Here is a 54,800-nt window from a genome sequence, read left to right as displayed (position 1 = left end):
GTTCGGGCGTCCCTCCGCGTCCGAGGCGCCGATCACGGCGACCGACTCGGGCCGGAAGAAGCGGCTCAGGTCCGGTACGTCCGCGTACAGCGGGCGCCCGCTGACGTCCAGGTCGCCGACCCGGTCGTGGACGGCGGGTCCGGGCCGCTGCTCGCCGCAGGCGATGACCCGGGCCCGGCGGGAGTCGGTGGTGAGGGTGCCGTGGGTTGATCCAAGCATCGGTCCGCCCGCTCCTGTGAGACAGCACAAGTAAACTGACGCTCTGTCAGGTTACTGAACTGACGCAGCGTCAGGAACTGGTCGGACCGGGCGAAGTCAGCGGCGGGTGGGGCGCGCCGACGACACCGCCGGGTGGCGGATCGCGAAGTCACCGCCGGGAACGCAGATGCCCGGCCACAACTTTCGCGATCTTCCCGACGTCCAGCGCCGTCTCCCGGAAGCCGCCGCCGGGATTGACGACGCCCGATCCAGGATCCTTAAGCTCTGGGAGTTCGGCTTCGGCGGTCCCCATCACGGCCAGGACGCCAGAGCGGATCTCTCCCACTACATGTACTGGGGGGATCGTCGGGTGTTGGTAGACCTCGGTTCCCTGCCCGGAGGCCGTCAGGTACTCCGCCGGGGTCACCCATGTGGCGCAGATCTTAGGGCGCCGTACTGACAGCGGGCGGACCAAGACGGACGGTGGCGGTAGTTCCGCAGGGACGGCACATCACCGAACTGTCCGACCCGGCATTCCTCCTGCGCGGCGGTGCGGGTACCGCGCCTGGCTCATGGCCGGATGCCGTGAGGCCGTCACCCCGGTAGCCGGGACGGTCCTACGGTGTCCCGGGCGATGGCCTTCGCGATTTTGCGTGCGTCGATGGCCAGTTCGCGGAGCATGCCGCTGATGGGGTTGGTGTAACCCTGGAAGTAGAGGCCTGGCGCGTTGACTGGCGTGCGGGCGCCATGGACGACCGGCTTGCCGTGTGTGTCGAGCACGCAGAGGTGGCCGACGAGGTCTTCCAGGGCGCGGACGTAGCCGGTGGCTGCAATGGTGACGTCCGGCCCGACGCGGCTTCCGTCGGCGAGGAGGACCTTGTCGTCCTCGAAACCCTCGATCGCGGGCACGATCTCGATCCGGCCTCTACGGACGCCGTCGATGATGCCAACGTCCTGCACCGGGATCGACCCCTCGTTGACCCGGCTGTAGAGGCCGGTGTCGGGGCGGGGCAGGCCGTGGCCGGAGAGGTCCGGAACGCTCAGCCTGGCCATCGGCTTCGCCAGCCGGTCGACGAGGCCGACCGGCAGCTGTCGTACCAGCACGCCCGTGTACTGGGCGGCCCAGCCAGCGGTCGAGCGGCGCACGATGTGCGGGGCTGTGCGCACGGACAGCCGCACGCGCGAGGCCCCGCCCTCCGCCAGGTCGACGGCGATCTCGGCGCCCGTGTTGCCGACGCCGACAACGAGGACGTCGCGGCCGTCGTACGGCTTCGCGTTGCGGTACTCGGAGGCGTGCAGGAACTCCCCGCCGTACTCCGCCAGGCCCGGCCAGTCGGGGACGTGCGGGGTGTGGTTGTAGCCGGTGGCGACGACCACCGCGCTGCCGGTCAGCTCGCGCCCGCCGGAGGCGTGCAGCAGCCAGCCGGTGCCGTCCCCGGCCCGCTCGACGCGGAAGACCTCCACGCCGGTGACGATCTCCAGCTCGTGGTGCTCGGCGTACTTCTCCAGATAGCGCACCACGTCGTCGCGGGACACCCAGCGCCCGAACTTCCGGGGGATCTTCAGGCCCGGCAGTGCGGACAGCCGCCGGGTGGTGTGCAGACGCAGACGGTCGTAGTGCCCGTGCCAGGAGGCGCCCACACGGTCGGCCCGCTCCAGCACCACGGCGCGTATGCCCCGTGCCCGCAGCGCGTACGCGGCGGCCAGACCTCCCGGACCGGCGCCGATGACGTAGACCGGGCGGTCGGCGGGCGTGGCGGAGAGCTGTACGGAAGCGGAACGGGAGTCGGCCATGTTCGGGAGCGTAATCACGCACCCGGTTGATGGGTCTCGGTCAAGACCGGAATTGGTTGCGGATTGATCACGTGTGTGGAGAAGTGCCCGCCGCAGGTGGCGTAGCCCACACGGATGAGGGGGAAGTGCGTGCCGACGGGCCGAGGTTCGACGATCCACCAGTGCGATTCCGGAGTGATGCGGGGTGGACTCACAGGTGGGCATCGCCCGTGATCTGACGTACCGTCAGGTGTCATGGACTCGATATGGCTCGGCGGCGCGGAGTGGCTGGCGGTGCTGCGGATCGGTCTCGGTCTGTGGTGGCTGGAAAGCTGGCGGCACAAGGACAAGAAGGCCTGGTTCGAGCGGGGCAGCGGCATCGCGTGGGCCGCGGAGATCGCGGAGAAGCACCGCTGGACGCCGGTGCGGACCGGGTTCGACGCACTGGTGAGGCCGCACCCGAAGCTCATGGCGTACGTCGTCGCCTACGCCGAACTCTCCCTCGGCCTCGGCCTGGTCCTCGGCTTTCTGACGCCGGTCGCGCTGCTGGGCGGACTGCTGCTGAACGCGATCTACTTCGTGCTGATGATCCACGACTGGGCCGAGCAGGGCCAGAACTCGATGATGGCGCTCGTCTCGTTCGTCGGGTTCTTCGGGATGGCGTGGCAGACCTGGTCGCTGGACGCGTGGCTGGGGTGGTTCTGATGGCCGCGGTCCGCTACGACCTTCCCGAGCCGGACGCCTTCACGCGCCCCTACTGGGAGGCGGCCGCGCGGGGCCGGCTGCTGATCCGCCGCTGCGGGGCCTGCCGCCGGGCCCACCACTACCCGCGCGAGTTCTGTCCGCACTGCTGGAGCGAGGAGGTGGCCTGGGAGGAGGCGAGCGGCCGGGCCGTGCTCTACACCTGGTCCACCGTCCACCGCAACGACCTGCCGCCCTTCGGTGAGCGCACGCCGTACGTGGCCGCGGTGGTCGATCTGGCGGAGGGCCCGCGGATGATGACGCAGGTGGTGGAGTGCGCGGACGCGGACCTGCGGGCCGGGCTGCCGCTGCGGGTGGCGTTCGTGGAGGGAAAACCGGTGTTCCGCCCGGAGGCTCGCGCCGACCATGGGACGTATGCGCCCTGAGAACTGGCATTTCACGGAAGACCTGGACGAGTTCCTGACCCGCGCGGGCGACTTCCTGCGTTCCCGGCCGGCCCTGCACACGGTGCCGCTGACCGTGACGGACGCGCTGCGCCGCCGCGGGCCGCACATCTACGGCTCCGAGGCCCCCCGTTTCGGCGTCCTCGACGACGGCACCGTGCGCGCGGCCCTGCTCCACACGCCGCCCTTCCACCTCCACGTCACCCCGCTCACCGACCGGGAGGCCGACGCGCTGGCCGCCCGGCTCGCGGACCTGGACCACCCGGTGCCCGGCCTCTCCGCCCGGCAGGAGACGGCCGAGGCCTTCGTGGCGGCCTGGCGGCGGCGCACCGGTACGTCGGCCACCCTCCGCAAGCATCAACGGCTGTATCGGCTGGCCGAGTTGACCGTGCCGAGGCCCCGGCCGGAGGGGCGGGTGCGGATCGCCGGGCCCGAGGACCGAGAGCTGCTGATCCGCTGGAAGGGCGAGTTCGACACGGACATCGAACACACCACCGGCGGCGACAGGGCCGAGTGGGCCGACGCCCGGATCGCTCACGGCGGCGTCACCCTCTGGGAGACCCCTGACGGCACGCCCGTCTCCCTGGCCGGAGTCACCCCGGAGATCGCCGGCCAGGTCCGCATCGCCCCCGTCTACACCCCGGCGGCCCTGCGTGGCCGCGGATACGCCGGCGCGGCCACGGCGGAGGTGAGCCGGGCCGCGCGCGAGGCCGGGGTTTCGGAGATCCTGCTCTTCACCGACCTCGACAACCCGACGAGTAACGGGCTGTACCAGCGGATCGGCTACCGGCCGGTGGCGGACTTCGCGGTGTGGCGGTTCGGCGACTGACGGCGCCGGGGCGCCAGGGCGCCCGCGGCGCAGGGTGCCCCGGTCCCGGAACGCCCGGCGGGGCTACCCGCGTCCCGCCCGTACCGCCCCCGCGCTCGCCGTCACCACCAGGGCGATGGCCAGGCACTGGGCGGCCGACAGGGTCTGGCCGAGGACCAGGAAGCCGGCCAGGGTCGCGATCGCCGGGGCCAGGCTCATCAGGATCGCGAACGTCGGGGCGGGCAGCCGGCGCAGGGCCAGCAGCTCCAGGGTGTACGGCAGCCCGGAGGACAGCAGGGCCACGGCCAGCCCGAGCCCCAGCGTCCCCGGCCGCAGCAGCGCGGTGCCGGCCGAGGCGACGCCCAGCGGCAGGCTCAGCAGCGCGGCCACGGCCATCGCCACGGCCAGCCCGTCGAGCCGTGGAAAGCGGGCGCCGGTCCGCGAGTTGAAGACGATGTACGCCGCCCACAGCGCCCCCGCGCCGAGCGCGAACCCGGCGCCGGGCAGACTGAGCCGCCCCAGGCCCTCCTGCCCGAGCAGCAGGACTCCGGCGAGCGCCGGCCCCGCCCACAGCAGGCTCACCGCCCGGCGCGCGGCGACGACGGACAGCGCGAGCGGGCCGAGCACCTCCAGGCCATCGCGGCCGGGCGGGCGGTGGGCGTCACGACGACGGCGACACCGGGCGTCCACACGCACCTCGCGATCGTCTTTCGCCCCCTGACCGACGCCCCTGCGGTCCCCCTCCTCCTCGCCTGGCACCGAGGCACCCCGTCACACCCGGCGATCCGGGACCTGGCGCGTCTGGCCCGCCGGCTGGTGGCGGAAGCCTGAGCGCCCACCGGGGGCGCCCCGGCTCAAGGCCAGAGCAACGTCCTGCTCCAGCCGAACCCGGTGCTCCGGTACTCCAGCCGCACGTGCCGCCGGTCCGCGTCCCCCTGGAAGAACTCCACCGTCTCGGGGCGCAGGCGGTACAGCGTCCAGGTAGGGGACGGCTCGGCGGGGTTCTCGCGCGCCCGCTCCCACGCGGCCTGGGACGCCCGCCGCAACTCCTCCAGTGAGGACAGCTCCTCGCTCTGCCGACCGGTGAGCGCCGCGGCCAGCGCGCCCGTCGAGCGGGCCTGCAGGTCCGCCTGGCTCTCCCGGGACGGCGCCGCGGTCACCGGCCCGCGCAGCCGGACCTGGCGGCCCAGCACCGGCCAGTAGAAGGCCAGGGCCGCCTGGGGGTGTGCGCTCAGGGCCCGGCCCTTGCGGCTCGTGGCGTGCGTGCCGAAGGTCCAGCCGTCCGCATCGGCGCCGTGCAGCATCACGATCCGCACGTCGGGCCTGCCCTCCTCGTCCACCGTGGCCAGCGACATCGTGTGCGGCTCGGGCTGCCCGGCCGCCACCGCGTCCGCGAACCAGCTCGTGAACAGGTGCAGCGGGGTCGGCGGGGCGGTGTCCGGGTCGAAGGGCCGCAGGTCCGTGACGTCCGGGTCCCATACCCGCAGCGACGTCAGCAGTGCGTGGAGATCCGTTTCCATGTGCCGAGTATCGCCACCGGGCCGCCGTCGGCGCGGGCGAGGACGACCGGGCCGCCATCCGTTCGGCAGTCCTCCCGCGACGCACACGGGTGATTCCGGGTGCGGGGCCGCCGGAGCCCGGGGACGCTCGGAGCCACGGGCCCGGGAATGACGGTGAGGGGCGATGATCGTAACGGTGGTGTCGATGCCCGAGATGACCATCACCTGTACGGACCTCTCGGAGGCGCGTGAGCGGCTGGCCGTCGACTCCTTCCTGCTGGTCGACGTCGAGCTGCCAGAGCACGCGCCGGCGCAGAGCCCGCCGATCGCCGATCAGCTCGGCCTGGACGGCGAGGACCTGGACTGGTTCGGCAGGGAGGGCGAGCCCGCGCGGGCGGAGTTCCTGGGGGACCGGGCCGCCTTCGTCGTGCCGGTGGTGCACGAGGACGAGATCGCCCACCTCCACGTGGTGGTGACCGAGCGGTTCCTGGCCACCGTGCACCGGGGGCAGGCCGGACTGGCCGGGAGCATCACCGCGGCGTTGCGGCACGAGCGGCCCGACGACACCGTCGCCGTGCTCTTCCTGCTGCTCCAGGAGGCCCTGGACACCTTCCGCCGGGCGGCCGTGCAGGCCCTGCTGCAGTCCGAGGAGCTGGAGGACGACATGTTCGAGGACCGGCGCCCCGAGCAGGTCTACCGGCTGGCGCAGCTGCGGCGGCGCTCCGCCCTCCTGCACCACGCCCTGCGGCCCTACCTCCAGGCGACCGACGAGATCCTCACCCGCCGGATGATGAGCCCCACCTTCCCCGAGGAGCGGCAGCGGCGTGCCCAGGGGTTCCAGACCGCCGGACGGCTGGTGCTCGCCGACGTCGAGTCCCTCCAGGACGCCACCCGCCGGGCCTTCGCCAGTTACTCCTCGCTCGTCGCGGGCGAGCAGAACGGCGTGATCAACCGGCTGGCCATCGTGTCGGTGATCTTCCTGTCGCTGTCGTTCATCACCGGGTTCTTCGGCATGAACTTCACGTTCCTGACGAACAGGCTGGAGACCAGGGACGAGTTCTGGCTGCTCGCCGTGGGGCTGCAGCTGGTCGTCCTGCTCGGCTCCCTCTACGTCCTGCACCGAACCCGCATCTGGCGCCGACTGCTGGAGAAGGATTGAGGAGGAGGCCTCACCGGCCGAGGACCACCGTCCCCGACGAGCAGAACCAGCCCCCCGTCCCGGACGCCACCCCCAGCCTCGGCAGCCGCCCGTCCCGCGTCCGCACCTGCCGCTCCCCGGCCTCCCCGCGCAGTTGCCGTACCGCCTCCACCAGCAGGAACAGCCCGCGCATGCCGGGATGCTGGGCCGAGAGGCCGCCCCCGTCCGTGTTCACCGGCAACTCGCCGCCCCGCACCAGCAGCCGGCCCTTCTCCACGAACGCCCCGCCCTCGCCCTTCCGGCAGAAGCCCAGGTCCTCCAGGGTCACCAGGGTCATGTAGGTGAAGGCGTCGTAGATCTGGGCGAAGTCCATCTCCCGCGGCCGCACCCCCGCCCGCTCGAACGCCAGCCGTCCGCTCACCGCCGCCGGGGACACCGTGAAGTCCGTCCACTCGGACATCGCCGCGTGCGAGACGTGCTCCCCGGTGCCGAGGACCCAGACGGGGGTCGTACGGCAGTCCCGTGCGTACTCCTCGGCCGCCAGCAGCACCGCCGCGCCGCCGTCCGAGCGCAGACAGCAGTGCAGCCTGGTGAAGGGGGCGGCGATCATCGGGCCGGCCAGGACGTCGTCGACCGTGACCGGGTCGCGGAACATCGCCTCGGGGTTCAGGCCCGCGTTGGCCCGGGCCTGGACCGCCACCTCGGCCAACTGCTCGACGGTCGTGCCGTGTTCGATCATGTGGCGGCGGGCGGCCATCGCGTACTTGGCGATCAGGGTGTGGCCGTAGGGGGCCTCGAACTGGAGGGGACCGCGGGCGCCGAAGGACACCTCGCCCGTCCTGCGGCCCGCCCTGATGTCCGCGCGTGCCGTCGAGCCGTAGACGAGGAGGACGGCGTTCGCGTGGCCCGCCGCTATCGCGTCCGCGGCGTGCGCGGCCATGACTTCCCAGGTCGAGCCGCCGACCGAGGTGGAGTCCACCCAGGTGGGGCGCAGGCCCAGATACTCGGCCACCTCCACCGGGGCCAGGGTGCCGAGGCCCGCCGAGGCGAGGCCGTCGACCCGGGCGCGGTCGAGCCCCGCGTCCGCGAGAGCGCGGCGGGCGGCCTGCGCGTGCAGGGTGTACGGGGTGGCGTCGTCCACGCGTCCGCAGTCGGAGAGGGCCACACCGACCACGGCGACCTTCCTGCTCCCAGCCGTCATAAATCTGACGGTACATCAGATATGGCGGCTCGCGGCAGGTGTCGTGACCCTGGGCATTCCCGCCCTCGCGCCCTAACATGACGGTCCGTCAGATCGGCTCGGGAGGGATGAGGGACCAGCCATGGACACGCGCCTGACCGCCGAGCAGGACGAGATCCGCCGCACCCTGCGCGAGCTGCTGCACAAGCGGTGCGGTTCGCCCGAGCTGCGCACCGCGGTCGACAGCCCGGCCGGACACGACCCCCTCCTGTGGTCGGCCCTCGCCGACCAGCTCGGCCTGCCCGGGCTCGCCCTGCCCGAACGGTACGGTGGCGTCGGCTGCTCGGTCACCGAACTCGCCCTCGCCTGCGAGGAGACCGGCCGGGCGCTCGCCCCCTCCCCGCTGCTCGCCACCTCCGTGCTCACCGCCCCGCTGATCCTCGCCCTCGGCACGCCGGCCCAGCGCGCCGAGCTGCTGCCCCGCCTGGCCGCCGGCACCCTCACCGCCGCCCTCGCCGTCCCCGGCCCGGCCCTCACCACGGCACTCGCCCTGACCCGCGACAACGGCGGCTTCGCCGCAGGCGGCGGACGGGCCGGGGGTGTCCAGGCCCGGCGTGCCGACGGTGACTGGCGGCTGTACGGGCAGGCCGACCAGGTGCTGGACGGGCACAGCGCGGGGCTGCTGCTCGTCGCCGCGCACACCGGCGGCTTCGCCCGGTCCCGGACCCTGCTGTTCCTGGTGGCCGGCAACGCGCCCGGTGTCGTACGGGCCCGGCAGACCGCGCTGGACGCCACCCGGCCGCAGGGGCGCGTCCAATTCCGTGACGTCCGGGTGGAGTTGCTCGGCGAGGAGAGCGCGGACGTGCTGCCCGCCCTGGCCGCACTCGGTGACGGGGCCGCCGCGGTGCTCGCCTGCGAGGCCGTCGGGGCGGCGGAACGGGTGCTGGAGCGGACCGTGGAGTACGTCGGACAGCGCGAGCAGTTCGGGCGGCCCGTCGGCTCCTTCCAGGCGGTGAAGCATCGGCTGGCCGACGTGTACGTAGGGGTGCAGGCGGCTCGGTCCGCCGCGTACCACGCCGCGTGGGCCTGCGGCGCCGGTGCCGGGTCCCTGGGCGCTCAGGGCGAACGAAGTGGTGGGCTCGCGCTGGCCCAGGCCCTGGAGGCGCTGCGCAGGGCCGCCGCCGAAGGGATCCAGTTGCACGGCGGGATCGGGTTCACCTGGGAGCACGACGCCCAGCTGTACTTCAAGCGGGCCGCCGGGGACGAGCTGCTGTTCGGACCGGTGCACCGGCTGCGAGACCGGGCCGCCGAGGCCGCCGGGCTCTTCGCGGGCGGGGAGGTGACGGTGTGATCGGCGTCCGGATGGTGCAGAAGGTGTCCTCGACGCGCGGGTTCGCGAAGGTCGCGCCCCATGTGATCCCGGCGCTCGACCGGGCGGTCCACCGGCTCACCGGGGGGCGGTACCTGCTCAGCACCCGGATGCTGCCCGGGGTGATCCTCACGACCACCGGCGCCCGCAGCGGCCTGCCCCGCCGCACCCCGCTGGCCTGCATGCCGGAGGACGACGGCAGGAACTGGCTGCTGGTCGGCTCCAACTTCGGGCGGCCCGGGCATCCCGCCTGGAGCCACAACCTGCTCGCCCACCCGGACGCCGTGATCAGCTGGAAGGGCCGGGACGTCCCCGTCACCGCCCGGCTTCTCACCGGGCAGGAGCGGGCGCAGGCCTGGACGGCACTCCTGGAGTTCTGGCCGCCGTACGCCGCGTACCAGGCCCGGGTGACGAGGGAGATCCGCCTGTTCCGGATCACGGAAACCCCCTGAGGGGCGCGGGGAACCGCGCGGGCGACCGCCACGAACCCGCGGCCGGAAGACGGCCGAACCTACAACGTGGCCAGGCGCTCCGCCAGGAGAACCGCGCCGATGCCCAGCATCGCCGCCCCCGACGTCCGGGTCACCGCCCGGGCCGCCGTCGGCCGCGCGGACAGCAGCGCCCGCGACAACGCGCCGACGGCGAGGTAGACGGCCGCGCAGCAGGCCATGTGGAGCAGGCCGAGGGCCGCCGTCTGGACCGGGACGGGCAGGTGGGCGCCGCGCAGGGTGAGGAACTGGGGGAGGACGGAGAGGTAGAGCAGCAGGCCCTTGGGGTTGAGGCCGCTGATCGTGGCGCCGCGGAGGAAGAGGCGCCCCTCGCCGGCGGCCTGGACCTCGTCCGCCGCGCCCGGAACCGCCGGGCGGCGCAGCACACCCCAGCCGAGCCACAGCAGATACCCCGCGCCCGCCACCGTCAGGACCGTCAGCAGCCTCGGCGAGCCCGCCACCAGGACCGCGAGGCCCGCCGTCGCCAGGGCCGTGTGCACGGCGTAGCCGCAGACCAGCCCGGCCACCGCGCGCGGCACCGAGCCGCGGCGCAGGGCGGCCGCGATCACATACGCCCAGTCGGCGCCCGGTACGCACACCAGCAGCAGGTCCACGGCGAGGAAGGAGAAGAGCAGTCCCGAGTCCATGACGGGGACATTAGGCGTGAATGGCGCGAAAGTGTTCCCGAAGTTTGCTCGCCGTCGCGGGCTCTGGGGGAAGATCTGCCTCATGGACGACGTGGACCGGAAAATCCTTGCCGAGCTGCAGCAGGACGGGCGGCTGACCGTGACCGAGCTGGCCGCCCGGGTGCGCCTCAGCGTCTCGCCCTGCCACCGCCGGCTGCGCGAGCTGGAGCGCTCCGGTGCCATCCAGGGCTACCGGGCGGTGGTGGACGCGGCGGCGCTCGGGCTGAACTTCGAGGCGCTCGTCTTCGTGTCCATGCGGCAGGAGGACCGGGACACGGTCGCCGAGTTCGAGCGGGCGGTCGGCGAGCTGGAGCACGTACTCGACGCCCAGCGGCTGTTCGGCGAGCCCGACTACCTGCTCCGGGTCGCCACCGCCGACCTCGCGGCCTTCCAGCGGCTGTACGACGAGCAACTGGCGACCCTGCCGGGAGTGCAGCGGCTGACGTCGACGCTGGTGATGAAGCACGTCGTCAAGGACCGTCCGCTGCCCGCATAACGGAGCAGGCGGTGATTCACCGCGCGCGAAAGGCACATGAACCACCGCCTGCCAGACAGGACTTGGGCAAGGAAAAAAAGGATATGTCTCGGCCGTGTGCTACTTGCTCGGCTTCTTCCCGGTCACGCCCAGATGCACCAAGAGGGCGAGATTCGGCTTGAGTTCGGCCTGTTTCACGCCCCAGGAGGAAAAACCCTTCTGGTGAGCCGCCACCGCCGCGAGCATCGCGACGAGCGAGCCGGCCATCGCCGCCGGGTTCACGTCCTTGTCGACCCTGCCCTTGGACTGCAACTCGGTGATGGACTCCGCGAGGGAGTTGTTCACCGAGTTCAGGATCTTCATGCGGATCTTGTAGAAGCGTTTGTCCCCCTCGGCCGCGCCGAGGTCGACGACCCGCAGGATCGCGTCGTTCTTGCGCCAGAACTCCAGGAACCCCTCCACGAGTTCCTGGGCGGTCTGCCATCCCGACTTGCCGGCCCAGGACCGCCCCTGGAGCAGTTCGGTCAATCCCGCGCCCTCGGCCGCCGTTTGCTCGGCGATCTCCAGGACGGCGCCTTCGACGTCGGGGAAGTACTGGTAGAAGGTCGCGGGTGAAGTTCCCGCCTTCCGGGCGACATCGATGACCTTGACGTCCCGGTAGGGGGAGGAGCTGAGCATCTCGCTGAGGCAGTCGAGCAGCTTCTGCCGGGTCGCCTGCCCACGCCGGCCGGCCACGCGGCCGTCGACGGTACGCACTTGTCCTGTCATGCCGTCAGCTTACCGAGGGGTGATCGGAGCGCGATTCGGCCGACTGCAAATGGGGTGCAAGGGTGCTCTGAGGGTGGTGTGCCTGGTCTGCGTGGTGGGTGCGGCCCGGTTACTTTGACGGCATGGCCGAAAACAGGGCATCCGGGAATGAAGAGGCCGAAGAGGCAGTGGAGACATACGGGGAGGGTGTGCCCTGCTGGGTGGACGCCCAGCTCGCCGATGTCGAGGCGGGCAAGCGGTTCTACGGTGAGCTCTTCGGGTGGACCTTCGAGGACGCCTACGGCTCCTCGGTGTGGGCCCGGCTGGACGGGGCGCTCGTCGCCTCGCTGGCACCGAAGATCGACGGCCGTATGCCCACCGTCTGGACGGTGTCCTTCGCCACCCCGGACGCCGAGGCCCTGGGCCGGCGGATCACCGCGGCCGGCGGACAGGTGGTCATGGCCCCGTTCCCGGTGGGCGACCTCGGGGTCGCCGCCCTCGCCACCGACCCCGAGGGCGCGGTGTTCGCGCTGTGGCAGCCGGGCCGCCACCGGGGCTTCGAGCGGCGGCACGAGCCCGGCACCTTCGTCTGGGCCGAGCTCTACACCCGGGACACCGCGGCCGCCAACGACTTCTACGGCGGCCTCTTCCACGACGCCCTGTTCGGCACCGAGGCCGAGCCCGACTTCGGCCGCGCCGACGTCACCGACGTCTTCCCCGCCGAGATGCCCCCGCACTTCCTCACCCACTTCCGGGTCGCCGACCTCGACGACGCCCTCGGGGCCGTACAGCGGCTCGGCGGCCGGGTGCAGGCGCCACCCTTCGAGACGTCGTACGGACGAGTGGCCGTCGTCACCGACAATCAGGGGGCGTCGTTCGCGCTGTTGCAGCGCTGATCCATCCGCTTTGGCATGGTAGGTACTGAGACACCCCGAATATCACCGGGTTCGCAACCAGCGGCCCGGCCAGGAAGAATCTGGGGTGCGTGCCGCCATGGCGGTGCGGTGGTGAGACGCTGCACTTCGGTCGCGTACATATGGAGAGTGGCGCGGCTCGTACGGGGAGGTGGCAGGCAAGTGGTGGATCAGCTGACGCAGCACGATCCGCGGCGGATCGGGCCGTTCGAGGTGCTGGGCCGGCTGGGCGCCGGCGGCATGGGGCTGGTCTATCTCGCGCGCTCGGCGTCCGGCCGGCGCGTGGCGATCAAGACGGTGCGCACCGAGCTGGCCGAGGACCAGCTGTTCCGGGTCCGCTTCACCCGCGAGGTGGAGGCGGCCCGCGCGGTCTCCGGCTTCTACACGGCGGCCGTGGTCGACGCCGACCCGCGCGCCGCGGTGCCGTGGCTGGCGACCGCCTACGTCCCCGCGCCCTCGCTCGAGGAGATAGTGAACGACTGCGGGCCGCTCCCGGCCCAGGCCGTGCGCTGGCTCGCCGCGGGCGTGGCGGAGGCCCTCCAGTCCATCCACGGCGCGGGGCTGGTCCACCGCGACCTCAAGCCGTCCAACGTGCTCGTGGTCGAGGACGGCCCCCGGGTGATCGACTTCGGCATCGCCTCCGGTGTCTCCAACACCCGGCTGACCATGACGAACGTCGCCGTCGGCACCCCCGCCTACATGTCCCCCGAGCAGGCCAAGGACTCCCGCAGCGTCACCGGCGCCAGCGACGTCTTCTCGCTCGGCTCCATGCTGGTCTTCGCGGCCACCGGGCACCCGCCCTTCCACGGCGCCAACCCGGTCGAGACCGTCTTCATGCTGCTGCGCGAGGGCCCGGACCTCACCGGCCTGCCCGACGAGCTGCGCCCGCTCATCGACGTCTGCATGCAGATGGAGGCCTCCGCCCGGCCCACCCCGGCCGACCTCCAGGCCCAGCTCGCGCCCCACCTCTTCGGCTCCGGCTCGGACGACAGCGGCACCGCCTCCGCCTGGCTGCCCGAGAAGGCGGTCGCGCTCATCGAGGCCCGCCGCGGCGGCCGCCCCGCCGTCAAGCCCTCCCCGGCCCCGACCGGCGGCCCGAGGAGCGGCGGCCGCGCGGCCGTACCCCCGCCGCCCCCGTACGACCCGCCGGTCCCGGCCCCCGTCCCCGTCGGCGCCCCCGACACCGGCCCGGTCCGGCTGGCCGGCGCGGCGGTGCCCATCGGCCCCGGACCGCGCGTCGCCGACGCCCGCGCCGCCGCCGTCAAGGCGCCCCCGCCGGAGGCGGGCCTGGTCGCCAGCTGGTCCCGTCCGCGCACCGGCGTCACCGGCCCCGACCCGAACGTGCCGCCCGTACCGCCCCAGCCCCCGGAGACCGCGAGCGGCTGGCGGCCCTGGCGGTTCCGCATGTCCAACGAGGTCTGGGGCACCCCCGCCGTCGACGGCGACCTGGTCTACGTCACCTCCTTCGAGGTGCACGCCCTGGACGTGGCCACCGGCCGGCGCCGCTTCAAGACGCGGGACGTCGCCTGGTCCATGGCCGTGGCCGACGGCCGCATCCTCGCCTCCGACGGCCCGACCCTGTTCGCCCTGGACGCCCGCGAGGGCGCCGACCTGTGGCGGCTGTCCACGGACGCCTGGGTGTACTCCCTGAACGCCGACCACGGCACGGTCGTCACCGGCACCCGCGGCGGCGGCGTCCAGGCGTGGGAGGCGTCGAACGGCCAGAAGCTGTGGGAGGTCGCCGGCTGCCAGACCGACTTCGAGTCCCCGGAGGCCGGTCCCCTCGTCCACGAGGGCACGGTCTACGTCTGGCAGGACGCCCGGCTGCGCGCCCTGGAGGCCCGCACCGGCGAGGAGCGCTGGTCCTACCCGGTCGGCGACGCGGCCTCCTGCGGCGGCGTGCCGGTCCGCCTGGCCCCCGCCCCCGACGGGTACGTGTACGTCTCCGCCGGCACCCGTGTCCTCGCCGTCGAGGCGGCGAGCGGCATGGTCCGCTGGCACTTCGAGGCGCCCGCGGTCTTCCTCAGCCCGCCGGCCTTCGCTCCGGGCCCGGCGGTGACGGGCGGCGGCGTCTACCTGGCGGACTACCTGGGCACCGTCTACGCCCTCGACGCCACCGACGGCCGTGACCGCTGGCGCATCGCGACAGAGGCGCGTTCGTCGATCGAGCCGGTGCTGGTCGCCGCCGGGCACGTCCATGTCGGCAGCGGCAAGGGGCTGTACACCCTGGACGCGGTCACCGGCACGCCCAAGTGGCGCTTCCAGGCGGGCGGCGACGTCGTGGGCGCCCCCGCGGTGGCGGAGGGCCGTATCCACTTCGGCTCCACGGACCACCTGCTGTACACCCTGAAGTCCGACGACGGCCGCCTGCGCTGGAAGCTGGCGACGGGCGGCGAGATCACCGGCTCGCCGGTCGTCAAGGACGGCGTGGTGTACGCGTGCAGCAAGGACCGGTGCGTGTACGCGCTGGACGCGGAGAAGGGGACGGGGACGGCCCGCACGGCGTGACGCCTGTGACCGGCGTGCCGGTGATGAGCGACGGCCGTCGTACCGGTGTGTCACGGAAGGGCTCCGGACGGCGGCCGTCCCACGGCTGACGCTACCCCGAGTGCGCGTCTCTCGCCATACGGTCACTCACCGTATCCGCGGCTCGGTGCGGTCCCTGCTCCGGAACAGCTCCGCCTGCCGTTCGACGGGCAGACTGCCGAGGGCGATGAGCGGCGCGGCCTGGGTGAACGCCTGGGCCGGAGCCGCCTCCCTGGCCGCCCACAGCGCCCGCACGGTCCCCTGCACCCCCTGCGTCGGATACCCGGCGATGACGGAGGCACAGCGCACGGCACCGGCCAACGCCCCGCCCTCCTCGGTGACTTCCGACACGAGCCCGATCTCATGGGCCCGGCGGGCGGAGATCCGCTCGGCGGTCCCCATGAGCGCCATCCGGGCCACCTCCCCGTACGGCATCCGCGCCGCCATCAGCATCGACTCATAGGCGCTGACCATGCCGTACGTCGTATGCGGGTCGAAGAAGACGGCCGTCGGATCGGCGACGACGAACTCGCACTCGCCCAGCAGGTAGAAGGCACCCCCGCAGGCCATCCCGCGCACGGCGGCGATCACCGGCTTCCACAGGTCGTTGGCCTTCGGCCCGACGGTCAGCAACGGATCGTCCTGCATGTACGGCGACGAGGGCTGCGGCACGACGACGTCCCGGTCGATCCCGGTACAGAACGCCCGCTCCCCGCCCCCGGTGAGCACGACGGCCCGCACGGAGTCGTCGAACCGCAACGCCCGCCAGGCCTCGGTGAGTTCGCGAGCCATGTCCAGGTCGATGGCGTTGAGCCGGTGCGGCCGGTCCAGGGTGACCACGGCGACCCCGCTGCCCTTGTCGGCGTCGACCCGTACGGCGCTCACGCGAGCACCCACTGCGGCAGCCCGCCGTCACCGAAGACGACGTGCACCCGGGCGCCGATCCTCGGCCTGTGCGAACCGAGGGAGCCGAGGGCCGCACCGGCATGGGCGACCAGATTCCCCACCAGCCGGATCCGGGGGCAGTCCTCCAGCTCCACCAAGACGACGTTGTACGGCGCCTGTTCGGCGTAGTCGGGGAGAAGGGGCGGGTGCGGCACGACGTACGACCAGATCCGCCCGCGCCCGCTGGTGAGCCGCCACTCGCTCGCGAAGGACCGGCAGTGCGGGCAGCAGGGACGGGGCGGGAAGCGGGGCTCGTGGCAGTCGGCGCAGGCCTGGACGCGCAGTTCACCACGGGCCGCGTACTCCCAGAAGGGGGCGCCGTCGGTGTCGGTGACGGGGGTCAGCATGATCAGCTCCTGAGCAGGAGAGCGGAGGTGGGCACGCCCTCGCCGGCCGTGACCAGGCAGGTGGCGGCGCCGGGCACCTGCGCGGTACTGGTGCCGCGCAGCTGCTTCACCCCTTCGTTGATGAGGTTGAAGCCGTGGACGTAGGCCTCGGAGAGCCCGCCCCCGCTGGTGTTGAGGGGCAGCCGCCCGCCGATCTCCAGGGCGCCCTGTTCGGTGAAGGCGCCCCCTTCCCCCCGCCCGCAGAAGCCGTAGCCCTCCAGCGAGAGCGGGATGAGCGGCGTGAACGCGTCGTAGATCTGCGCCACGTCGACGTCGTCGGGGGTGAAGTCGGCGTGCTTCCACAAGTGCCGGGCGGCGGTCCAGGCTGGCCCGGTGAGGGGGTCGTCGTTCCAGTAGTTGACCATGCCGTGGTGCTGGGCGGGCAGGCCCTGCGCGGCGGAGTGGACGTACACGGGCCTGCGGCGGCAGTCCCGGGCCCGCTCCTTGGACACGAGGACACAGGCCAGGGCCCCGTCCGTCTCCAGGCAGTTGTCGAAGAGGCAGAGCGGCTCGCTGATCCATCGCGAGGTCATGTACATCTCGCGGGTCAGCGGCCGCTCGTACATCACCGCGGTCGGGTTCTGGTTGGCGCGGTTGCGGCAGGCGAGGGCGACGTTGAAGAGGTGGTCGCGGGTGGCGCCGTACTCGTGCATGTAGCGGCGGGTGAGCATGGCGATCTCGTCGGCGGGGCGCAGGAGTCCGAAGGGCCGGGTCCACTGGGCCGGGGTGGGCAGCTGCACGCGGGTGTCGGTCCACGGCCGCGGCCCGGACCCGCGCTTGCGCGACCGCCAGGCGACGCCGACGGTGGCCTGCCCGGAGGCGATCGCGGCGGCGAGGTGCGCGACGGTGGCACACGAACCGCCGCCGCCGTACGGGACCTTGCTGAAGAAGGTGAGATCCCCGAACCCCACGGCCTTGGCGAGCTCGACCTCGTCGGTCTCCTCCATGGTGTAGGAGGCGAGTGCGTCGACCTCGCCGGGTGTGATGCCCGCGTCGCCGAGTGCGGCGAGCACGGCCCGGCAGGCGAGCGTCTTCTCGTCCTCGGCAAGGTGCTTGGCGAACGAGGTCTGCCCGATCCCGACGATGGCGGTTGCGTCCTTGAGCCCGGTTGTTGCCATGGCGTCCCCCTCACACACGACGACCTGACAGAGCGTCAGGTTACCGCTAATCTGACGATCGGTCAGCAGTTTGGTAGCGCTGTACAGGGGGCCTGTCATGAGCGACCGGGACACCATCGACACCATCCCCGATCTGGTCCGGTGGTCGGCCGAGCGGTACGCGGACACCGAGGCGGTGGTCGAGGGCCGTACCAGGATCACGTACGCCGAGCTGGGCGCCCGTGTCGAGCGTGCGGCGGCGGCCTGCCTGGCGAGCGGCGTGGAGGTGGGCGACCGGGTCGCGGTCTGGGCCCCCAACTCCCTGGACTGGATCACGGCCGCCCTGGGCGCGGTGACGGCGGGCGCGGTCCTCGTCCCGCTCAACACCCGCTTCAAGGGCACGGAGGCGGCGGACGTGCTGCGCCGCAGCGGGGCGCGGCTGCTCTTCGTGACGGGCACCTTCCTGGGCGCGTCGTACGTGGCGAGCCTGCGCCGGGCGGCGGGGGAGGGGGTGCCGGGGTCACCGGACGCCGGCGTCCCGCTCCCCGCCCTGCCGGACCTGACGGAGGTGGTGGTCCTGTCGGACGACGCACCCCCGGACTTCCGCACCTGGAAGGACTTCCTGGGGGGTGGGGAGGGGGTGAGCGCGGCGGAAGTGGAGGGGCGGCGAGGGGAGTTGGACGGCTCGGCGGTGTCGGACATCATCTACACGTCGGGTACGACGGGCCGCCCCAAGGGCGCGGTGATCACGCACGGCCAGACCCTGCGGGCGTACGGGATCTGGGCGGACCTGGCCGGCCTGCGGACAGGCGACCGCTACTTGATCGTCAATCCCTTCTTCCACACCTTCGGCTACAAGGCCGGGGTGATCGCCTGCCTGACGCGCGGGGCGACGATGATCCCGCAGCCGGTGTTCAACGTGGAGACGGCACTGGCGAACATCGCGTCGGAGCGCGTGTCCGTCCTCCCGGGCCCGCCGACCCTCCACCAGTCCCTCCTGGACCACCCTTCCCGGGACGCGTACGACCTCTCCGCCCTGCGCCTGGTGGTGACCGGAGCGGCGGTGGTACCGCTGACGTTGGTGGAGCGTCTGCGCGCCGAACTGGGCGTGGACACGGTTCTCACGGCGTACGGCCTCTCGGAAGCGAGCGGCATCGTCACGATGTGCCGGCGTGGCGACGCCCCGTCGGTCATCGCCTCCACCTCCGGCCGGGCGATCCCGGGGACGGAGATACGGCTGGTGGACGCGACGGGCGCGCCGGTGGGGCCCGGTGAGCCGGGCGAGATCCTGGTCCGTGGCTTCAACGTCATGCGCGGCTACCACGGCGACGCGGCGGCGACGGCCGGGGCGATCTCCCCGGACGGCTGGCTGCGCACCGGCGACGTGGGCGTCCTGGACGAGGCGGGCAACCTGCGCATCACGGACCGCATCAAGGACATGTTCATCGTCGGCGGCTTCAACGCCTACCCGGCGGAGATCGAGCAGTTGCTGGCCCTCCACCCGGACGTGCGCGAGGTGGCGGTGATCGGCGTACCGGACCCCCGACTGGGCGAGGTGGCCAAGGCGTTCGTGGCGCGCAGACCGGGTTCGACGCTGACCTCGGACGACCTGATCGCGTGGTCCCGCCGGGAGATGGCGAACTACAAGGTGCCGAGGACGGTGGAGTTCGTACCGGAACTCCCACGGAACGCGAGCGGGAAGGTGGTGAAGGGGGTTTTGCGGGGAGGGGGTTGAGGGGGGGTGGGGGGTTGGGGTGGGGATTGAGGCGGGCGGGGGTGGGGCTGAGGGGGCTGTTCAGGTGCCGTGGGGCCGCCCGCTTCTCGGCCAGTGTCGTGCTGGAGCGAGGCGAGTCAAGGGCGCTGCGTTCCGCTGCGCTCCACTCCGCGTCGGCTTCGCCGATGGCCCTCCGGGCCACCCTTGACACGCCTCGCTCCAGCACGGGTGAGAAGCGAGCGGGCAGCCCGGGGAAAGTGACCGACTCGGGCGTGCCGGTCCCTTGGGTCGGCTGCGTTCGCGGCCTGCGCTGCGGGGGCGCGGTCGCGTCTCGCATGCACGCCGGGTGGGGGCGGCGGCTTGCGGGTGGCGGGTGGCGGGTGGTGGGCGGTAGGTGGTGGGGCGGTGGGTGGTGGGGCGCCCGCGAGGTGGTCGTGTGGGGGATTGGCGGATTTGTTCCAGCTGGCCGTGCCTGGGGCCCCTGAATTTCGGGGGGTGTGTCTGGGGGAGGTGGAACAGATCTGCCAATCGCGGGCGTCTACCTGCTCCGGGGACCGCGCCGGCGGTCGGGCGGGGACCTAGACCTTCGAGGCCTTCTTCCAGTCCTGGGCAAGGAGCCCGAGCAGCACCTCGTCCAGGAACTCGCCCATCACCCAGGCCGAGGAGCGCAGCAGGCCTTCGCGGACGAAGCCGTTGCGCTCGGCGGAGCGCAGCATCGCGGCGTTGTCCGACAGTGTCTCTATCTGCAGCCGCTGGAGGCCGCGCACGACGAAACCGTAGTGGCACAGCACCGCGACCACGTCGGTGCCGTATCCCTTGCCGCGGGCGGACGGCAGCAGCCCCAGCCCGATGTGCGCCGACCGGTTGTGGTTGTCGATGCCCCACAGCACCGCGGTGCCGACCAGGGTGTCGCCCTCCAGCTCCACCACGGAGAACTGGACGCGGCCCTGTTCCGTGTCGTCCACCACGAGGCGCGGGTCCTTCGAGCCGGGCGTGATCGGTCGCCACGGCCCGCCCTCGGCCCGCGATGAGTTGACCACGTCGTCGTAGAGCTCGGCCCGCAGGATCGGGATGTCGTCCTCGTGCCGGGCCTTGAGCCCGACCTTGCTGCCCCTAAGCATGCGAGCTTCCTATCCGGCCGGACCGACCAGCGGCAAACCAATAAGCAGGCCAGCTCAGTAGGCCCCTCATCGCCTCAGTGCGGCCAACGTGCGTTCGACCTCCCCGACCACCCACTCCACCCGGTGGAAGACGTCCTCCGCGCTGAAGCGGAGCAGGCTGCGGACCTCGGGACACTGGAGGATCTGGTTGAAGCGGGCGATGTCCCGGCGGTGGGCGTCGCGGGTGCCGTGGTAGGCGTACCCCTCGATCTCCACGGCCAGCCCCTCCGGCCGGAACAGGAAGTCGAGGTAGCGGCGGCGGCCGTCCGGAGTGCGGACCTCGGCCTGGGTGTCCGGGCGCAGCCCGGCGTCGCGCATGCGCAGGCGAGCCACCGTTTCCGCCGGTGACCCCGCCCGAAGGTCGACGATCCGCAGCCGGTCCCGGGCCCGGGCGGACCCCAGCAGCGGGGCTTGGAGAGCGAGGGAAACGGCGGCCGGGGTGGTGAGAGGCGGTCGGCGCCGTCCGTCGACCCGGCGGTGGGTCAGTGCCGACTCCACGGCCACGACGGCGTCGTCCATCGGCCCGGACCGGAGCAGGTCGGCGAGAGTCCGGGGAACCCTCGTGACGCGCAGCCCCGCCCACTTCACGGTGTCGCTCTCGGGAAGGGGAATCCGGTGAATGCGGACATCGGTGAGCCCCTGCCGGGCCCTGAGCGCCGGGTCGGTGAATTCAAGGCAGTCCGGCGATCCCGCCGCAAGCGTCTCGATCTGCCACAGCCGAGCCGCCGCCCGATGACTCACCACGAGCCCCGGCTTGAGAAGTTGCGCCGCCCTCAACCGCAGGAGGAGCCCGACCTCCTGCCCCGGCTCCGCCAGGCCCCGCTTCTGATCCGCGTCCAGCCCTCCGACTCGAGCCGCCGAGACAGCGAGACCCGAGGCCACCCCGCCGCCACCGCCCGCGAGGTGAGCAACACCCCGCCCTCGACAAGCCCCCCAAGCTCACACCGCCCCACACCCCCACTCTGCCCGAACCCCCGCCCTGCCCCGCCCCCCTGTGGATAACTCCGGCCGCCGGCTAGGCGGAAGGCGAGATCGGCAGATCGGTTCCACCGGTGGGCCGGCCGACCTGGGCACATGGCACAGTGCCGTGGAACGAATCTGCCAATCCGCGCTTGGCGGCTCCGGTGGAGGTTCCGGACACGCCTCGGCCGCGACGGCTCCCCCTCGGCGCCGTCGCGGCCGGTCCCCCGTGCGGGAGGTGGCTCAGCTGGGGTCGGACGTGATGTGGGTGTTGTCCGGCGTCACCGTGCCGTCGGCGGCCACGGCCTCGGCGTCGGTGATGTGCGTGTTGAGCGGCTTGACCTCGGTGCTGGCCTCGGCGTCCGTGATGTGGGTGTTGAGCGGCTTGACCGCGGTGCCGGCCTCAGCATCGGTGATGTGCGTGTTGTCCGGCGTGACGACCGGCTCGTCCTTGATGATGTCGCTCATCGGGTGCTCCCCTTAATTGCGTTCAGCGGTGGCGGGCCCATCCGGACACTCCCCCGAGTGTGGCCGGATGGGCCGCTGGAGCCGCCCACTCTAGATCGCGAGTACAGCGGTCTCACCGGCTGGTCCGTCTGCCCCCCGACACGACGGCCCGGTATCCATGAGACTGCCGCGGGGCGATAAACGATCGATGAACGCCGCGACAGCGCCCGGATCAGGCAGCGGCGGCTGGTGCCAGAAGCGCTTGAACTTCCGCCGCCTCCGGGGAGTTCAGCGCTTCGTAGATCTCCAGGGCCTCGCGCCAGCAGACCTGCGCCCGGCCCGTGTGCCCGATCCCGTTCAGCGCCTTTCCAAGTACGGTGAGCACGTTGCCGCGCCGCCACTCGCCGCCGATCTCCTTGAGCGGAGTCAGGGCCATCTCGGCGTTGGCTGCGGCCTGGGCCGGTCGTTGGGCGAGTAGGTCCACCTCGGCGAGCCGGAAGAGGGTCATCCCTTCCCACAGGCGCTGCCTGCTGGCCCGGAAGACGATCAGCGCCTGGCCCAGATGGGCACTGGCATCGGCCAGTTGCCCGCTCTTACCGAGGGCCAGTCCGAGGGCGTAGTGGCCGTTGGCCGCCTTCAGCGAGTGCCCGAGCTGCTCGTACGTCTCCGTGCCCTGCCGCGCGAGATGCACCGCGCTGTCGGCCCGGTCGGTCTGCAGGTGCAGGCGCGAGAGGTTGCAGAGTGCCGCTGCCGCGCCGGAAAGGTCGCCGCAGTCACGGAAGTCCGATATGGCACGCTCCAGGTATGCCTCACCCTCGGCGTAACGGCTCTGGTAATAGGCGAAGATGCCGAGGATGTTCGCGGCCCAGCAGCATGGCAGGGGGTCGTTGGCAGCCTCCGACAGGGCGAGGGCCCGTTGTGCCTCCTCATACGCCTGAGTGAACTGACCTGACCAGTGGCGCGCGTTGGCCAGTACCAGGATGGCCCGGCCTTCGGCCCGTATGTCGGATGCAGCGTGGGAAGCGCTGCGCAGGGCCGCGCCGGCCGCCTCGTACTCCTTGAAGTTCGCTCCTGACTCCGCCAGGTCGACGGCCGCCCACAGCAGGTCGACGGCGCGCCGCAGCGTCGCGCCGCCCGACGACTGCCGTACGCAGGCCAGAAGCGGCACGGCCTCGGAGTAGAGCCAGTCCTGTGCGGCGCGACGGTCGGTGAAGACCAGTCCTGGGACACCGGTCTTCTCCAAGTGATCCACCAGCCGGTCCCCCGGCCGCTCCATCGCATAGACCTGGGCCGCCGTGGCCAGATAGAAATCCAGCAACCGCGACATCGCGGCCTCCCGCTCGCTCGGCGGCTGCTCGTCCCTCTCCGCGCAGGCACGCGCGTAGAGGCGGACCAGGTCGTGGAAGCGGTAGCGCCCCGGCGCCGCCGACTCCAGCAGTGACGTGTCCACCAGGGATTCGAGAAGGTCCTCGGTCTCCTCCGACGGGAGGTCCAGGACCGCGGCCGCGGCCGCCAGGGAGATGTCCGGGCCGTCGGCCAGGCCCAGCAGGCGGAACGCCCGGGCCTGGGACGGCTCCAGCTGGCCGTACCCCAGCTCGAAGGTCGCCTTCACCGCCAGGTCCCCGGCCTGCAGTTCGTCCAGCCGGCGGCGCTCGTCCGCGAGCTTCGCCGCCAGGACCGAGACCGTCCAGGTCCGGCGCGCCGCCAGCCGGGACGCCGCGATGCGGATCGCCAGGGGGAGGAAGCCGCAGGCCGCCACGACGTCCAGGGCGGACTCGCGTTCCGCCGCGACCCGCTCCTCGCCCACGATCTTCGTGAAGAGGGCGAGGGCCTCCTCGGGGGACATCACGTCCAGGTCCACCAGATGGGCCCCGGCGAGGTCGACCATGCGGACGCGGGACGTCACCAGGGCCGCGCAGCCCTCCGTGCCGGGCAGGAGAGGGCGTACCTGGGCCGCGTCCTTCGCGTTGTCCAGCAGGACGAGGACACGGCGTCCGTCGAGCACCGAGCGGTAGAGCGCCGCCCGTTCGTCCAGGGAGTCCGGGATCGCCGAGTCCGCCGTGCCCAGGGCGCGCAGGAAGGAGCCCAGGACCGTCTCCGGTTCCGCCGGGCGGGGGCCCGCGCCCTGGAGGTCCATGTAGAGCTGGCCGTCGGGGAAGGCCGCGCGGGCCCGGTGGGCCACGTGTACCGCCAGCGTCGTCTTGCCCACGCCGCCGATGCCGGCCAGTGCCGACACCGCCATCACCCGGCCCCCGGCGTCCGGGGACTCCGAGGCCGAGGACAGCACCTCGCTCAGTTCGGAGACGAAGGACGTACGGCCCGTGAAGTCCGGGACCGAGGCCGGGAGTTGAGCCGGGCGGACGGCTACCACGGGCGGCTCCGTCGCCGGGGAGGACGGCTCCGCCAGGGCCGGGTCGGCCTGCAGGATCCTCTGCTGCAGGTCCCGCAGGCCGGGGCGCGGGTCCACACCCAGCTCCTCGGCCAGCAGGCGGCGGGTGTCGGCGTAGACCGCCAGGGCCTCCGCCTGCCGTCCGCTGCGGTACAGGGCCAGCATCAGCAGCTCGCGCAGCCGCTCCCGCAAGGGGTACGCGGCCGTCAGCGCCGTCAGCTCCGAGACCGCCTCCGCGTGGCAGCCCTGCTCCAGGTCCATGTCCAGGCGGGATTCCAGGAGGCCCAGGCGCCATTCCTCCAGGCGGACCCGCTGGGTCTCGGCGTACGGGCCGGGGACGCCGGCAAGGACCTCGCCGTCCCAGAGGGAGAGGGCCCGGTTCAGTAGCTCCCGGGCTCGGCACAGGTCGCCGGCGGCCCGTGCCTTCTCCGCCTCCGCCGCCAGGTCCTGGGCGACCGCCAGGTCCAGGGCGCCCTCGCCCGGCACCCGCACCGCGTACCCGCCGGACTCGCTGAGCAGCACGCCGGGGGGCAGGATCTTGCGCAGGCGGGACGCGTACGTGCGGACCGCCGCCAGCGCCTGCGACGGCGGCTCGGCGCCCCACAACGCGTCGATCAGCTCCGCCGCCGTCGCCGTACGGCCCTCGCGCAGCAGCAGGGCGGCCAGCAGGGCGCGCTGCTGGGGCGAGCCCATGCCGATCTGCTCCTCGCCGCGCCAGGCCCGCACCGGACCGAGCACGCCGAACCGCAGCGCCTCCGGCTCCGTGACGGTCACGGAGCCGGGACGCCGCTGCTCAGGCACTCGCGGCCCACCGTCCATGCGTTCGTCCCCCTCGGCATCACGAACAACCCCGTCAGTTTGCCTTGTTCCGGGCGGTTGCGTCAGCCGTGGGAGACACCGATCACAGGGCGGCGCAGCCCGGCACACAAACCCCTCACACCCTCTTCGCATGCGGCCATGGACACTCAATAGCTGACGCTTCGTCAGATCAGCGCTACGGTGAGGGATATGGAGACCACACAGTTCCCGCTGATCATCTCCGTCGACGACCACACCGTTGAGCCCGCCGGCGTCTGGCAGGACCGGCTGCCGAGGAAATTCCGGGAGGCCGGGCCCCGGATCGTGCGCGCCCCGCTGAAGGAGATGACCTTCCTCGGCGGGCGTTTCAAGCCCGTCATGGGCGAACCCGGCAGCACCGAAGGGCCGCTCGGCGACTGGTGGGTCTACGAGGATCTGCGGCGGCCCCTCACCCGGCTCGACACCGCCGTGGGGTACAGCAGGGACGAGGTCAGGCTGGAAGTCATCACGTACGAGCAGATGCGGGTCGGGTCGTACGACGTGGCCGCCCGGCTCGCCGACATGGACGTCAACCACGTGCAGTCCGCCCTGTGCTTCCCCACCTTCCCCCGCTTCTGCGGGCAGACGTTCACCGAGGCCGCCGACAAGGAGCTCGCCCTGCTGTGCGTGCGCGCCTACAACGACTGGATGGTGGAGGAGTGGTGCGGGGCTCAGGCGCAGGGGCGGCTCATCCCGCTCACCCTCATACCCCTGTGGGACGCCGAGCTGGCCGCCGCGGAAGTACGGCGCAACGCCCGACGGGGGGTACGGGCCGTCGCCTTCTCCGAGATACCCCCGCACCTCGGGCTGCCGTCCGTCCACACCGACGACTGGGACCCGTTCCTCGCGGCCTGCGACGAGACCGGCACGGTCGTCGCGATGCACATCGGCTCCAGCAGCCGTATGCCCTCCACCTCGGCCGACGCCCCGCCCGCCGTCGGCTCCACCATCACCTTCGCCAACTGCTGTTTCTCGATGGTGGACTGGCTGATGAGCGGCAAGTTCGAGCGCTTTTCGAACCTCAGGGTCATATATGCCGAAGGCCAGATCGGGTGGATTCCGTACATCCTCGAGCGCGCGGATGTCGTGTGGCAGGAGAACCGGGGGTGGGGCGGGGTCGCCGACAAGGTCACCCGGCCGCCGTCCGAGCTGTTCGCCGAGCACGTCTACGGCTGCTTCTTCGACGACGCCTTCGGCCTGCGGAACCTGGACGCCATCGGGGTCGGCAACGTCCTGTACGAGACCGACTACCCGCACTCCGACTCCACCTGGCCCAAGTCCCGCGAGGTCGGTGAGGCCCAGATGGGGCATCTGCCGGCGGACGTGGTCGAGCGGATCGTGCGCGGCAACGCCATCGAGCTGCTGGGACTCACCCCCGAAGGGCTGTGGCGGTGAGCGCCCTGGCGTACGGTGTCCAGCTGCCCGTGCAGGCGCAGAGCGCCCTGTTCGCGGAAGGCTGGGAGGCCGGGGCCGGTCCGGAGGACCTGGTGGCCGTCGCGCGGGCCGTGGACCGGGCCGGGTTCGACTACCTCGCCGCCTGCGACCACGTGGGCGTCCCGCGCCGGCTCGCCCCCGCGATGGGCACGGTCTGGTACGACCCGGTCACCACCCTCGCCCACCTGGCCGCCGTGACCGAGCGGGTGCGCCTGCTCAGCCATGTGGCCGTCGTGGGGCTGCGGCACCCGCTGCTCACCGCCAAGCAGTACGCCACCCTCGACCATCTCTCCGGCGGCCGGCTGGTCCTCGGGGTCGGGGCCGGGCATGTCCGGGAGGAGTTCGAGGCGCTCGGGGCGGACTTCGAGCGGCGGGGGGCCGTGCTGGACGAGACGATCGACGCGCTGCGGGCCGCCCTGGGGGCGGAGGAGTTCCCCGAGCATCACGGGAAGACCTACGACTTCGAGGGGCTGGGACAGCGGCCCCGGCCCGCGCAGCCGTACGTCCCCCTCTGGGTCGGCGGCTCCTCGCCCGCCGCCGTACGCCGGGCCGCGCTGAAGGGGGACGGCTGGCTGCCGCAGGGGGATCCGCGGGACCGGCTGCCCGCCCAGATCGCGAAGCTCAGGCGCCTGCGGGCCGAAGTCGGCATCGAGGGGCCCTTCACCGTCGGCGCGATCACCGAGCCGCTGTACGTCGGGCGGGCCGGCTGGGAGGTGGGGCGGCGGACGCTCACGGGGACGCCGCAGGAGATCGCCGGGTCGCTGCGGGCCTACCGGGCGATGGGCGTGGACCAGGTCCAGGTGCGGTTCCGCAGCCGGAGCCGGGCCGAACTCGTCGAGCAGATCGGACTGTTCGGGGCGGAGGTCGCACCCCGGCTGAACTGAGGAGGACGCCATGGGCAAGCTGGACGGGCGGGTCGTCATCGTCACCGGGGCGGCACGCGGACAGGGCGAGCAGGAGGCGCGGCTCTTCCGGGCGGAGGGGGCGCGGGTGGTCGTCGCCGATGTGCTGGACGACCGGGGAGAGGCCCTGGCCAAGGAGATAGGCGCGTTGTACGTCCATCTCGACGTCGGCACCGAGGAGGGCTGGCGGGAGGCCGTCGGGCTGGTCAAGGAGGCGTACGGGCACATCGACGGGCTGGTGAACAACGCGGGGATCCTGCGCTTCAACGCGCTCGTGGACACCCCGCTGGACGAGTTCATGCAGGTCGTGCAGGTGAACCAGGTCGGCTGCTTCCTCGGCATGAAGGCGGTGGCGCCCGAGATGGCCGACGGGGGGACCATCGTCAACACCGCCTCCTACACGGGCATGACCGGCATGGCGGCCGTCGGGACGTACGCCGCCACCAAGCACGCCGTGCTGGGACTGACCCGGGTGGCCGCGCTAGAGCTGGCGGGCCGGGGCATCCGGGTCAACGCGATCTGCCCGGGAGCCATCGACACCCCGATGTCCAACCCGGCACGGCTCGACCCGGACGCCGACCCGGAGGAGATGAGCCGGGCCCTGGACGAGCTGTACCGCAAGCTCGTGCCGCTCGGGCGGGTCGGGCAGCCGGAGGAGGTGGCGCGGCTGGCGCTGTTCCTCACCTCGGCGGACTCCTCGTACATCACCGGGCAGCCGTTCGTGATCGACGGCGGGTGGCTGGCGGGGGTCAGCATTATCTGACCAGCCGTCAGCTATTGACGGTCGCGGCGGCCGATGCGACAGTCGGCCGACAAGAGGTATCTGACGAAGCGTCAGAAAATAACTGGGACGGTGAACCGCCTTGGAATTCGGGCTCTTTGTACAGGGATACGTGGGCAAGCGCGTCGAGACCGACCCGCTGGCCGAGCACAAGGCGCTGATGGAGGAGACCGAGTACGTCATCCAGGCGGACAAGTCCGGCTTCAAGTACGCCTGGGCCTCCGAGCACCACTTCCTGGAGGAGTACTCGCATCTGTCCGCCAACGACGTCTTCCTGGGATATCTGGCGCACGCGACGGAGCGGATCCATCTGGGGTCGGGGATCTTCAACCCGCTCGCCCAGGTCAACCACCCCGTGAAGGTCGCCGAGAAGGTCGCCATGCTGGACCACCTCAGCGAGGGGCGCTTCGAGTTCGGCAGCGGACGGGGCGCCGGCAGCCACGAGATCCTCGGGTTTCTGCCGGGGATCACCGATATGAACCACACCAAGGAGATCTGGGAGGAGACCATCGCCGAGTTCCCGAAGATGTGGCTCCAGGACGAGTACGCCGGCTTCCAGGGCAAGCACTGGCAGCTGCCGCCGCGGAAGGTTCTGCCGAAGCCGTACGGGAAGTCGCACCCGGCGATGTGGTACGCGGCCGGCTCCCCGCCGTCGTACGCGATGGCCGCGAGGAAGGGGCTCGGCGTGCTCGGCTTCAGCATCCAGAAGGTGTCCGACATGGAGTGGGTGCTGGAGCAGTACAAGACCGCGGTCGTGAACGCCGAGCCGGTCGGCGACTTCGTCAACGACAACGTCATGGTGACGACGACCGCGATCTGCGCGCCGACGCACGCCGAGGCGATCGAGATCGCGGTGAACGGGGGCCTGCACTACCTGCCCTCGCTGGTGTTCCGGTACCACGACACCTTCCCCCGGCCCGAGGGGTTCCCGGTCTGGCCGGAGACGCTTCCCCCGTACACGCCGGAGTTCGTGGAGCTGCTCGTGGAGGAGGAGCTGCTCATCTGCGGCGACCCCGACGAGGTGCTGCGGCAGTGCAAGCGGTGGGAGCAGGCGGGCGCCGACCAGCTGAGCTTCGGGCTGCCGGTGGGGGTGCCGAAGGAGGAGACGCTGCAGACGATCCGGCTGATCGGGGAGCACGTGATTCCCAAGATCGACACCGATCCGGTGCATCGGACGTCCAGGTTCCGTCAGGCCGTCTGAGGGGGTTTCAGGGCATGTTGGACCATCTCGTCAAGGGCGCGTCCGTCGTCGACGGGACGGGTGCCCCCGCCTTCACGGCCGACGTCGGCCTACGCGGCGGTCGCATCGCCGCCGTCGGAGAGATCACCGAGGACGCCCGCACCACCGAGGACGCCCACGGCCTGGTCCTCGCCCCCGGCTTCGTCGACCCCCACACCCACTACGACGCCCAGCTCTTCTGGGACCCGTACGCCACGCCCTCCCTCAACCACGGCGTGACGACGGTCGCCGCCGGCAACTGCGGCTTCACCCTCGCACCCCTGAACCCCGCTCGCCCCGAGGACGCCGACTACACGCGCCGGATGATGTCCAAGGTGGAGGGCATGTCCCTGGTGGCGCTGGAGGAGGGGGCGCCCTGGAGCTGGCATTCCTTCGGGGAGTACCTGGACGCCCTCGACGGGCGGATCGCCGTCAACGCGGGGTTCATGGTGGGGCACTGCGCGGTGCGGCGCCATGTCATGGGCCCGGCGGCGGTCGGGGGGCAGCCGAGCCGGGAGCAGCTCGCCGCGATGCTGCGGCTGCTGCACGAGGCCATGGACGCGGGGGCCTGGGGGCTGTCCACCACGCAGTCCGGCACACACTCGGACGGGGACGGGCAGCCGGTCGCCTCCCGGCACGCGCGGCCGGCGGAGCTGCTGGCGCTGTCGAAGGCCGTCGGCGAGCACGAGGGAACGCAGATCGAGGCGATCGTCGCCGGCTGTCTGGACCAGTTCAGCGACGACGAGATCGATCTGCTCGTGGAGATGAGCGCGGTCGCCGGGCGGCCGCTCAACTGGAACGTGCTCACCGTCGACGCGGCCGTTCCGGAGCGGGTGCCGCGGCAGCTGAGCGCGAGCGAGCGGGCCCGGAAGGCGGGCGGGCGGGTGGTGGCCCTCACCATGCCGATCCTCACCCCGATGAACATGTCCCTGGGCACGTTCTGCGCCCTCAACCTCATCCCGGGCTGGGGGCCGGTCCTCGGGCTGCCGGTGCCGGAGCGGATCGCCAGGCTCCGGGACCCCGCCGTCCGGGCGGAGATGCTGCGGCGGGCCCGGTCGAAGGAGGCGGGCGTCTTCCGGCGGCTGGCGAACTTCGGGCGGTACGTCATCGGGGACACCTACAGCGAGGCCAACCGGGGGCTCACGGGAAGGGTCGTACAAGACATCGCCGAGGAGCGGGGGCAGGACCCGTTCACCTGCCTGGTGGAGATCTGCGCCGACGACCGGCTGCGGACGGTGCTGTGGCCGATGCCGACCGACAACGACCCGGCGTCCTGGGCGCTGCGCGCCGAGACCTGGCAGCACGAGGACGTGCTGCTCGGCGGCTCCGACGCGGGCGCGCACCTGGACCGGATGTGCGGGGCGCCGTACACCACCCGGTTCCTCGGGGACTGTCTGCGCGGCCGCCGGCTGGTCGGGCTGGAGCAGGCGGTGAAGATGCTGACCGACGACCCGGCCCGGCTCTTCGGGCTGCGGGAGCGGGGCCGGGTGCGGGAGGGCTGGCATGCGGATCTCGTCCTCTTCGACCCGGAGCGCATCGACGCCGGTCAGGCCCGGCTGGTGCACGACCTGCCGGGTGACAGTCCGCGCCTTGACTCCCGGGCGATCGGGGTGCGGGCCGTGTGGGTCAACGGGGTCGAGGCGATCCGGGACGACGTGGTGACCGGGGCCGTACCGGGGAAGGTGCTGCGGTCCGGCACCGACACGCGGACGGTGAGTACCCGGTGAAGGGACAGCGGCTGTTCGTCGGCGGGGAGTGGGTGGAGCCGGACGGCGGGCACTACCCGGTGACCGACCCGGCCACCGAGGAGACCGTCGGCTGGGCGCCGGAGGCCTCGCCGGAGCAGGTGCGGGCGGCCTGCGCGGCGGCCCGGGAGGCGTTCGGGGCGTGGTCGCGGACGCGGCCTGAGGAGCGGGCGGCGGTGCTGGGCCGGGCGGCCGGCATCATCCGCGACCGGATGGGGCCGTACACGGAGCTGGCCCGCGCGGAGACCGGCGCGACCACGGGGACCGCCCGGGCGATGCAGGTCGGGGTGGCCGCCGCCCGGTTCCGGCGGTACGCGAGCGTGGAGCCCGCCGAGTGGGCGATCGCGCCGCAGATCAACGAGGCCGGGCCGATGGGGCGGGCCGCGGTGATGGGCGCGCTGGCTCTGCGGCAGCCCGTCGGGGTCGTCACCTGCATCACCTCCTACAACAACCCGTGGGCCAATGCGGCCGGCAAGGTCGCGCCGGCGCTGGCCATGGGCAACACGGTGGTCGTGAAGCCGGCCCCGCAGGATCCGCTGTCCGTCTACCGGATGGCCGAGGCCCTGGAGGCGGCCGGGGCGCCGCCGGGGGTGGTGAACGTCGTCTCCGGGCGTGCCACGGACGTGGGTGAGGCCGCGGTCGCGTCCCCCGACGTCGACATGGTCAGTTTCACCGGCTCCACGGCCGTCGGCCGGCGGATCGGCGAGGTGTGCGGGCGGGAGATGAAACGCCAGCTCATGGAGCTGGGCGGGAAGGGCGCGGCGGTCGTGTTCGACGACGCGGACATGGGCTCCGCCGTCGCCGGTATCGGTACGACCTTCTCCTTCTACAGCGGGCAGATCTGTACGGCACCGACCCGGGTGCTGGCCCAGCGGGGGGTGTACGAGCGGCTGGTGGAGCAACTTGCCGCTCATGCCCGGAGGTTGAAGGTCGGGGACCCGCGGGAGGCGGACACGGTCGTCGGGCCGGTGATCTCGGCGGAGCACCGGGCGCGGGTCGAGTCGTACGTCGAACTCGGCCGGAAGGAGGGCGCGTCGGTGATCGCGGGCGGCGAACGGCCGTCACTGGAGCGCGGTTTCTACGTCTCGCCCACCCTTCTCGCCGACTGCGCCAACGACATGCGGGTGGCCCGGGAGGAGATCTTCGGGCCGGTCGTGGTGGTCGTCCCGTTCGACGGCGAGGAGGAGGGGATAGCCCTCGCCAACGACTCCGAGTACGGGCTCGTCGACTACGTCTGGTCCGGCGACGTGGCCCGGGCCTTCCGGGTGGCCCGGCAGCTGCGGGCGGGCGGCGTGGGGGTGAACACCGTCGGCCGCAACATGGAGGCGCCGTTCGGGGGGTTCAAGAGGAGCGGGGTGGGGCGGGACGTGGGCGTGTACGCCCTGCACGCGTACAGCGAGGTGCAGGCGATCGTGTGGCCGGGGTGAGGGGGCGCCGCGGCTCGGACAGCGTGCGGAACTCGCCGAGGGCGATCGTGCGGGCCGAGGGTCAGGCGACGGGGATGTCGACGAGCGTGGCCTCGCGTACGTGCTGGGGGTAGACCAGTGCACAGGTGGCGCACTGGTTCTGCGCGTTCAACGCGTCGGACGAGATCACCAGGACGTGCGCGGCGCCGCCGGTGAACGTGAGCTCATAGAGGTGACCGCGCTTCACCGGCCCGCCACCCGCCCCCATCACTCCAACGTGGCCTCTTCGCTCTCGCCGGGCTCCATGGCCGTCACCGTGATCCCGGCCTCGGCCCGGACCCGCGCCGACTTCTCCAGCTCTTCGGCGAGCATCTGGCGGCGCAGTATCCGTGCTGTGTAGGCGGAAGCATTGCCCTTGGCCTTGATGAACGCGGCGATGTCGTCGGGCAGGCTCATCGGCATATTGACCGTCATGCTGCCATCACGCACTCGGTCATGTCAGGCGGTGTGACGTTCGCCGGGGCGTCCCCTCAGTCCGCCAGGTCCACCCGGACCGTCAGCAGGTCCGTGCCGAACGCCCGGACCGCCGCGCTGTTGAAGCGGGGCAGGGCGCGCAGGCGGGCCACCGGGTCGTCGTCGGGGAGGAGGTGGGCGGTGCCGTGGTGCCAGCGGCCGGCGAGGCGGACGCGGACGCTCGGGTCGGCCTGGATGTTGCGGACGTACTGGGACTTGTAGCCGAACTCGGAGACCAGCCAGAAGGAGTCGCCGACCTTGCGGCCGCCCACCGGCGTCTGCCGGGGCAGGCCGGAACTGCGGCCCGTCGTCTCCAGGAGGGTCTGGAACGGCAGCCTCCGGTTGAGCGGGTTGGCGATGTGCCGCTGGAAGGCGGTCACCACGCGGTGCTTGCGGTCTGCGGGGGCCGGCATACGGGTCGCTCTCCTGGTCCGAGGGCACGGTGTCGTGGCGGGGATGGTGTGTCGGCTCGGTGCGGGGTGTGTGAATCCCCCAACGCTCCGCCGGCTGTCGCGTGTTAGCCTCCCGCGCAGTTGTGATCATTTCAACGGGGGAGCTTGATGGGCGCGTCTTCGGACGGCTACACGGTCAAGTCCGGGATGTCCGGACAGGCGAAGGATCTGGACGCCGCGGGCGACGACGCGGGCAAGATCCGCGAGGCCATCCAGCCCGGCATGTGCTACATGGACGACGCGCTCGGCGGCCCCGACGCCGCCGCGGCGTTCAACGCGTACGCCGCCGCCTGGGAGGCGGAGGTCAAGGCCCTGGAATCGGCGCTGCACGAACTGGCCGACAAGGTACGGCTGTCGAAGGGGGCGTACGCCGGCAGCGACGGCCTGGTCGACACCAGCGTCCGCGGCGTGCGGGTCGGCGACAACTCCCTCGGCACCCTGCCCGCCCCGGCCGGTGACGGCTACGTCTCCACCATGCCCGCCCACGGCACCCGCCCGTCGGCGCTGGCCGACTACTGAGGGAGCGGCGCGCGATGACGGGGACCACGGGCGAGCGCCGCAAGCGGCTCGGCGACCTGTGCCACGACATTTCCACGGCCGGCAGCAAGAACGACCTGATCGACGCCATCAACGACGCGCTCGCCGTCTCCGCCCCGGTCGGCGACACGGCGACGCTGGAGTTCCTGGGCAAGCTGTACCAGAAGCAGGACCTCGAGGACCTCTACAAGCGCATCGACAGGGTGGCCAAGAAGGGCCTGCCGGACGTCTGGGCCGGGAACACGAGTGTCCTCGCCTCGGACGCGGTGGCCGCCGCCGGGCGGGCCGCCGGGGCGGTGGGCCGGGCCTTCTACGGCGGCGGACAGGCGCTGCTCACGTTCGCCGACGCCCTGAAGGACGCCAAGAGCCAGGACGGCGACGGGCGGGAGACGCTGCACGAGGCACTCCGGATGCTCGGCGGCAAGGACGGCTGGTTCGACGACCTCTACGAGGACGACGACGAGGAGGCCGTCCGGCTGAACGCCCGTTCCCTCGCCTCCCTCGGCGTCGGCGACATGCACAAGGCCGCGATCGCCGCCGACGACGCCGCCCACGCCGTCGCCAGGGACCTGAACAAGTGGGTCTCCGAGGCGCGCCTGCGCAAGCTCGGCACGGGCAACCTGACCGCCGTCGACAAGCTGATGCTGGCCGAGACCAGCGCCGTCGACGGCGACCCCGTGCTGAACGAGATCCTCAGCGCGCACGACCTGGAGCGCGCCGGCCGGCGCATGGACCGGCTGAGCGCCGCCGACCAGGCCGCCATGGACCGGATGCTGGCCGGGTCGGACAGCCCGCAGGAGCGGGCCTATCTGATGAAGGCCCTGGCCGCCGGGCACAGTGTGGCGGAGATCGAGCAGTTCCAGGGCAAGATCCACGGGCACGACCCCGAGTGGCTGCGCAGGCATCTCACGCCGGTCGTCACCGAGGTGGACAGCATGGACGACGAGGGCCTGGCCCCCGACGGCTCCAACAACAACAAGGACTACGTCACCTTCGACGGGCAGCGCTGGATCCAGGGCGGCGACGGCTCGGAGGGCACCTGCGTGGCCTCGTCCACCGTCACCGCCCGCGCCATGGTGGACCCCCTCTACGCCCTCGACCTCACCGGCGGCCGCAGCGGACAGGAGGACGACCCCGAAGCCTTCAAGCGGCGCCTGGTGGCCGAGCAGCACCGGCTGCACACGGAGGGCGACGGCGGTGACCACTGGGAGGGCATGGGCCCCGACGGGCAGGAGCACATCGCCGACACCACCATCGGCGCCGCCACCGGCGACGACTACCAGCGCCACGACCTGGACGGCGCCGCCGACCGCAGGGCGGTGCTGACCGATGTCGAGAAGGCGGTCGCGGACGGCCGCCCGGTCCCCGTCGACGTCCAGGGCAAGGACGGCGCCCACGCGATGACCATCATCGGCCAGGAGGGCGACAAGCTGCAGATCTACAACCCCTGGGGCTCGACGACCTGGGTCAGCGAGAACGACTTCATCAACGGACACATGGGCAAGGCAGCGGACAGTGGACTCAACGACGCGTACAGCGTGTACCTCCCGACGGCGAAGTAGGCCGGGCCCGGGGCGCCGGGGCGGGGCGGCGGGCGGCGTCGTCGCGGCGGTCGCGCTGCTGACGCTCGTCGCGGGCTGCGGGTCGGGCACCGACGAGCCCGCCCCCGTCGCCCACCCCACCGACGAACCCCGCATCACCGCGAAGGTCGGGGAACGCTTCACGCTCACCGTCCACCAGAACGCCTCCACCCGTGAGCACTGGTACCTGTCCGGCCCCGGGCCCGACGCCCGTGTGGTCCGCGAGCGCGGGCACCACAGCGCCTCGGACTCCGGTGACAAGCACCTGGCCGGCGCGGGCAGCAGCCTCACCTTCACCTTCGAGGCCACCGGCAAGGGCAGCACCCGGATCGTGCTGACCCACTGCACGTTCGCCACCACCTGCGACGAGGACGGCGGCGGCACCCCGGCCCCGGCGTCGACCGCGCCGTACCGGCAGTCCGCGCCGAAGCGCGTCACCTACACCGTCACCGTCCGCTGAGCCGGCCGACTCCACCGACACCGGAAACATGAACCCCGTATCGAACCCCGCCCCGCGTCCCCCGGACCGCACCGACGACGAGCTGGCCCGGCTCGACATCCCCGTCCTGCTCCGCTACGGCCTCACAGCACCGCCCGGCCCCCGGCGCACCGCCCTGTTCGGCGACGGCGTCGTGGGCGCGGCCGTGCTGCTCGACCGCCTCGGCACCCAGCCGCGCTCGGTGGCCTTCCTCGCCGACACCGTCCGGGCCGGTGGCCTCGCCTTCGCCGCCGGGCTCGCCGAGCCGCTGCCGCGCCCGGAGGCGGCGGCTGTCGTACGCGACTGGCTGACCGCCGGCACCGAACTCGCGGCCGGTGTCGCCGCCGACGACACCGCCGCCCGCTGGCTGCGTGCCGTCGCGACGGTCATCGAACTGCGCCGGCTGACGAGGACCGCACGGAGCTGACCGGCCGCCGTCTCGTGCCGCGACTCGGCGCGCGCACAGACGCCGCGCAGGAAGGCGCCGTACGCCACTCGGCCGCGCCCGAGCCCGCCTAGCCGTCCCCGTCCGCCAGCCAGTTGCCGTGGAAGCCGAACGGCACCCGGGCCGGAAGGTGGATCACGGCGACCGGGGGTGCGGTGAGGTCGTCGGCGTCCAGGACGGCCAGGTCGCTGCGGTCGGTGGCGGCGTCGTAGACGTACGTCATGAGCCAGCCCGGGCCGCCGGGCGTGCCGTCGGCAGGGGCGAAGGCCGCCTCGCCGGGGGTGCGGCCGGGCCCGAAGTCGTGGGCGGTGACGGCCCCGGAGGACAGGTCGTAGCGGACCAGGCGGGTGCCGCTCGTCATGTGGCCGTGTCCGGCGGCGAGTCCGGTGAGCCGGTCGTCGACGCGCGGGAACTCGCCGGTCCGGTCGTCGATCTGCTCCTCGCGGACCGTCCCGGCGACCGTGTCGACGGTCCACTTCCACAGCACCGCCCGCTGCTCCCGGGTCCGGCCGTGCGCGTCGCGCCGCCACAGCTCCGGGTAGCGCATCACGTGCAGCACGATGGTGCCGTCCGGCGCGTCATGGGCGTTGAGGATGTGGAAGACGTAGCAGGGATCGACGGCGAACCAGCGGACCTCGCCGCGGGGGTCGTCGCGGCGCAGCACGCCGAGCCGGGCGCCGTACCCGTCGTCCCACCTGTACGGCATCGTGCCGCCGGCCAGGGCGAGTTCGACGTCGAAGACGACCGGCAGGTCCATGAAGACGACGCGCCCGGCGGTGAGCGCGAAGTCGTGCGGCATGGTCGGCCCCGGCACCTCGACCGGCCGGCTGAGCGCCAGCTCGCCCGTGGCGTCGGCCCGGTGGTAGGTCAGGCGGGTGGGCTCCAGCATGCCGTAGCCGAAGAAGTGCAGTTCGCCGGTGGCCGGGCAGGTCTTCGGGTGGGCCGTCATCGCGGTGGTGAGGCGGCCGTCGAAGTCGTACGGCCCCTTGGTGTCCAGGTCGCGGGTCAGCTCGTGGGGCAGGGCGGTCTCGACCAGGGCGAGGGTGCGGCCCGCGTGCCGGACGACGTGGGTGTTGGCCGGTCCCGCAGTGAGGTCGCGGCGGCCCCGGTCGTCGTACGGCCGTGCCCCGTCGGACAGTTGGCTCGTGCGGACCCAGCGGTTGCGGTAGGAGACGGCCCGCCCGCCCTCCAGGCGCACGCCGTGGACCATGCCGTCGCCGAAGAACCAGTGCCCGGAGGCGGCGTCGGCCGGGTTCGGGCCGTTGCGCAGGTACCAGCCGGTCAGCTCGGGCGGGATCGTGCCGGTCACCGGCAGGTCGTGCGCGGTGAGTTCCTCGCTGACCGGGGCGTAGTTGCCGGACAGGTGCTTCGGGGCGGCGGTCACCGGGCCACCTGCCCGGCGGCCTGGGCCTTCGCCTGGACGTGGGCGACATAGCGGACGGTGAAGAGCATCGGGACGACGAAGCCGGCGATCTGGACGACGGTCGCGGGCGTCGAGTGGGCGCTGCCGGCGTGGGCCAGCACCGCGAGGACGACGGCGGTCAGGGCGAAGGCGGCGGTCCACACGGACGTGATGACGACGTTGACCCGGATGAAGGGCTTCAGGCCCCAGAGCTCGCGCGGGGTGGTGCGCTTGGCGATGCCCAGGGTGAAGGGCCGGCCGACGGCCAGCGAGAGGCCGGCGATGACGGCGAGGGTGCCGGAGGAGAGGACGGCGGAGTAGTCGTGCACGCCCGAGTGCGGGTCGGCGAAGGCGATGGCCGCGAGGATCGCGAAGAAGACCGCCGAGCCGACCTCGATGACGAGGGCGTCGAAACCGGCGCCGGAGCGCTTCTCCTGGGCGATGATCCCCACGGCCCCCACCAGGGCGGCCAGGGCGCCCCACTGCCAGTCCCCGGAGGGGATGACGGCGAAGACAATCCACGGCAAGAACGTGCGCAGGTACGACATGGGCTCCCCCGGTGAGTGTGTGTCCTGGTCTCGACATGTCAAAAGTAGAAGGTCCGGTCTCGACATGTCAACAGTGGAATGTAGGATGGGGGCATGAGTCTCAGACACGCCCTCCTCGGCCTGCTGTCGGACCGTCGCGCCAGTGGGTACGACCTGCTGAAGACGTTCGAGACCTCGCTGGCCAACGTCTGGCCCGCGACCCAGAGCCAGATCTACACCGAGCTGACCAAGCTGGCGGGCTCCGGGCTGATCACGGTCGCCGCCGAGGGCCCGCGCGGCCGCAAGGAGTACGAGATCACCGACGCGGGCATGGCGGAGCTGCGCCACTGGCTGACCGAGGTGCCTCCCCAGCGGGTCATCCGCAGCGACATCCTGCTGCGCGTCTTCTTCCTCGGCGTGCTCAGCCCCGAGCAGGCCCGCGCCTACCTGACCGACCTGACCGCCATGTCCCAGGCCGGATACGACCGGCTGCGGCAGCTCGCCGACTCCATCGACTGGGACGAGGGCAACCTCTCGGTCCACGGCCGCATCGCGCTGGAGTACGGTCTGCGCTTCAACGCGATGCGGCGCGAGTGGGCCGAGTGGGCGGCCGAGCAGATCAGATAGCCCCGAGGAAGATCGGGTTGGTGAAGGCGGCCAGCGCGCCCGGCACCGGCCCGGCCGCCGTCTCGTGCCGCAACTCGGCGCGTACGTACGCGGCGTAGGCGGGCGTCGTACGCCACTCGGCCGTGCCCGAGCCGGACACCGGCAGCGGATCGCCGGTGAACAGCACACCCTGGTCGGTGACGAAACGGATCGAGCAGCGCGGGGCGCCCGAGACCTCCAGCCGGACGGTCACGGGGGTGTCGGCGGCCACGGACAGCCGCTCGCCGATGCCCGCCTGCTGTCCGCGTCCGCCCGTCACCGTGAAGGCGAGGGTCACGTTCTTCGACTCGGCCACGTAACTGCGTCCCGCGCGGATGCCTTCCTGGATCGCCTCCCGGGTCAGGTCGTCGGCGAGGACGACCGTCTGGGGCATGCCGACCGTGTCCGGATCGCGGTGGGCGTCGCTGTTGCCCATGGCCGGGAGCCAGGGCCGCCCCTGCCGCACGGAGGCGACCAGCTGGTTGTCCCAATCGGCCAGCGTCACCTCGTCGTCCGGGGTGTAGGGGCCGTTCCACACCTCCACGGCGTCCGCCTCGCCGAAGCCGAACTTCCAGCCGCAGCCGACGCAGGTGGCGTGCGGGTGGGCGGGGACGACCAGGCCGCCGGCGCGGCGGATGTCCCGCGCGAAGCGGGCCCAGCGGTTGTCCCGGGCCCGGTAGCGCCAGTCGACGAACGTGCCGGGATCGGTGCCGAGCGCCAGCACGTGGCCGTTGCGGGTGGTGACCTCCTCGCCGAGCATGACCAGCAGGTCGTCGCCGGCCTGGTCCGCCCAATGGGGGTGCGCGGAGTGGGTGTTGTGGTCCGAGGAGTTGATGAAGTCCAGGCCCGCGGCCCGCGCGAGGGCCGCGATCTCGGCCGGGGTGCGGCGGCCGTCGGAGTACCAGGAGTGCAGATGGCAGTCGCCCCGGTACCAGGCCCGGCCCCGGCCCCCCGCCCGGGACGGCGGGTACACCGGCCGCGGGGTCTCGCCCGCCTCGCCGTAGGTCAGCGTGATCGTCAGCTCGTAGCTCAGCCCCTGGGGCGCCACCGTGTAGGGGCCGAGCGCCACGTACCAGGTGCCCTCGCGCACCGGGCCGGGGATGTAGCCGGGCGTGGCGTCGTCGGCGCGGACGAAGAACTCCGTGCGGGCGCCGCCCGACCAGCCTCTGAAGCCCCGGCCGCCCAGCTCGGTGCCGCGCTCGTCGAAGAGGCCGATGTCGAGGGCGTTGCCCTGGGTGCCGGCCGGGACCGAGGGCCTGTCGTAGGTGTAGGAGACCTTGATCTCCCGTACGCCGGCGGGGACTTCGACCGGCACGTACACGAAGTCGGGGGAGCCGGGCGGCAGGGTGCCGCGAACCGACCGGGTTTCCTGCTGCTGACCGTCCGCCGCTGCGAAGCTCACGCTTCCCAACGTAAGGGCAGCCGCGGCGCCCGTCACGAACAGGGCGCGTTTGCCGATGCCATGAGTGTGACCGTGCGTGTCTTCAGCCATGGCGGTCACTCTCGCGTCCGCGCGTTAACGCTCGTGAACGACAGGGCGAGTGACGTCCGACGGCTGTCGTGCACGCGGCTTCACGGCCGCCGGCCCGGACGGTGCCGACCAGTCGGTATGGACAGTGGAGGCCCGGCCGGGTACAGATGGGCCATGCGCATCGCCGTCACCATCTTCCTGACCGACGAGACCATCGCGCCGGTACGGCTCGCCCGCGAACTGGAACACCGCGGGTACGCCGGCCTCTACCTCCCCGAACACACCCACATCCCCGTGGAGCGCACGACGCCGTACCCCGCGGGCGGCGACCTGCCCCGCGAGTACACCCGCACCCTCGACCCCTTCGTCGCCCTCGGCCAGGCTGCGGCCGTCACCGAGCGCCTCGGCCTCGGCACCGGCATCACCCTCCTCGCCCAGCACGACCCCATCGCCCTGGCCAAGCAGATCGCCACCCTGGACCACCTGTCCGGCGGCCGCTTCACCCTCGGTCTCGGCTACGGCTGGAACGTCGAGGAGGCCGCCGACCACGGCGTGGACTGGCGCACCCGCCGGGAACTGGTCCGGGACCGGGTGCGGCTGATGCAGGCGCTGTGGTCCGAGGAACCGACGTCCTACGACGGTGAGTTCGCCGCCGTACGGGCCAGTCACGCCCACCCCAAGCCGGTCGGCAAGCCGCGCGGCCGGGTCGTCGGGCCGCGCACGCTCGTCGGCGGGGCGGCCGGGCCGAAACTGTTCGCGCACATCGCCGAGTACGCCGACGGCTGGCTGCCGATCGGCGGCCGGGGCCTCACCGGGTCCCTGCCGGTGCTGCGTTCGGTCTGGGCGGACGCGGGCCGTGACCCGGCCACCCTCCAGGTCGTCCCGTACGCGGTCCAGCCCACTCCGGGCAAGCTGGCCCATTACGCGGACCTGGGCATCGAGGAGGTCGTACTGCAATTGCCGCCGGCGGGGGAGGCGGAGGTGCTGCGGGTGCTGGACGAGTACGGGAGCCACCTGTAGGCCGGGTGGGAGCCGTCTTCCGGAATCATCCCGAACGTATGCTCAAAGGATGACGACTTCCGCGACCTCCGGAACCGGACCGACCGAGAACTCCATGCGTCGCGCCCTCAAACGCGCCCGGGACGGCGTCGCCCTCGACGTCTCCGAGGCGGCGGTGCTGCTCCAGGCCCGCGGCGAGGCCCTGACCGACCTCGCCGCGTCCGCCGCCCGGGTGCGCGACGCGGGTCTCGAACAGGCGGGCCGTCCCGGCGTCATCACGTACTCGAAGAGCGTCTTCATCCCCCTCACCCGGCTGTGCCGGGACAAGTGCCACTACTGCACCTTCGTCACCGTCCCCGGCAAGCTGCGCCGGGCCGGCCACGGGATGTTCATGTCCCCGGACGAGGTGCTGGACATCGCCCGCAAGGGCGCCGCCCTCGGCTGCAAGGAAGCCCTGATCACCCTCGGCGACAAGCCGGAGGACCGCTGGCCCGAGGCGCGCGAGTGGCTCGACGCGCACGGGTACGACGACACCATCGCCTACGTGCGCGCCGTCTCCATCCGCATCCTGGAGGAGACGGGCCTGCTGCCCCACCTCAACCCCGGCGTGATGACCTGGACGGACTTCCAGCGCCTCAAGCCGGTCGCCCCCTCCATGGGCATGATGCTGGAGACGACCGCGACCCGGCTGTGGTCCGAGCCCGGCGGCCCCCACCACGGCTCCCCGGACAAGGAGCCCGCCGTACGGCTGCGCGTCCTGGAGGACGCCGGCCGCTCCTCCGTGCCCTTCACCTCCGGCCTGCTCATCGGCATCGGGGAGACGTACGAGGAGCGCGCCGAGTCCCTCTTCGCGCTGCGCAAGGTCTCCCGGGCCTACCACGGCATCCAGGAGCTGATCATCCAGAACTTCCGCGCCAAGCCGGACACGGCGATGCGCGGCATGCCGGACGCCGAACTGGACGACCTGGTGGCCACGGTGGCCGTCGCCCGCCACATCATGGGCCCGTCCGCCTGCCTCCAGGCCCCGCCGAACCTGGTCGACTCCGAGTACGAGCGGCTGATCGGCGCGGGCATCGACGACTGGGGCGGGGTGTCGCCCCTGACCATCGACCACGTCAACCCCGAACGCCCCTGGCCGCAGATCGAGGAACTCACCGAACGCTCCCGGGCGGCCGGTTTCGAACTCCGCGAACGCCTCTGCGTCTACCCGGAGTTCGTGCGCCGCGGCGAGCCCTGGCTGGACCCGCGGCTGCGCCCGCACGTGAGCGCGCTGGCCGACCCGGAGACGGGCCTGGCCCTCCCGGACGCGACCGTCGAGGGACACCCGTGGCAGGAGCCGGAGGAGGCCTTCGTCCCGACCGGCCGCACGGACCTGCACCGCACGATCGACACCGAGGGCCGCGGCGCCGACCGGCGCGACGACTTCGACGAGGTGTACGGCGACTGGGAGGCGCTGCGCGAGGCGGCCGCCCCCGGCATGACGCCGGAGCGCATCGACACGGACGTTCGCCAGGCGCTGGCGACGGCGGCCGACGACCCGACGAAGCTGACCGACGCCGAGGCCCTGGCGCTGCTGCACGCGGACGGCCCGGCGCTGGACGCGTTGTGCCGGGTGGCCGACGACGTGCGCAGGTCGGCCGTCGGCGACGACGTGACGTACATCGTCACCCGCAACATCAACTTCACCAACGTCTGCTACACCGGCTGCCGCTTCTGCGCCTTCGCCCAGCGCCGCACGGACGCCGACGCGTACACCCTGTCGCTGGAGCAGGTCGCCGACCGCGCCCAGCAGGCCTGGGACGTGGGCGCGGTGGAGGTGTGCATGCAGGGCGGCATCCACCCGGACCTGCCGGGCACGGCGTACTTCGGCATCGCGAAGGCGGTGAAGTCCCGCGTCCCCGGCATGCACGTGCACGCCTTCTCCCCGATGGAGGTGGTGAACGGCGCGACCCGGACGGGCATGTCGATCCGCGAGTGGCTTTCCGCCGCCAAGGAGTCCGGCCTGGACACCATCCCCGGCACGGCGGCGGAGATCCTGGACGACGAGGTCCGCTGGGTGCTGACCAAGGGCAAGCTGCCGACGGCCACCTGGATCGAGGTGGTGCGGACGGCCCACGAGCTGGGCATCCGTTCCTCCTCCACGATGATGTACGGCCACGTCGACCAGCCCCGCCACTGGCTGGGCCACCTGCGCACGCTGGCGCGGCTCCAGCGGGAGACGGGCGGCTTCACGGAGTTCGTCACCCTCCCCTTCATCCACACGAACGCACCGGTGTACCTCGCGGGCATCGCCCGCCCCGGTCCGTCCACCCGCGACAACCGCGCGGTGACGGCGATGGCCCGTCTCCTTCTCCACCCCTGGATCCCGAACATCCAGACAAGCTGGGTGAAACTGGGCATGGAGGGTGCGGCGGAGATGCTCCGCTCGGGAGCGAACGACCTGGGCGGAACCCTGATGGAGGAGACGATCTCCCGCATGGCGGGCTCCTCCTACGGCTCGTACAAGTCGGTCCGCGACCTGGTCGCCGTGGCGGAGGCGGCCGGTCGCCCCGCGAAACCGCGCACCACGCTCTACGGCGAGGTGCCCAAGGAGCGGCAGCGGGCGGCCGAGGCCTCCGACGGCCACCTGCCCGAGCTGCTGCCCGTCCTGGACTGAGTACGATGATCCGACCCCCGATCTGAGGCGGGGCCCCGTAGCGGAGGAGATGCGTACCCGTGGCTGCCCGACTGCCCTCCTGGGCCTGGGTCACCGGCCTGACGGCAGGCGCGACCGCGGCCGTCGTCGCCCTCGCCGTACAGGCGGACCACGGGCCGCGTCCCGTGGCCGCCGTGGCCAAGCCGAGCCCGTCGGCGTCGGCGAGCGCCCACGGCTCCGCCGCGCCGCACTCCCCGGCCCCGCCAGCGCTGCCGGACGCGTCGGGCGAGGGCCGCCGGATCGTGTACTCGCTCGGCGAGAAGCGGGTGTGGCTGGTCGACGCGACCGGCAAGGCGACCCGGACGTTCACGGTGTGGCCGGGCACGGTGAGCCCGCAGCCCGGCCGCTACTCGATCACCCTGCGCGGGGAGCCAGGCAAGGGCTCGGACGGCGTGGAGATCGAGCACGTCATGTACTTCACCAAGGTGCAGGGCGTGAACATAGCCTTCTCCAACGCCCTGGACGGCTCCTCGCCGCCCCCGGCGGACGGCAAGAAGCTGGGCGGCATCCGTACGCACAAGGCCGACGGAGCCGCGCTGTGGTCCTTCGGCGATCAGGGCACCAGGGTCTCGGTCGTCAAGTAGTGGCTTCCCGGCGGGCGGGCAGCTGGTTGACGATCAGTGCGACCCCGCTCAGCAGGAACACCCGGGTGGCGGCATCCAGTCCGTTCCACGTCTTGGACTGCCACATCGCGAACCACTCACCGCCGATCGCGATGAACCCGGCGCCGAACAGCAGCACCAGCATCAGCAGCCCGTAGGTGGAGACGCGGCGGGCGAGGTCGTCGTCCCCGCGCCGTGCCCAGAGCCAGGTCCCCCAGATCAGCACCAGGGCCGCCACCGTCTCCCACACGATGATGAGGACGTACGCGGTGTCCTGGAGGCCGGTGCTGGTGACGGCCCGCCACATGAGGTCGTCGTCCCCGAACGTCGTGTCCATCGCCAGCACATGCCGGACGAACTGCTGGTTCGTCCCGAAGTCGGTGATGTTCCCGAGGGCGACCAGGGTGATGTAGAGGGCGAGTATGCCGGTGAGCACACCGGCGGCCAGGCCGAGACCGGTGTGACGTGGGGGGTTGGTGGTCATGGCGGAATTCTCCCCTGCCAAGGCCCCGGTTATCGCGTGGTCATTGCGCCAGATTGAGAGGGCGGGCCGACGGACGGCGTGATGAACGGGCCGCTTTCCGCGCCGACTTGGATGTAGCCCGAGGATGACCAGCTCGGCCGGCGGGCGGCGCCGCGCCCGTAAGCCGGTTCGCCGGGGTGGCGCGGACCAACTCGCCGGACCGGGCCGGCCGGCCCGGTGCTGTCTTTCCGTCCTCAGCGCCCCACCGCCTCCCCGGTCACCACCGGCCGCACCTTGGTCAGCATCAGGTCCAGGAACTGGTCGGGGTGCCGGAAGGACGCGAAGTGGCTCGCGCCACGGATCAGGGCGAAGTCCTTCACCGGAGCGGTGACTTCGTCGTGGAAGCGGCGGGCCGGCTGCGGCGGGGTGAGGACGTCGCTTTCGCCCTGGAAGGCGAAGAAGGGGAACTGGAAGGCGGTGCCCTCGGCGTACTCGTCGATCGTCATCGCCTGGGGGCCCAGGGACTCGGAGAAGGTCTGCGCCTTCAGAGGCCATCCTCGCCGAGGTCCCCGACCTCTCCGCCGCCCGGGGCGACTGGCGCGCCGGGACACGGCTGTGGGCCCGCCGCTGCCTGGACCTCTACCGGGCCCACCCCTGGGCCCTCGCCGCCACCGCGATGCGCCGCCAGGTCATGGGCCCCCACCAGCTCGGCTGGCTGGACGCTGCGCACGCGGCCCTGGAGCCGACCGGGCTGCCGGCGGCCCAGCGGCACCAGGTGTTCGTCCTGGTCGTCGGACTGGTGCGCAGCCTCGCCCAGCAAACGGCCGACTTCGACGCGGACGAGGACCGGGAGTGGAACCGCCTCACCGGCGAGGTGCTCGAACGCCACGCGGCCCGGTTCCCGGCCCTGACCCGGGCCATCGCCGACGGCGCCTTCGAGCCGACCGGCGTCGACCCGCTCGACTTCGGGCTGGACCGGATCCTCGACGGTGTCGAAGCGCTCATGGCCGGGCGGGAATGACGCGGGAATGACCCCCTGGGGGATGATTTGCCCCCGTGAACGGACCGTTCCCCGTCGATTACAGTGCTGAGCGTCGTACGGACGGACGGCGCCGTGAGGAGGTCTGAGTGAGTGCGACAGCCGGCGCCGTCTGGGGCCGATCCGAGCAGCAGGACTTCCGCAGCCGGGTGCGCGGCACCCTGCTCGGGGTCGCCGTGGGCGACGCGCTCGGCGGACCCGCCGATCCGCTGTCCCTGGAGGAGATCCGGGCCACGTACGGCCCCGAGGGCCTGCTCGACCTGGCCTTCGGGCACGGGCGGCGCGGCACCGTCACCCATCACACCCAGCTCACCCTGTTCAGCGTGGACGGGCTGATCAGGGCCCAGGTCCGCCGGGACACCGGCGCCTGGCATCCGCCGACCGATCTGCACCGGGCGTACCGGCGCTGGGCGGCCACCCAGCGGGACTGGGGGCCCGACGAGCGCCGCAAGGACGACGGCTGGCTGGCCCGTGAGGAGTGGCTGTACGCCCGCCGCGATCCGAGCCGGGCGCTGCTCGTCGGGTTCGGCGACGACGCCATGGGCACGCTGGAGTCACCGAAGAACCCCGGCGAGCTGGGACCGGAGGCGGTGGCCCGGTCCGCGCCCTTCGGGCTGCTGGTCGGCTGGGAGCCGCAGCTCGTCGCACAGCTCGCGGTGGAGTGCGCCGCGCAGAGCCACGGGCACCCCCTCGCCTACCTGTCGGCGGGCGCGTACGCCGTGATCGTGCATGCGCTGGCCCGGGGCGAGAGCCTGGACGCCGCCGTGCAGCGGGCCCTCGCCCTGCTCGCCGCCCGGCCCGGCCACCAGCCCGTCTCGGACGCCCTGCAGCATGCCCTCGGGGCCGTACGGCAGGGCATCCCGAGCCCGCCGCGGGTGGAGGAACTGGCCGGCGACGGCACGGCGGACGGGCTGCTGGCGGCGTCGGTGTACTGCGCGCTGGTGGGGGAGGACGTCCGGCACGGCCTGTGCCTGGCGGTGAACCAGGGCGGCCCCTCGGCGGCGGCCGGCGCCCTCACCGGCGGCCTCCTCGGCGCCCTCCACGGCGAAACGGCCCTCCCCCCGGCCTGGGTGGCGGAGCTGGAGGGCCGCCCGACGGTACTGGAACTCGCCGACGACTTCGCGATGGAGATGACCCAGGGCCCGGCGCTGCACGGCCCGGCGGGCTCTTCACCGGGGTGGCTGGCCCGGTATCCGCGGGCCTGAGCCGCACCTGCGCGGGACACCGGCCTGAGTCCGGCCTCCGTCCACGCGCCGCCCGTTCACCCCGCCGGGTACTGGAAGACCCCCGAGGTGCGGCACAGCGGGTTCGTGCCCATGTTCACGATCTCTCCGGACCCCACCGGAACCGCTCTGATGTGGCCGCCCGCGTGCCCGTGCGGCGTGAGGAACGCGTCCCAGACCGCGATCCAGTCCTCGGTCCGCCCGGTCCGCGGATCCAGGACCGGCTCGCCGCGCGGCACCACCCTGCGCTGGACCACGTAGCCGTTGTCGCGGCAGTCGAGGAGCCGTTCCTTCCACTCCTGTTCGCCGCACTCCCAGCCGGCGACGATGCCGGCGCCGCCGAAGTCGCCCCGCGGTTTGAGGATCAGCTGCTCGCGCCACTCCCGGCAGTGCTCGAGCAGGTCCACGGTGGTGCCCTCGACCTGAGTGGGACCGTCCGTCAGCACGCGGGTCCACGGCAGCACCCGGTCGATCAGCGCCGCCTCGGAAGCGGAGAACGCCTCGCGGTGCAGCGGGTCGGAGAGCAGGGCCAGAGTGCCCTTGTTGCCGTAGAGGAAGCTCTCCAGCGGGGTGTAGAGCACCGTGCCGCCGGCCCGGTGCGCCCGGTACACCGGATCCACGGCGGCCTCCCCCTCCGGGGTGGCACACAGCTGGTCCACGGAGAAGTAGCGCAGGACGAGGTCCACGGGGGTGCCGTCGAGGTGCAGCTTGCCGCCGCGCTCCCGCACCTGGCCGAGCTCCCCGATCCGCAGGTCGACGCCGAGCCGGTGCATCATCTCCTGGAAGGAGCGGACCAGATGCAGGTACGGGGCGAGGCCGCCGTCGGCCTCCAGCAGGGCGATGACCGGGGCGTCCCCGTTCGCCACGGGCGCGGCCGCCTCGCGCAGGACACCGGCGATCACCTCGCCGGTGTGGATGTAGCGGAGCCGGTGCTCGTCGGCGAACGCGGCGAAGGCGTCGACCTCCAGCAGGCAGCGGCTGAGTTCGGCGCGGTCGGTGCCGCCCAGCTGGCTGCCGAGGTTCAGCTCCAGAAGCTTCAACGAGTCGCCGTCGTGGTACATGTCGGCGCGCCCGTGCAGGGGTGGCGGGCCCCCGCCGAGGCGCCGCATGAAGGCGGCTTTGCGGGCGTCGATGCCCAACGCCTCGCAGAACCGGCCGAGATCGCCGCCGAAGAGGCGCTGCGGCAGCGAGGTCAGCAGCCCGAAGAGGTCCGTCAGGTCGCCGTGGATCGCGTTCATCTCGTCCTCGGCGGCGAACATCGGCCGGGGGAGCAGCCGGTGGGCGCAGGACGCGGCGAGCGCGGGCGGCAGCGCGGACACGGACTGTGCCACGGCGTGCCGCAGCGCACTGTCCTCGGGGGCGCTCGCCTTCAGATAGGCGCGGGTGACGTGGTCGGTCATGAGCGCTCCCCGAAGACCGGTCCGCGGTGCAGCTTGTGCTGGGCGGCCTGGGCGAGGGGCCGGACCACGAGCCGGTCGACGTTGACGTGCTGAGGCAGACCGACCGCCCACTGCACGCACTCGGCGACGTCCTCGGCGGTCAGCGGCCGGTCCACGCCCGCGTACACGGCCGCGGCTCGTTCGGCGTCCCCGCGGTAGCGGTTGAGGGCGAACTCCTCGGTGCGCACCATGCCGGGAGCGATCTCGACGACCCGGACGGGCTCGCCGGACAGTTCGAGGCGGAGCGTCTCGGCGAGGGCGTGCGCGGCGTGCTTGACCGCGCTGTAGCTGCCGCCGCCCTCGTAGTTGACGAAGGCCGCGGTGGAGGTGAGGGCGACCACGGTCCCGCCGTCCCCGCCGCGCAGCAGCGGCAGCAGCGCCTGCGTCATGTGCAGCGACCCCATGACGTTGACCTCGAAGCCGTGCCGCCAGTCCTCGGGGTCGCTGTCCGCCGCGTGCTCGGAGCCGAAGGCGCCGCCCGCGTTGTTCACCAGGACGTCGCACCGCTCCAGGGTCGCGGCGAACTCCCGTACGGCCGCCCGGTCGGTGATGTCGAGCGGATACGCCTCCCCGCCGGTCTCCAGGGCGAGTGAGCGCAGCCGGTCGGCGCGGCGGGCGACGGCGAGAACGTGGTAGCCCTCCTTGGCCAGCCGCCGCGCGGTCGCGGCGCCGATGCCGCTGCTGGCACCGGTCACGACCGCGGTCGCTGTCGTCGTCTTCACTGGGATGCACCTTCGGGCCAGTTGCGCATGGTGCGCAAGGGGGACAGATAGATGGGGATCCAGACCACGGCGAGGCCGACGGCGCCGACCCAGAGAGCGGCGCGAGCGCCGGCGAACTCGCCGATCGCCCCGGCGAGTGCCGAACCGATCGCCAGGGCTCCGGTGAGGACGAACCGCATGGTGGCGTTCATCCGCCCGAGCAGCCCGTCGGGGGTGCACCGCTGCCTGAAGCTCACCTGGATGACGTTGTTGACGCCGACCCGGAAGGTGGTGAGCAGCCAGCCCAGGACGGCCGGCCACAGGCCCCAGCCGCTGCTCGCCAGCGGCACCAGGAAGCCGAACGGGGCGACGACGAGCCCGACGATCCACAGCGTGCGGCCCTGGCCGACTCGCGGGCCGATCCGCTTCGCCGCCCGCGAGCCGAGCAGGACGCCGAGGCCGCCCACGGCCAGATAGAGCCCCAGGACGCCTTCCGAGAAGCCGAGATCGTGCACGAACAGCACCGGCAGCATCGTGACGCTCACCTGGATGGACAGGTTGTTGCAGGCACTGGCCAGGGCGATGGGGCGCAGCACCGGGTGGCCGACGACGAAGACCAGGCCCTCCTTGATCTCCTTGACCAGTCTCTTGTCCGGCCCCCGCACGGGGGTGGGTTCCGGCTTGCGGATGGTCGTCAGCCACGCAGCCGACCAGAGGTAGCCGCACGCGTTCACCAGGAGGGCCGCCGGGGCCGAGATCAGCTGCACCAGAAGGCCTCCGGCGCTGCGCCCGGCGATCTGGTTGAGGGCGTCCATGCCGACCAGCGTCGCGTTGGCGGCCGGCAGCTGCTCGCGGCCGACCAGGGCCGGCAGGAAGCTCTGCTCGCCGACATCGGCGAACACCGTGGCCACACCGTTCAGCAGGACGACGGCGTACAGCTGTCCGATGCCGAGGTGCCCGGTCAGCCAGGCGGCCGGGACGGAGGCGAGCAGCAGCCCGCGCGCCACATCCGCGGCGATCATCACCTTGCGCCGCCGCACCCGGTCCACCCAGGCCCCGGCGGGCAGGCCGATGAGCAGGAAGGACAGCGTGCTGAGGGTGGCGAGCAGACCGACCTGCCCGGCGTCGGCGTGCAGAGTGGTGACGGCCAGCAGGGGGATGGCGACGTAGCCGATCTGGGTGCCGAGCTTTCCTGCCGCCGCGGCGGTGATGAACCGCCGGAACTGGCGGTCGCGCATCAGCGGCGGCGGGGCGGCAGGCTCGGTGTCCCGGGGCGTGTCCAAGGTTGTCATGTCGTCTCTCCTAGGTGGCCTTCGGGTCACCCGATGTGGAAGCGGATCTGCTCGATCACGCGCGCGCACTTGGCCGAGGCGTCGGCGGCGTCCCGGCCGGTCGCGATGACGTAGCCCGAGCTGCAGTCCTTGACCGACCGCAGCGCCGGTACGACATCGCCGACGTGCTTGGACAGGACGACGGCCACGTCGGCTTCCCTGGTCCCGGCCAGCATCGGGACGATGTTTCCGCGGGCACCACCCGGCGGGACCTGCAGCACCAGGGCGTCCACCTCGTCCAGGCCCGTGATGGCCGTGATGGTGCCCGGGTCCGGGGTGAAGAAGCGGATCGCCGCGCCGCCGGTCGGGCGGGGCGAGGTCTGCGGCAGCTCCTCGAAGCCGAGCTGGACGGCGAGGAACATGCGGTAGAGGTCGGCGCCGGTGGCCCGGCGGACGAGGTCCGGCGCGCCGCTGCCGGCGAAGCGGTTGTGCGACTCCAGCACCCGCGGACCGTCCGCGGTGAGGATGAACTCGCTGTGCGCGGGCCCGTCGGTGAGACCGACGATGTCCAGCAGACGGCCCACGAGCTCGGTGAGTTCGGCCCGCCAGGGCTCGGCGAGCGGACTGGGGGTGCGCACCTCCCACTCCACGAAGAGGTCGTTCATCTGGTACTCGGACATGCCGAACACGATGTGACGGCCGCGGTGGGAGAAGGTGTCCACGCTGACCACGGGGCCGTCGAGGAACTCCTCGGCGATGGCGTTGCGATGACCGGCCTCCGCCAGCGTCTTCCAGGCGGTGGTGGCCTCGTCCGGTGTGTGCGCGACATGGATCTGGATGCTGGCGACCCCGTCCGAGGGCTTGATGACGACGGGACCGTCGACGGAGCGGGCGAACTCCGCCGCCTCCTCCGCGCTGGTGAGCACCGCGTGGCGGACCGGGCTGACACCGTGCTCGGCGAGCAGCCTGCGGGTGATCGCCTTGTCCTTCAGCGCGCGGGCGGTGAAGGCGCTGGTCCCGGGGATGCCGAGGGCGTCGGCCACCTCGCCGGCCGCGATGGCGGCTTCCTCGGTGGCCGACAGAACCCGGTCGAAGGGCTTTTCCTCGTGCAGCGGGCGGAGGACGGCGAGAATCGACTCGCTGTCATCGATCTTCGCGTGGACTATCTGTGCGCAGTGGTCGGCGAACTCCTCCTCGTATTTCCCCGCTTCGTGGACGAGGACGATCTCGACCCCGAATTCCCGTGCGGTGCTGACAGGTTGTGGCTTTCCGCCGACAAGGACGACTCGAGGCATGGGTGTTCTCCGTTCGGGAATGCGCGGAAGAGACTGTGATGACAGTGGCACGGGGCCGGGCGCGGGCCGATGCGTCCGGCGGTGTCCGGATGTGGCACGGCCACAAGGTGATTCCGGCAGAGCGGGACGTATCGCTCAGCTGGCGTAGCAGCGGCGGAGCCACCGCGCCTCGGCCTCGTTCTCCGCCGGGGTGAAGGCCTGCCTGCGGTGCAGCACGCGGTAGTTGTCGAAGGCCAGGAACTGTCCCGGGGCGAGCACGGGCTGCCAGCAGGGCGCGCCCGGCAGGGTCTCGACCCAGGTCGCGAGGGCGTCGGCGGCCTGCGGGGTGACGGCGCTCGTGGTGCCGTGGTCGAAGCGGACGCGCAGGCCGGCGGCGCGGCGTTCCAGGACCGCGGCCTCGGTGAGAGTGAGCCGGCGCCCGTCCGCCGTGACGTCGTTGGAGTCGGGTGCGGCGATCTCGAAGGCGGTCGAGGACAGCACCCGCCCCGTCTCCGGCGGCAGCCGGTCGACTGCGGCCTCGACGGACATGATCTCGGTGGGCACCTGTTCGGCGTTGCGCATCACGCAGAAGGTGAGATAGCGCGGAATGTAGGGACGCGGATCGGAGCCCGGATCACCGAACGGCAGATGCGGATTGTCGGTGTGCCAGAAGAATTCGGAGTCCGATCCCCAGGAACTGGTCTTCCCCGCGGCCACGGGATTCGGGACGACATTCCTGATCAGCTTGCCCGAGTTCTCGTACTCGACCGCGAACGGCGTGAGGCCGAGCAGCTGGACGAGGCCCAGATGCAGGGTGTTGGTGACGGCGAGATCCGCCTCGCCGCCGAATCCCGACACGGGCGTCCTGGGCACCTCCTGCTGGGGAAGGTTGTCCAGCAGCAGGGCGTGCGCGCCCGATCCCGTGAAGTCCTTCACGGTCGTCAGGATCTCCGGGGGCAGCAGCCTCTCCAGCGCATGGGCCCCGATCCGGGCCAGGATCGCCGCGTCGTGGTCCGGATCGAAGTCGGCTGCGGACAGCCGCGCGGCGATCTCCTTGCCCAGCAGGTCACGGATCCCGTCGTCGAGACGGTGCTCGTGCAGACGTATGTGCGCGCTCATGAACTCCTCCGTCAGGGCTTGGTCTCGAGCCGGACCATGCGCACCATCTCGGCGAAGACGGCGTCGAGCCGGTCCGTGCCGTCCACCGTGAAGATCAGGTGGCCGTGGCTCTGGAAGGTGTGCGGCGGGACGTCGAGGAAGTCGCCCGGCTCGCGGTAGATCTGGATCTCGTCCACCCGGTCGTCCGCGCCGGCCCGCTCGAGCCCGCTGACCGTGGTGAGCACCCCGGGCCGCTCGGGGAAGATGTTCCAGAAGCCGACGGCCCGCGGTTCGGGCAGCGGCCGGACGTCGGGGCTGCGGCCGGTCGCCAGGTCGAGGACCGCCTCCACCATGTCCACGCCGGTGCTCAACTGGACGGAACGGCAGATGGGCCCGCCGCCCAGCCGGGCGGCCGCCTCCAGGATCACCGGCTCCTCGCCGCGCAGCCGGAACTCCACATGGGTGCCGCCGGTGTGGATGCCCAGCGCCCGGTGCGCCGCCGCGGTGGCCTTTGCCAGCCGCGCCACGATGTGCGGGGCCAGACGGGTGGGCGTGCAGGCGTACACCTCCTCGAACGTCGGCCCGGTGGGCAGCGGCTTGTCGTGCACCGCGATGACACGCGTCTCGCCGTCCGACACCAGTGACTCGACGCTGACCTCGGCGCCGGGGACGAACTCCTCCAGCAGCAGGGCGCCTTCGTACAGCCGGTACGTCTCGTCGTACAGCGGGTCCCATTCGAAGCCCTCCCAGGCGCCCCGGCGGGTCTCCTCGAACCAGCGGTCGAGCTCCGCCTCGCTGTCGACGCTGCGCACATACATGCTGCCGCTGCCGATGAAGGGCTTGAGGACCAGCGGGTAGCCGATCCGGGCGGCCTCGGTCCTCGCCTCCTGAAGGGTGCGCGCCAGGCCGTAACGCGGCTGTGCCACACCGCCGGCCCGGGCGATCGCCTCGCGCATGGCGAACTTGTCGCGCGCGAGATACGCCGTCCGCTCGCTCACCGAGGGCAGCCCCAGGTCGGCGGCCACCCGTGCGGCCATGGGCACGCCGCTGTCGATGAAGGTGACGACGGCGCGGATCGGCTCCTCCTCGCTCGCCTGCAGTTCCTTCACGGCGGCCGTGGTCTCGGCGAGGTCGGAGGTGTCGGCGAGGGCGACCCGGTCGACGTACTCCGTTTCCCAGGTCGGGTCCTTCATGACGAGCAGCAGCTTCTCGCCGTGCTCGGCGGCGTAACTGCGGGCACGGGCGAGGTGCCGGCGGCGGCTCAGGTTCTTCTTGTGCAGGATGACAATGCTCATGTCCGTTCCTTTCCGGCCACGGCGGACAGCCGTGCGAACTGCTCGTCGGTGAGCTCGATCCGGGCGGCCGCGGTGTTCTCCTCCAGATGCGCGATCGAGCTCGTGCCCGGGATCGGCAGCACCACGGGGGAGCGGCGCAGCAGCCAGGCCAGCGACACCTGGGCGGGGGTGGCCCCGAGTTCGGCCGCGACCTCGGCGAGTACGCCGTCGGCGGTGGCGTGGGCGCCGCGGGCGATCGGCAGCCACGGGATGAAGGCGATGCCTTCGCGTTCGCAGTAGTCGA

Annotated in this window: 55 protein-coding genes and 1 pseudogene (2 of these 56 only partly in view); 26 read left to right on the top strand and 30 right to left on the bottom strand. The window is 72.3% G+C overall.

Features of this window, described 5'->3' with window-relative positions:
- From ACIBJF_RS17090 to ACIBJF_RS17080, 3 genes are all read right to left on the bottom strand, one after another.
- Positions 1–219: the 5' end (the start) of an acetate--CoA ligase family protein gene (locus tag ACIBJF_RS17090; protein WP_399174497.1), read on the bottom strand. The gene continues 2,004 nt to the left of window position 1, outside the view; the window shows 219 of its 2,223 coding nt (coding positions 1–219); its start codon is at positions 217–219; the stop codon falls past the left edge of the window.
- Between the two features lie 148 nt (positions 220–367).
- Positions 368–625, bottom strand: coding sequence for a hypothetical protein (locus tag ACIBJF_RS17085; RefSeq protein WP_399174496.1), 258 nt, complete (start codon positions 623–625; stop codon positions 368–370).
- Positions 626–792: 167 nt separating this feature from the next.
- Positions 793–1,992: a flavin-containing monooxygenase gene (locus ACIBJF_RS17080; RefSeq protein ID WP_399174494.1), complete on the bottom strand. Its 1,200-nt coding sequence runs from the start codon at positions 1,990–1,992 to the stop codon at positions 793–795.
- A 234-nt stretch (positions 1,993–2,226) separates the two neighbouring features.
- Here ACIBJF_RS17080 and ACIBJF_RS17075 point away from each other — a divergent pair, with 234 nt between their 5' ends.
- Genes ACIBJF_RS17075 through ACIBJF_RS17065 form a run of 3 tightly spaced genes read left to right on the top strand, consistent with a single transcriptional unit; the run spans position 2,227 to position 3,945 of the window.
- Positions 2,227–2,676: a DoxX family membrane protein gene (locus ACIBJF_RS17075; RefSeq protein ID WP_399174493.1), complete on the top strand. Its 450-nt coding sequence runs from the start codon at positions 2,227–2,229 to the stop codon at positions 2,674–2,676.
- Positions 2,676–3,098: a Zn-ribbon domain-containing OB-fold protein gene (locus tag ACIBJF_RS17070; RefSeq protein ID WP_399174492.1), complete on the top strand. Its 423-nt coding sequence runs from the start codon at positions 2,676–2,678 to the stop codon at positions 3,096–3,098. The genes ACIBJF_RS17075 and ACIBJF_RS17070 overlap by 1 nt, the downstream gene beginning before the upstream one ends.
- Positions 3,088–3,945, top strand: a complete 858-nt coding sequence (locus ACIBJF_RS17065; protein ID WP_399174491.1) for a GNAT family N-acetyltransferase — start codon at positions 3,088–3,090, stop codon at positions 3,943–3,945. Before ACIBJF_RS17070 ends, ACIBJF_RS17065 begins: the two co-directional genes overlap by 11 nt.
- 63 nt (positions 3,946–4,008) lie before the next feature.
- Here the strand turns inward: ACIBJF_RS17065 and ACIBJF_RS17060 are convergent.
- Both ACIBJF_RS17060 and ACIBJF_RS17055 read right to left on the bottom strand, forming a co-directional pair.
- Positions 4,009–4,557, bottom strand: a pseudogene (locus ACIBJF_RS17060) (EamA family transporter); the annotation flags it as partial.
- Between the two features lie 221 nt (positions 4,558–4,778).
- Positions 4,779–5,444: a pyridoxal 5'-phosphate synthase gene (locus ACIBJF_RS17055; RefSeq protein WP_399174490.1), complete on the bottom strand. Its 666-nt coding sequence runs from the start codon at positions 5,442–5,444 to the stop codon at positions 4,779–4,781.
- 184 nt (positions 5,445–5,628) lie between these two features.
- On the opposite strand from ACIBJF_RS17055, the gene ACIBJF_RS17050 reads away from it, so the two are divergent.
- Positions 5,629–6,582 (top strand): CorA family divalent cation transporter, encoded by a 954-nt coding sequence (locus ACIBJF_RS17050; protein WP_399174489.1) that lies wholly within the window; start codon positions 5,629–5,631, stop codon positions 6,580–6,582.
- Positions 6,583–6,592: 10 nt separating this feature from the next.
- Here the strand turns inward: ACIBJF_RS17050 and ACIBJF_RS17045 are convergent, their stop codons facing one another.
- Complete coding sequence (locus ACIBJF_RS17045; RefSeq protein WP_399174488.1) at positions 6,593–7,762, bottom strand: thiolase C-terminal domain-containing protein; 1,170 nt, start codon at positions 7,760–7,762, stop codon at positions 6,593–6,595.
- A gap of 121 nt (positions 7,763–7,883) precedes the next feature.
- On the opposite strand from ACIBJF_RS17045, the gene ACIBJF_RS17040 reads away from it, so the two are divergent.
- Entirely contained in the window at positions 7,884–9,092 is a 1,209-nt protein-coding gene (locus tag ACIBJF_RS17040) for an acyl-CoA dehydrogenase family protein (protein WP_399174487.1), read from the top strand.
- Entirely contained in the window at positions 9,089–9,562 is a 474-nt protein-coding gene (locus ACIBJF_RS17035; RefSeq protein WP_399174486.1) for a nitroreductase family deazaflavin-dependent oxidoreductase, read from the top strand. Before ACIBJF_RS17040 ends, ACIBJF_RS17035 begins: the two co-directional genes overlap by 4 nt.
- A gap of 59 nt (positions 9,563–9,621) precedes the next feature.
- Here the strand turns inward: ACIBJF_RS17035 and ACIBJF_RS17030 are convergent, their stop codons facing one another.
- Positions 9,622–10,245: a LysE family translocator gene (locus ACIBJF_RS17030; protein WP_399174485.1), complete on the bottom strand. Its 624-nt coding sequence runs from the start codon at positions 10,243–10,245 to the stop codon at positions 9,622–9,624.
- A gap of 82 nt (positions 10,246–10,327) precedes the next feature.
- On the opposite strand from ACIBJF_RS17030, the gene ACIBJF_RS17025 reads away from it, so the two are divergent.
- Positions 10,328–10,780 carry an Lrp/AsnC family transcriptional regulator gene (locus ACIBJF_RS17025; RefSeq protein ID WP_399174484.1) on the top strand — a complete coding sequence of 151 codons (453 nt, stop codon included), beginning with the start codon at positions 10,328–10,330 and terminating at the stop codon, positions 10,778–10,780.
- A gap of 99 nt (positions 10,781–10,879) precedes the next feature.
- Here the strand turns inward: ACIBJF_RS17025 and ACIBJF_RS17020 are convergent, their stop codons facing one another.
- Entirely contained in the window at positions 10,880–11,515 is a 636-nt protein-coding gene (locus ACIBJF_RS17020; protein WP_399174541.1) for a TetR family transcriptional regulator, read from the bottom strand.
- A 134-nt stretch (positions 11,516–11,649) separates the two neighbouring features.
- On the opposite strand from ACIBJF_RS17020, the gene ACIBJF_RS17015 reads away from it, so the two are divergent.
- Complete coding sequence (locus ACIBJF_RS17015) at positions 11,650–12,402, top strand: VOC family protein (RefSeq protein ID WP_399174483.1); 753 nt, start codon at positions 11,650–11,652, stop codon at positions 12,400–12,402.
- Between the two features lie 180 nt (positions 12,403–12,582).
- Positions 12,583–14,928, top strand: a complete 2,346-nt coding sequence (locus ACIBJF_RS17010) for a PQQ-binding-like beta-propeller repeat protein (protein ID WP_399174482.1) — start codon at positions 12,583–12,585, stop codon at positions 14,926–14,928.
- A gap of 126 nt (positions 14,929–15,054) precedes the next feature.
- On the opposite strand, the gene ACIBJF_RS17005 is transcribed toward ACIBJF_RS17010, so the two are convergent.
- The 3 genes from ACIBJF_RS17005 to ACIBJF_RS16995 are packed head-to-tail and all read right to left on the bottom strand — an operon-like array spanning position 15,055 to position 17,395.
- Positions 15,055–15,831, bottom strand: coding sequence for an enoyl-CoA hydratase/isomerase family protein (locus ACIBJF_RS17005; RefSeq protein WP_399174481.1), 777 nt, complete (start codon positions 15,829–15,831; stop codon positions 15,055–15,057).
- Positions 15,828–16,238 (bottom strand): Zn-ribbon domain-containing OB-fold protein, encoded by a 411-nt coding sequence (locus tag ACIBJF_RS17000; protein ID WP_399174480.1) that lies wholly within the window; start codon positions 16,236–16,238, stop codon positions 15,828–15,830. Before ACIBJF_RS17000 ends, ACIBJF_RS17005 begins: the two co-directional genes overlap by 4 nt.
- 2 nt (positions 16,239–16,240) lie before the next feature.
- Positions 16,241–17,395, bottom strand: a complete 1,155-nt coding sequence (locus tag ACIBJF_RS16995; protein WP_399174479.1) for a lipid-transfer protein — start codon at positions 17,393–17,395, stop codon at positions 16,241–16,243.
- Positions 17,396–17,492: 97 nt separating this feature from the next.
- Between ACIBJF_RS16995 and ACIBJF_RS16990 the strand changes: the two genes are divergently transcribed.
- The gene (locus ACIBJF_RS16990) at positions 17,493–19,109 is read left to right on the top strand and encodes a FadD3 family acyl-CoA ligase (protein ID WP_399174478.1); all 1,617 of its coding nucleotides are present in this window, start codon (positions 17,493–17,495) and stop codon (positions 19,107–19,109) included.
- A 557-nt stretch (positions 19,110–19,666) separates the two neighbouring features.
- On the opposite strand, the gene ACIBJF_RS16985 is transcribed toward ACIBJF_RS16990, so the two are convergent.
- The 4 genes from ACIBJF_RS16985 to ACIBJF_RS16970 all read right to left on the bottom strand — a co-directional run bounded on the left by ACIBJF_RS16985 (position 19,667) and on the right by ACIBJF_RS16970 (position 24,863).
- Complete coding sequence (locus tag ACIBJF_RS16985; RefSeq protein ID WP_399174477.1) at positions 19,667–20,209, bottom strand: GNAT family N-acetyltransferase; 543 nt, start codon at positions 20,207–20,209, stop codon at positions 19,667–19,669.
- Between the two features lie 66 nt (positions 20,210–20,275).
- Positions 20,276–20,992 carry a hypothetical protein gene (locus ACIBJF_RS16980; RefSeq protein WP_399174476.1) on the bottom strand — a complete coding sequence of 239 codons (717 nt, stop codon included), beginning with the start codon at positions 20,990–20,992 and terminating at the stop codon, positions 20,276–20,278.
- A 459-nt stretch (positions 20,993–21,451) separates the two neighbouring features.
- Positions 21,452–21,676 carry a hypothetical protein gene (locus tag ACIBJF_RS16975; protein ID WP_399174475.1) on the bottom strand — a complete coding sequence of 75 codons (225 nt, stop codon included), beginning with the start codon at positions 21,674–21,676 and terminating at the stop codon, positions 21,452–21,454.
- A 211-nt stretch (positions 21,677–21,887) separates the two neighbouring features.
- Positions 21,888–24,863: a BTAD domain-containing putative transcriptional regulator gene (locus ACIBJF_RS16970; RefSeq protein ID WP_399174474.1), complete on the bottom strand. Its 2,976-nt coding sequence runs from the start codon at positions 24,861–24,863 to the stop codon at positions 21,888–21,890.
- Positions 24,864–25,052: 189 nt separating this feature from the next.
- On the opposite strand from ACIBJF_RS16970, the gene ACIBJF_RS16965 reads away from it, so the two are divergent.
- The 6 genes from ACIBJF_RS16965 to ACIBJF_RS16940 all read left to right on the top strand — a co-directional run bounded on the left by ACIBJF_RS16965 (position 25,053) and on the right by ACIBJF_RS16940 (position 32,389).
- Positions 25,053–26,276, top strand: coding sequence for an amidohydrolase family protein (locus ACIBJF_RS16965; protein ID WP_399174473.1), 1,224 nt, complete (start codon positions 25,053–25,055; stop codon positions 26,274–26,276).
- Positions 26,273–27,199, top strand: a complete 927-nt coding sequence (locus ACIBJF_RS16960; protein WP_399174472.1) for an LLM class F420-dependent oxidoreductase — start codon at positions 26,273–26,275, stop codon at positions 27,197–27,199. The genes ACIBJF_RS16965 and ACIBJF_RS16960 overlap by 4 nt, the downstream gene beginning before the upstream one ends.
- Before the next feature lie 10 nt (positions 27,200–27,209).
- On the top strand, positions 27,210–27,980 hold the full coding sequence (locus tag ACIBJF_RS16955) for an SDR family NAD(P)-dependent oxidoreductase (RefSeq protein WP_399174471.1): 771 nt from the start codon (positions 27,210–27,212) through the stop codon (positions 27,978–27,980).
- 100 nt (positions 27,981–28,080) lie between these two features.
- Positions 28,081–29,199 carry an LLM class flavin-dependent oxidoreductase gene (locus ACIBJF_RS16950; RefSeq protein ID WP_399174470.1) on the top strand — a complete coding sequence of 373 codons (1,119 nt, stop codon included), beginning with the start codon at positions 28,081–28,083 and terminating at the stop codon, positions 29,197–29,199.
- 14 nt (positions 29,200–29,213) lie between these two features.
- Entirely contained in the window at positions 29,214–30,944 is a 1,731-nt protein-coding gene (locus ACIBJF_RS16945) for an amidohydrolase family protein (protein WP_399174469.1), read from the top strand.
- Complete coding sequence (locus tag ACIBJF_RS16940; protein WP_399174467.1) at positions 30,941–32,389, top strand: aldehyde dehydrogenase family protein; 1,449 nt, start codon at positions 30,941–30,943, stop codon at positions 32,387–32,389. Before ACIBJF_RS16945 ends, ACIBJF_RS16940 begins: the two co-directional genes overlap by 4 nt.
- A gap of 61 nt (positions 32,390–32,450) precedes the next feature.
- On the opposite strand, the gene ACIBJF_RS16935 is transcribed toward ACIBJF_RS16940, so the two are convergent.
- The 3 genes from ACIBJF_RS16935 to ACIBJF_RS16925 are packed head-to-tail and all read right to left on the bottom strand — an operon-like array spanning position 32,451 to position 33,294.
- Positions 32,451–32,636 (bottom strand): hypothetical protein, encoded by a 186-nt coding sequence (locus ACIBJF_RS16935; RefSeq protein WP_399174466.1) that lies wholly within the window; start codon positions 32,634–32,636, stop codon positions 32,451–32,453.
- Positions 32,636–32,842 (bottom strand): hypothetical protein, encoded by a 207-nt coding sequence (locus ACIBJF_RS16930; protein WP_399174465.1) that lies wholly within the window; start codon positions 32,840–32,842, stop codon positions 32,636–32,638. The genes ACIBJF_RS16935 and ACIBJF_RS16930 overlap by 1 nt, the downstream gene beginning before the upstream one ends.
- A gap of 56 nt (positions 32,843–32,898) precedes the next feature.
- The gene (locus ACIBJF_RS16925) at positions 32,899–33,294 is read right to left on the bottom strand and encodes a nitroreductase/quinone reductase family protein (RefSeq protein WP_399174464.1); all 396 of its coding nucleotides are present in this window, start codon (positions 33,292–33,294) and stop codon (positions 32,899–32,901) included.
- A 147-nt stretch (positions 33,295–33,441) separates the two neighbouring features.
- Here ACIBJF_RS16925 and ACIBJF_RS16920 point away from each other — a divergent pair, with 147 nt between their 5' ends.
- From ACIBJF_RS16920 to ACIBJF_RS16905, 4 genes are read left to right on the top strand one after another with little or no spacing between them, the layout of a single operon-like run.
- On the top strand, positions 33,442–33,852 hold the full coding sequence (locus ACIBJF_RS16920; protein ID WP_399174463.1) for a hypothetical protein: 411 nt from the start codon (positions 33,442–33,444) through the stop codon (positions 33,850–33,852).
- Positions 33,853–33,866: 14 nt separating this feature from the next.
- Positions 33,867–35,432, top strand: coding sequence for a peptidoglycan-binding protein (locus ACIBJF_RS16915; RefSeq protein WP_399174462.1), 1,566 nt, complete (start codon positions 33,867–33,869; stop codon positions 35,430–35,432).
- Complete coding sequence (locus ACIBJF_RS16910) at positions 35,386–35,910, top strand: protease inhibitor I42 family protein (protein WP_399174461.1); 525 nt, start codon at positions 35,386–35,388, stop codon at positions 35,908–35,910. Before ACIBJF_RS16915 ends, ACIBJF_RS16910 begins: the two co-directional genes overlap by 47 nt.
- Before the next feature lie 28 nt (positions 35,911–35,938).
- Complete coding sequence (locus tag ACIBJF_RS16905) at positions 35,939–36,355, top strand: hypothetical protein (RefSeq protein WP_399174460.1); 417 nt, start codon at positions 35,939–35,941, stop codon at positions 36,353–36,355.
- 88 nt (positions 36,356–36,443) lie between these two features.
- Here the strand turns inward: ACIBJF_RS16905 and ACIBJF_RS16900 are convergent, their stop codons facing one another.
- Both ACIBJF_RS16900 and ACIBJF_RS16895 read right to left on the bottom strand, forming a co-directional pair.
- Complete coding sequence (locus ACIBJF_RS16900) at positions 36,444–37,757, bottom strand: carotenoid oxygenase family protein (RefSeq protein ID WP_399174459.1); 1,314 nt, start codon at positions 37,755–37,757, stop codon at positions 36,444–36,446.
- A complete protein-coding gene (locus tag ACIBJF_RS16895; protein ID WP_399174458.1) occupies positions 37,754–38,323 on the bottom strand; it encodes a hypothetical protein in 570 nt (189 codons plus the stop codon). Before ACIBJF_RS16895 ends, ACIBJF_RS16900 begins: the two co-directional genes overlap by 4 nt.
- Positions 38,324–38,416: 93 nt before the next feature.
- On the opposite strand from ACIBJF_RS16895, the gene ACIBJF_RS16890 reads away from it, so the two are divergent.
- Positions 38,417–38,929, top strand: a complete 513-nt coding sequence (locus ACIBJF_RS16890; RefSeq protein ID WP_399174457.1) for a PadR family transcriptional regulator — start codon at positions 38,417–38,419, stop codon at positions 38,927–38,929.
- On the opposite strand, the gene ACIBJF_RS16885 is transcribed toward ACIBJF_RS16890, so the two are convergent.
- Positions 38,922–40,439, bottom strand: coding sequence for a CehA/McbA family metallohydrolase (locus ACIBJF_RS16885; protein ID WP_399174456.1), 1,518 nt, complete (start codon positions 40,437–40,439; stop codon positions 38,922–38,924). The two genes, ACIBJF_RS16890 and ACIBJF_RS16885, sit on opposite strands and share 8 nt — an antisense overlap.
- A 153-nt stretch (positions 40,440–40,592) precedes the next feature.
- On the opposite strand from ACIBJF_RS16885, the gene ACIBJF_RS16880 reads away from it, so the two are divergent.
- The 3 genes from ACIBJF_RS16880 to ACIBJF_RS16870 are packed head-to-tail and all read left to right on the top strand — an operon-like array spanning position 40,593 to position 44,696.
- Positions 40,593–41,438 carry an LLM class F420-dependent oxidoreductase gene (locus ACIBJF_RS16880; RefSeq protein WP_399174455.1) on the top strand — a complete coding sequence of 282 codons (846 nt, stop codon included), beginning with the start codon at positions 40,593–40,595 and terminating at the stop codon, positions 41,436–41,438.
- Between the two features lie 49 nt (positions 41,439–41,487).
- A complete protein-coding gene (locus ACIBJF_RS16875) occupies positions 41,488–44,073 on the top strand; it encodes a bifunctional FO biosynthesis protein CofGH (RefSeq protein ID WP_399174454.1) in 2,586 nt (861 codons plus the stop codon).
- 59 nt (positions 44,074–44,132) lie between these two features.
- Complete coding sequence (locus ACIBJF_RS16870) at positions 44,133–44,696, top strand: hypothetical protein (RefSeq protein ID WP_399174453.1); 564 nt, start codon at positions 44,133–44,135, stop codon at positions 44,694–44,696.
- Here ACIBJF_RS16870 and ACIBJF_RS16865 read toward each other — a convergent pair.
- Entirely contained in the window at positions 44,689–45,198 is a 510-nt protein-coding gene (locus ACIBJF_RS16865; RefSeq protein ID WP_399174452.1) for a DUF2165 domain-containing protein, read from the bottom strand. The genes ACIBJF_RS16870 and ACIBJF_RS16865 overlap by 8 nt on opposite strands.
- A 233-nt stretch (positions 45,199–45,431) precedes the next feature.
- Positions 45,432–45,683, bottom strand: coding sequence for an alpha/beta fold hydrolase (locus ACIBJF_RS16860; protein WP_399174451.1), 252 nt, complete (start codon positions 45,681–45,683; stop codon positions 45,432–45,434).
- Between the two features lie 47 nt (positions 45,684–45,730).
- On the opposite strand from ACIBJF_RS16860, the gene ACIBJF_RS16855 reads away from it, so the two are divergent.
- On the top strand, positions 45,731–46,198 hold the full coding sequence (locus tag ACIBJF_RS16855) for a TetR/AcrR family transcriptional regulator C-terminal domain-containing protein (RefSeq protein ID WP_399174539.1): 468 nt from the start codon (positions 45,731–45,733) through the stop codon (positions 46,196–46,198).
- 107 nt (positions 46,199–46,305) lie between these two features.
- Positions 46,306–47,421, top strand: a complete 1,116-nt coding sequence (locus ACIBJF_RS16850; RefSeq protein WP_399174450.1) for an ADP-ribosylglycohydrolase family protein — start codon at positions 46,306–46,308, stop codon at positions 47,419–47,421.
- 56 nt (positions 47,422–47,477) lie between these two features.
- On the opposite strand, the gene ACIBJF_RS16845 is transcribed toward ACIBJF_RS16850, so the two are convergent.
- The 7 genes from ACIBJF_RS16845 to ACIBJF_RS16815 form a co-directional block, all read right to left on the bottom strand.
- Positions 47,478–48,839: a hypothetical protein gene (locus ACIBJF_RS16845; protein ID WP_399174449.1), complete on the bottom strand. Its 1,362-nt coding sequence runs from the start codon at positions 48,837–48,839 to the stop codon at positions 47,478–47,480.
- On the bottom strand, positions 48,836–49,600 hold the full coding sequence (locus ACIBJF_RS16840; RefSeq protein ID WP_399174448.1) for an SDR family oxidoreductase: 765 nt from the start codon (positions 49,598–49,600) through the stop codon (positions 48,836–48,838). Before ACIBJF_RS16840 ends, ACIBJF_RS16845 begins: the two co-directional genes overlap by 4 nt.
- Positions 49,597–50,871, bottom strand: coding sequence for an MFS transporter (locus ACIBJF_RS16835; protein WP_399174447.1), 1,275 nt, complete (start codon positions 50,869–50,871; stop codon positions 49,597–49,599). Before ACIBJF_RS16835 ends, ACIBJF_RS16840 begins: the two co-directional genes overlap by 4 nt.
- A 26-nt stretch (positions 50,872–50,897) precedes the next feature.
- A complete protein-coding gene (locus ACIBJF_RS16830) occupies positions 50,898–52,145 on the bottom strand; it encodes an ATP-grasp domain-containing protein (protein ID WP_399174446.1) in 1,248 nt (415 codons plus the stop codon).
- Positions 52,146–52,280: 135 nt separating this feature from the next.
- Positions 52,281–53,243 carry a TauD/TfdA family dioxygenase gene (locus ACIBJF_RS16825; RefSeq protein WP_399174445.1) on the bottom strand — a complete coding sequence of 321 codons (963 nt, stop codon included), beginning with the start codon at positions 53,241–53,243 and terminating at the stop codon, positions 52,281–52,283.
- Positions 53,244–53,254: 11 nt separating this feature from the next.
- Entirely contained in the window at positions 53,255–54,517 is a 1,263-nt protein-coding gene (locus tag ACIBJF_RS16820; protein ID WP_399174444.1) for an ATP-grasp domain-containing protein, read from the bottom strand.
- Positions 54,514–54,800 carry the 3' end of an aldo/keto reductase gene (locus ACIBJF_RS16815; RefSeq protein WP_399174443.1) on the bottom strand. Its footprint extends 577 nt past the window's final position, so 287 of the gene's 864 nt are visible here — the last part of the coding sequence; its start codon lies beyond the right edge, outside the window; its stop codon occupies positions 54,514–54,516. Before ACIBJF_RS16815 ends, ACIBJF_RS16820 begins: the two co-directional genes overlap by 4 nt.

Origin of the sequence: Streptomyces sp. NPDC050743 (genome assembly GCF_044456925.1) — a bacterium.
Classification (GTDB): Bacteria; Actinomycetota; Actinomycetes; order Streptomycetales; family Streptomycetaceae; genus Streptomyces.
This window is presented reverse-complemented; position numbering and strand designations above follow the sequence as displayed.

What these genes read in the sequence shown, in the direction of transcription:
- ACIBJF_RS17080 (WP_399174494.1), bottom strand. Translation starts at nt 1,992, where the DNA reads ATGGCCGACTCCCGTTCCGCTTCCGTACAGCTCTCCGCCACGCCCGCC.
- ACIBJF_RS17075 (WP_399174493.1), top strand. Translation starts at nt 2,227, where the DNA reads ATGGACTCGATATGGCTCGGCGGCGCGGAGTGGCTGGCGGTGCTGCGG.
- ACIBJF_RS17070 (WP_399174492.1), top strand. Translation starts at nt 2,676, where the DNA reads ATGGCCGCGGTCCGCTACGACCTTCCCGAGCCGGACGCCTTCACGCGC.
- ACIBJF_RS17065 (WP_399174491.1), top strand. Translation starts at nt 3,088, where the DNA reads ATGCGCCCTGAGAACTGGCATTTCACGGAAGACCTGGACGAGTTCCTG.
- ACIBJF_RS17055 (WP_399174490.1), bottom strand. Translation starts at nt 5,444, where the DNA reads ATGGAAACGGATCTCCACGCACTGCTGACGTCGCTGCGGGTATGGGAC.
- ACIBJF_RS17050 (WP_399174489.1), top strand. Translation starts at nt 5,629, where the DNA reads ATGCCCGAGATGACCATCACCTGTACGGACCTCTCGGAGGCGCGTGAG.
- ACIBJF_RS17045 (WP_399174488.1), bottom strand. Translation starts at nt 7,762, where the DNA reads ATGACGGCTGGGAGCAGGAAGGTCGCCGTGGTCGGTGTGGCCCTCTCC.
- ACIBJF_RS17040 (WP_399174487.1), top strand. Translation starts at nt 7,884, where the DNA reads ATGGACACGCGCCTGACCGCCGAGCAGGACGAGATCCGCCGCACCCTG.
- ACIBJF_RS17030 (WP_399174485.1), bottom strand. Translation starts at nt 10,245, where the DNA reads ATGGACTCGGGACTGCTCTTCTCCTTCCTCGCCGTGGACCTGCTGCTG.
- ACIBJF_RS17025 (WP_399174484.1), top strand. Translation starts at nt 10,328, where the DNA reads ATGGACGACGTGGACCGGAAAATCCTTGCCGAGCTGCAGCAGGACGGG.
- ACIBJF_RS17015 (WP_399174483.1), top strand. Translation starts at nt 11,650, where the DNA reads ATGGCCGAAAACAGGGCATCCGGGAATGAAGAGGCCGAAGAGGCAGTG.
- ACIBJF_RS17000 (WP_399174480.1), bottom strand. Translation starts at nt 16,238, where the DNA reads ATGCTGACCCCCGTCACCGACACCGACGGCGCCCCCTTCTGGGAGTAC.
- ACIBJF_RS16995 (WP_399174479.1), bottom strand. Translation starts at nt 17,395, where the DNA reads ATGGCAACAACCGGGCTCAAGGACGCAACCGCCATCGTCGGGATCGGG.
- ACIBJF_RS16990 (WP_399174478.1), top strand. Translation starts at nt 17,493, where the DNA reads ATGAGCGACCGGGACACCATCGACACCATCCCCGATCTGGTCCGGTGG.
- ACIBJF_RS16985 (WP_399174477.1), bottom strand. Translation starts at nt 20,209, where the DNA reads ATGCTTAGGGGCAGCAAGGTCGGGCTCAAGGCCCGGCACGAGGACGAC.
- ACIBJF_RS16975 (WP_399174475.1), bottom strand. Translation starts at nt 21,676, where the DNA reads ATGAGCGACATCATCAAGGACGAGCCGGTCGTCACGCCGGACAACACG.
- ACIBJF_RS16970 (WP_399174474.1), bottom strand. Translation starts at nt 24,863, where the DNA reads ATGGACGGTGGGCCGCGAGTGCCTGAGCAGCGGCGTCCCGGCTCCGTG.
- ACIBJF_RS16965 (WP_399174473.1), top strand. Translation starts at nt 25,053, where the DNA reads ATGGAGACCACACAGTTCCCGCTGATCATCTCCGTCGACGACCACACC.
- ACIBJF_RS16955 (WP_399174471.1), top strand. Translation starts at nt 27,210, where the DNA reads ATGGGCAAGCTGGACGGGCGGGTCGTCATCGTCACCGGGGCGGCACGC.
- ACIBJF_RS16945 (WP_399174469.1), top strand. Translation starts at nt 29,214, where the DNA reads ATGTTGGACCATCTCGTCAAGGGCGCGTCCGTCGTCGACGGGACGGGT.
- ACIBJF_RS16935 (WP_399174466.1), bottom strand. Translation starts at nt 32,636, where the DNA reads ATGGGGGCGGGTGGCGGGCCGGTGAAGCGCGGTCACCTCTATGAGCTC.
- ACIBJF_RS16930 (WP_399174465.1), bottom strand. Translation starts at nt 32,842, where the DNA reads ATGACGGTCAATATGCCGATGAGCCTGCCCGACGACATCGCCGCGTTC.
- ACIBJF_RS16925 (WP_399174464.1), bottom strand. Translation starts at nt 33,294, where the DNA reads ATGCCGGCCCCCGCAGACCGCAAGCACCGCGTGGTGACCGCCTTCCAG.
- ACIBJF_RS16920 (WP_399174463.1), top strand. Translation starts at nt 33,442, where the DNA reads ATGGGCGCGTCTTCGGACGGCTACACGGTCAAGTCCGGGATGTCCGGA.
- ACIBJF_RS16915 (WP_399174462.1), top strand. Translation starts at nt 33,867, where the DNA reads ATGACGGGGACCACGGGCGAGCGCCGCAAGCGGCTCGGCGACCTGTGC.
- ACIBJF_RS16905 (WP_399174460.1), top strand. Translation starts at nt 35,939, where the DNA reads ATGAACCCCGTATCGAACCCCGCCCCGCGTCCCCCGGACCGCACCGAC.
- ACIBJF_RS16895 (WP_399174458.1), bottom strand. Translation starts at nt 38,323, where the DNA reads ATGTCGTACCTGCGCACGTTCTTGCCGTGGATTGTCTTCGCCGTCATC.
- ACIBJF_RS16890 (WP_399174457.1), top strand. Translation starts at nt 38,417, where the DNA reads ATGAGTCTCAGACACGCCCTCCTCGGCCTGCTGTCGGACCGTCGCGCC.
- ACIBJF_RS16885 (WP_399174456.1), bottom strand. Translation starts at nt 40,439, where the DNA reads ATGGCTGAAGACACGCACGGTCACACTCATGGCATCGGCAAACGCGCC.
- ACIBJF_RS16880 (WP_399174455.1), top strand. Translation starts at nt 40,593, where the DNA reads ATGCGCATCGCCGTCACCATCTTCCTGACCGACGAGACCATCGCGCCG.
- ACIBJF_RS16875 (WP_399174454.1), top strand. Translation starts at nt 41,488, where the DNA reads ATGACGACTTCCGCGACCTCCGGAACCGGACCGACCGAGAACTCCATG.
- ACIBJF_RS16865 (WP_399174452.1), bottom strand. Translation starts at nt 45,198, where the DNA reads ATGACCACCAACCCCCCACGTCACACCGGTCTCGGCCTGGCCGCCGGT.
- ACIBJF_RS16860 (WP_399174451.1), bottom strand. Translation starts at nt 45,683, where the DNA reads ATGACGATCGACGAGTACGCCGAGGGCACCGCCTTCCAGTTCCCCTTC.
- ACIBJF_RS16845 (WP_399174449.1), bottom strand. Translation starts at nt 48,839, where the DNA reads ATGACCGACCACGTCACCCGCGCCTATCTGAAGGCGAGCGCCCCCGAG.
- ACIBJF_RS16835 (WP_399174447.1), bottom strand. Translation starts at nt 50,871, where the DNA reads ATGACAACCTTGGACACGCCCCGGGACACCGAGCCTGCCGCCCCGCCG.
- ACIBJF_RS16830 (WP_399174446.1), bottom strand. Translation starts at nt 52,145, where the DNA reads ATGCCTCGAGTCGTCCTTGTCGGCGGAAAGCCACAACCTGTCAGCACC.
- ACIBJF_RS16825 (WP_399174445.1), bottom strand. Translation starts at nt 53,243, where the DNA reads ATGAGCGCGCACATACGTCTGCACGAGCACCGTCTCGACGACGGGATC.
- ACIBJF_RS16820 (WP_399174444.1), bottom strand. Translation starts at nt 54,517, where the DNA reads ATGAGCATTGTCATCCTGCACAAGAAGAACCTGAGCCGCCGCCGGCAC.